Source organism: Caulobacter sp. GW821-FHT09A05, assembly GCF_059418465.1.
Window position 1 is genome coordinate 53,679 of the sequence record NZ_JBWKPX010000002.1, and the last position, 55,434, is coordinate 109,112.

Genomic DNA, 55,434 nt, shown 5'->3' on the forward strand with positions numbered 1-55,434 from the left:
TACGCCCCGCGGGTCGACGAGGGGGCCGACGCCGGCCGCCTGCGCCTGACCTTCGCCAACGACGGGGCGGCCGCGGCCGTGTTCCACGTCTATGACCGGACCCGCCTGGACCTGCCGCCGCGCCGCTACACCGTCGAGCCGGGCAAGCGCGTCGACGACGCCTGGGCGGCCGGGGCCTACGACCTGTGGGTGCTGGGCCCCAACGGCTTTCACCGCCACTTCATCGGCGCGGCGCCGGGCTCGGATCCCATGCTGCGGGCCCTGGCCGCCGCCGGGGCCGGCGTGCTGAGCCTGAGCCTGCGCAATCCCGGCGCGGCGGCCCGTCGGCTGGCGGCGACGCCCAACGCCTACAAGGAACGCCTGCGCCCCTGGAGCCTGAGGCTGGCCCCAGGACGCGAGGTCCGCAAGGACCTGGCCGTGCGGGCCAGCGGCGGCTGGTACGACGTCTCGATCCAGGCCGACGGCTACCTGCGCCGCCTGGCCGGGCGGCTGGAACTGGGCGGCGACTCGATCAGCGACCCGGCCATGGCGGGGCCGGCGATCCTGGAACAGCCGTTCCGGGGCTGACCAAGGGCCTTCCTCCGACCGGTTTGCGCTGCGTCGCAGCAAAGCCTTGGCGACTGTGGGGTTGCTCGTGCTAGAAAAGCGGGCATGAACGCCGGGCCGGGCGCGCGACGCCCTGCCTCGCCGCGAACAAGGCCCAAGAGCAAGGCTTGTCTGAATGACGGATATCAAGACGGTCGGCGTGATCGGCGCCGGCCAGATGGGGTCGGGGATCGCTCACGTCGTCGCCCTTGGCGGCTATGACGTGCGCCTGCACGACGTCTCGCGCGAGCGTATCGACGCCGGCCTGGCCCTGATCGAGAAGAACCTGGCCCGCCAGGTGCATCGCGGCATCATCGACCAGGCGGCCATGGACGCGGCCGTGGCGCGGATCTCGGCCGCCGAGGACCTGGCCCTGATCGGCGCGACCGACCTGGCGATCGAGGCGGCCACCGAGAACGAGGAGATCAAGAAGTCGATCTTCCGCAATCTCCAGCCGCACCTGGGCGAGAACACCCTGCTGGCCTCCAACACCTCGTCGATCTCCATCACCCGGCTGGCCAGCGCCACCGACCGCCCCGAGCGGTTCATCGGCCTGCACTTCATGAACCCCGTCCCGCTGATGAAGCTGGTCGAGATCATCCGCGGCATCGCCACCGACGTGCCGACCTACGAGCGGGCCGTGGCCTTCGCCAAGTCGCTGGGCAAGATCACCAGCAACGCCGAGGACTTCCCGGCCTTCATCGTCAACCGCGTGCTGGTGCCGATGATCAACGAGGCGATCTACACCCTGTACGAGGGCGTGGGCACGGTCGACGCGATCGACACCGCCATGAAGCTGGGCGCCAACCATCCGATGGGCCCGCTGGAGCTGGGCGACTTCATCGGCCTGGACACCGTGCTGTCGATCATGAACGTGCTGCACGAGGGCCTGGCCGACAGCAAGTACCGTCCCTGCCCGCTGCTGGTGAAGTATGTCGAGGCCGGCTGGCTGGGCAAGAAGGCCGGCCGCGGCTTCTACGACTACCGCGGCGAGCACCCGGTCCCGACGCGGTAGGGGCTCTACCAGAGCACTTCGACGTCGTAGGCCCGAAACGCTTCGTCCTTGGTCAGGATGGGGATCTGGCTTCGTGCGGCTTGGGCGATCAGCAGCCTGTCCCACGGGTCGCGATGGTGACGCGGCAGATGTCCGGCCAGGACCGCGTCTTCGGGCGCGATCGCCAGCCAATCGAACCCTTCGGCGAACACCGCACCTACCAGGTCGGCGGGCATCCGTTGAAGCAAAGGATCGAGGGGGCGCTTGAGCTCGATCTCGTAGCCGCTGATGGCGCTCACCAGGACTTCGACATTGTCGGCGTTGAGCGCGTCCAGACCTCGCGACGACAGCCGCGACGGCTCGGTGAGCCACCAGATCAACACGTGCGTGTCGATCAGCAGCTTCATTTTTCAGGAAAGATCGGCCCGTCGGCGGCCTCTTCAAGCTCGGGATCGGGATGCAGGAACAGGTCCGGATCCTGAAGCTTGCCCAGATGGGCCCAGGCGCCCGGCACGCGCTTTCGGGTCGGGTTCGTCGCCTTTTTCAGCGCGTTCACCGTCGCCAACGCCTGGCCGTCACGCGTCAGCACGAAGTCCTCGCCCGCGTCGATGTGAGCGAGGAGTTCGGCCAGGTCAGCCAGATCGGCGACATTGACGCGGATCGTCATGCCTGGAGGGTAGCACGAAGCGCACCCGGCTGCCATTCGCCGCCGTCGAAGGCCGCCCGATCCGCAAACCGCGTTACGCAAGGCTCCTGTTCGGAGACGCTGGTCCTGCCCGGCCAGGCGCCGAGACTCCCCGCCGCCTTCGCGCTAGGGTCGTGCGGGGCAGACCGGGAGACGGCGACATGGCCGCGTTCATGATTTCGCTTCGCGCCAAGACCGACGACAGCAAGATCGGTCCGGCCCGCTACCTGCGCATCGAGGACGGCGGCGCCCAGACCCCGCTCAGTCCCACGGCCTGGCGCAAGGCGGTGCTGGACAGCTTCACCGACAAGACCCCGCAGGGCCTGCCCCGGGGCGACCTGCTGTTCTACGTCCACGGCTTCAACACCAGCTTCAAGGACGCCCTGAAGGGCGACGCCGACAACCGCGCCAAGCTGGCGGCCCATGGCTGGACCGGCGTCTATGTCAGCTACGACTGGCCGTCGCTGGGCGAGACCCTGGGCTACTACGCCGACCGCAGCAACGCCCGGGCCAGCGCCAACGGCCTGATCGACTCGGCCCTGACGATGTTCGTCGGCGCCCTGGTCCCCGACTGCCAGATCCGGGTCAGCCTCATGGCCCATTCGATGGGGGCCTTCGTGGTGCGCCAGGCCTTCAGCTGGGCCTATCAGGACATCAAGACCAACGCCAAGGCCTGGTCGATCTCGCAGCTGCTCCTGGTGGCCGGCGACGTCTCGCAGGGCAGCCTGTCGGCCAGCCAGGACGGCGGCCGCTGGTTCAACAAGTACGCCGGCCGCACCACCCTCTATTCGAACCGCTTCGACAGCGTGCTGAAGATCTCGGACCTCAAGAACGGCGAGCCGACGCCGCGGGCCGGCCGGGTGGGCCTGCCGGCCGACGCGCCCGCCTCGTTCTGCGACATCGACTGCAGCGCCCTGTTCAACAGCCTGGACCTGAGCCTCGCCCAGCGGGTCAACCCGGCCACGGCCCACTGCTTCTATTTCAAGCAGGACGCCTTCTGGCGCGACGCGGTGCTGACCCTGGAGGGCGGCATCGACCGCCACGTGATCCCCACCCGCGCCCTGCTGGGGACAGCCGACAACCGCTTCACCCTGAAGACCAAGCCGATCACCGCCGCCGAGTACCAGGCCGCGCTGCAGCTGGCCCAGGCGGGGAATTGATCGGTACATAGTGGGCCGAGCTCGCCTCCCTTCGTTGTCATCCCGGAAGCCTCGTAGAGGCTGTCCGGGACCCAGGGGACTGGGCGAAGGCCTTGCGGCTGTCCTGGGTCCCGGACAAGCGCTGCGCGCTTTCCGGGATGACAACATGAAGGGGAAAGCGAGCCCCGTTGGAGCTCCCTACCCCGCCCCCATCGCCACGGCGACGTGGTAGGTGACGAACGAGGCCAGGTAGGCCAGGGCGGTCATGTAGAGGAACATCACGGTCGGCCACAGCCAGCCGTTGGTCTCGCGCTTGACCACGCCCAGGGTCGCCGCGCACTGCGGGGCGAAGACGTACCAGGCCAGGAACGACAGGGCCGTGGCCAGCGACCACTGGTGCGACAGCAGGACGCCCAGGTTGGTGCCGGCCTCGTCGTCGCCGCCCACCGCGTAGACGGTGCCCAGGGCCGCCACCGCCACCTCGCGCGCCGCGAAGCCGGGGATCAGGGCCACGGTCATTTGCCAGTTGAAGCCGATGGGCTGCATGACGGGGGCGATGAAGTGCCCGATCCGGCCGGCGAAGCTGTAGTCGATGGCCGGTCCCGTCGCCCCTTCCGGCGGATAGGGGAAGGTCGACAGCGCCCAGACCAGCACCATCAGCGGCAGGATGATCCGGCCGGCCCGCTCGATGAAGATCCGGGCCCGGGTCCACAGGTTCATCAGCACGTTGCGCGGCTCGGGCCAGCGATAGGTCGGCAGCTCCATCATGAACGGCTCGACCGTGCCGCGCCAAAAGATCTTGCGGATCACGAACGACACCAGGAGGGCGCTGACGATGCCGCTGGCGTAGAGGCCGAACATCACCAGGCCCGGCAGCGACAGGCCCCAGACCTTGGTATGGGGAATGAAGGCGGCGATGATCAGGGTGTAGACCGGGATCCGCGCCGAGCAGGTCATCAGCGGGGCCACCAGGATGGTGGTCAGCCGGTCGTGCTTGTTGTCGATCACCCGCGTCGACATGATCCCGGGAATGGCGCAGGCGAAGCTGCTGAGCAGCGGGATGAACGCCCGACCGTGCAGGCCCGCCCCGCCCATGATCTTGTCCATCAGGAAGGCGGCGCGGGTCATGTAGCCGCTGTCTTCCAGCACCAGGATGAAGAAGAACAGGATCACGATCTGCGGCAGGAAGACCAGCACGCTGCCCACCCCGGCGATCAGGCCGTCGGTGATCAGGCTCTGGAACAGGCCGTGGGGCAGGACGGCGGCCACGCCGGCGCTGAGGGCCGCGAAGCCGGCCTCGATCAGGCCCATCAGCGGCTCGGCCCAGGTGAACACCGCCTGGAACATCACGAACAGCAGGAAGCCCAGGATCAGCAGGCCGGCGGCCGGGTGCAGCAGCACCGCGTCGACCTTGCCGGTGACGGTGTCGGGGCGCTCGGGCGGGCGGACACAGGCCTTGACGATCCGCTGGGCCTCGCGGTGGGCGGCGCGGATCTCGGCGGCGGTCGGCTCGCGCCAGACGTTCTCGTGCTCGCCCGCATGGCTGATCGACAGGGCGTCGGCCTTGGCGACCAGCTCCTCCAGGCCGCGCTTGCGGGTGGCCACGGTGGTGACGATCGGCGCGCCGATCTCGGCCGACAGCCGTTCCAGGTCGATCCGCAGGCCCTGGCGCTGGGCGATGTCGAACATGTTCAGGGCCAGCACGAACGGCCGCCCCACCTGCTTCAGTTCCAGCACCAGCCGCAGCACCAGCCGCAGGTTGGTGGCGTCGGCCACGCAGATCAGCACGTCCGGCGCCTGTTCGCCCGACAAGCGGCCCAGCACCGCGTCGCGGGTCACCACCTCGTCGGGGCTGCGGGCCCGCAGGGAATAGGTGCCGGGCAGGTCCAGCACGTGGGCCCCGCGGCCGCCCGGCAGGGTCAGCACGCCCTCCTTGCGCTCGACGGTGACGCCGGCGTAGTTGGCGACCTTCTGGCGGCTGCCGGTCAGGGCGTTGAACAGGGCGGTCTTGCCGGAATTGGGATTGCCGACCAGCGCCAGGCGCGCGGGCCGCACGGCGGCGGTGTCGGTCAAGGCGTCAGGCCTCTTCGAACTGGACGGTGACGGCGGCGGCCTCGCGGCGGCGCAGGGCCACGCGCATGTCGTCGATGCGGACGGCGATCGGATCGCGGCCGAACAGCCCCTCGTGCAGCACCTCGAACACGGCGCCCTCCACGAAGCCCATCTCCAGCAGGCGGCGCTCCAGCTCCTCGGGGTCGATCGACTCCGACCGCCCCGTCTCGCCGCCGACCCGCACGATGACGCCCCGCTGACCCTTGCGGGCCTTGCTGAGCGGGCTTTCGCCGTCGCGGGCGGCGGGGATCGCGGCGATTTCGGGAGCTAGGCTGAGAGCGTCGGACATGGTCGCACCGGAAAAACTTGCGAACGATTATCAGTCCAAGGTCACGCTGTCATGCGGCGATTGGATGGCGCGGTGTCGCGGCGAACCCTTACGGGTGGAAGCGGATCCTCTCCTCCGTGGGCGAGGGCTATCGCCTATGATTCAGAATGGTTGTCATCCCGGACGAGCGCGCAGCGCGAAGATCCGGGACCGGAGCGTGAGCTCAGGGCTTGCGGCGGTCCCGGATCGGCGCCCGGCTCCGCCGAGCTTGTCCGGGATGACAGATTTTCAGAGCGGAACCCTATCCGATAGCCCTGCCCCCTTCTCGGGACCCCAAGACCTCGGCGCCGTTAACCTTTTCCGCGCGTTCACGAAGAGCTGATTTGTGGTTAAGGCGCGGCGTAATGGCTCAGAGTCGTTAATCTGTTCGACTCACGGCCAGCGCGACTCGCATACTGAGCTTGACGATTCGTAGGGAACTCGCATGCGAAGGCTGATGCTGGCGCTGCTGACCGGCGCCTATCTCTGTCTGGCCTTGGTGGTCTCCCTCGCCCTGTGGCGGATGGGAGCGACGCCGGCCGTCGGCCTGGCCGCCTTCATCGGCGCCATGGGCCTGTGCTTCGCCATCCACGGCGTGATCGCCAACGTCCTGCAGGGCGCGGCCCTGCGGGTCGACATCGAGACCATCCGCGAGGCCCACGGCATCCTGCTGGAACAGGTCGAGAAGGTCGACGCCCGCATCACCGGCCTGCTGGAGACCGTCGCCGACGACGCCCAGCGCCGCTCGGCCGAGCTGACCACCGAGGTCCACCAGCTGGAGGACCTGGTCGTGCGCATGAGCGAGCGCCTGGAGCACCAGCTGAGCTACCAGGTCGAGGTGGCCCGCGCCGAGCCGCGCGGCCGCTCGCCCCAGTCCAGCGCCCTGATCGAGGTGGTGCAGGACGCCCTGGCCGAAAACCGGGTCGACCTCTACCTGCAGCCGGTGGTCAGCCTGCCCCAGCGCCGCACCGTCTTCTACGAGAGCTTCTCGCGCCTGCGCGACGACACCGGCCGCATCATGATGCCGGCCGAGTACCTGGCCGTGGCCGAGCCCGAGGGCCTGACCGCCGCGATCGACAACCTGCTGCTGTTCCGCTGCGTGCAGATCGTCCGCCGCCTGGCCAAGCAGGACCGCAAGGTCGGGATCTTCTGCAACATCTCGCTGGCCAGCCTGGCCGACGAGGTGTTCTTCGCCCAGTTCCTGGAGTTCCTGCAGGTCAACAAGGACCTGCACGGGGCCCTGATCTTCGAGCTGGGCCAGGCCGCCTTCAACGACCGCGGCCCGGTCGAGGCCCGCCACATGGCGCGTCTCGCCAGCCTGGGCTTCCGCTTCAGCCTGGACAAGGTCACCGACCTGGACCTGGACTTCCAGGACCTGGCCCGCGCCGACGTCAAGTTCCTGAAGGTCGGCGCCCAGATGATGCTGGACCAGCTGGAGGAGCAGGACGGCAAGCTGGTCATCGCCTCGCTGCCCGACCTCAACGCCGAGGACTTCGCGGGTCTGACCCGCCGCTACGGCATCGAGGTGATCGCCGAGAAGGTCGAGCACGAGCGCCAGGTGGTCGACGTGCTGGAGCTCGACATCGGCTACGGCCAGGGCCACCTGTTCGGCGAGCCCCGCGCCATCCGCGACTCGATCATCGCCGAGGCCGATCCGCCCCAGGACTTCATGCGCGGCGCCCTGCGCCGGCGGGTCGGGCGGTAGGGCTTTACTGGACCTAACTGGCTACGCCATTTGACGGCCGAATAGGGCCAACCCTAAGGTTGTTTCGCAACCAAGGGGGACCTCTTCATGCAAGCCGGACCGCCGCCGCCAGTGGCCGCCCAGCCCAGCACGGTCAAGGGCGCCAGCGCCACCATGACGGTCGCCGCCGACGACCTGCGGCTGGTCCTGACCAAGGCCCGGCGGGCGGAAAGCGCCATGGTCCGCCACCAGGTGTTCCTGCGCTACGACGTCGATCGCAAGGTCCCGGACGGCGCCGACCAGCGGGCCGCGCAATGCGGCTGGCGGCTGCGGGCCTATCTGCAGCGGTCGATCTGTTTCTCGTCGATGACCGGCCTGCTGGGCTGCACCGATCCGGTGTCGGAAGAACTGCCCACCGGCGAGACCGGCGCGGCCGACCAGGGCCAGGATCCGGCGGCCAGCAGCTGCGACCTCAACTTCCCGCCCGCCCGCGAGGCCCGCGACCGGGTGATCGCCGCGGTCAAGGCCGACGCCCAGGCCAGGTTCGACGAGGACTACGCCCTGAACGTCAAGCCGCAGCTGCTGGCCTCGGGGGTCAAGATCACCAAGCCGAAGTCGTAGACTCCGCCGGAAGCGGGTTTGGGATCGGGCGCGAGCGTGGTCTTGACCGAGGCGTCGGCCGACGCGCGGGAGCCCCACTGCGCGCCGCTGGAGAGCCTCGTGCTGAGCGTCGCCAGCCTGGACCAACGCCGAGCCAGGAGCAACCCGGCGTTGCGGCCCGGCGCTAGCGCCTCTAGAAACCCGCCCATGCTGATCGAAGCCACCGACGCCCATTTCGCCGCCCTGATCGCGGGAGAATCCCCGGACGGCCTGGCCGTCGCCGAGGGCGGGGTCGAGGCGCCGGAGGTGCTGGCCATGCTGCGCGGCCTGTCGGCCGAGGTCGGGGAAAGCTTCCATCCCAACGCCTGGATGATCGTCGAGGACGGCGAGGTGGTGGGCCTGACCTCGCTGGTCCGCACGCCCTATGTCGGCGATACGGTGATGATCGGCTACGGCGTCGCCGCCTCGCGCCGCCGGCGCGGGGTCGCCCGACGGGCCGTGGCCGACCTGCTGGCCTGGGCGCGGGCCGACCACCGCGTAACCACCGTGACCGCCGAGACCTCGATCCACAACGCTCCCTCGCAGCGGGTGCTGGAAGCCAACGGCTTCGCGCGCACGGGCGAGCGCGAGGACGAGGAAGACGGACCGCTGTTCTGCTGGTCGGCGGGGGTTTAGGAGCGGCCCCTAATCCCGCTCATCCCGGCGAAATGCAGAGCTAATTATAAGACTCTGTATTTTAAGGGAAAAATAGGCCCAATATCGGCTGTGCAGGAACTGTGTAGGTCTTTTTCCCCTACACAGCTTTTCTTGGCCGAATCTAACGAGCCGAAACTAGCAGATTCCCGGCCCGTGGTCGTTGATGGCGGACGGCTTATCCACACGCTCAACGGGTCCCAGAGCGCCACCCTCTGCGACCGACGGGGCCATCGCCGGCTGGCTTGAGCAGAACCAATCTGGATGCTGGAGCCTATCGGCCGCTATAAATGGTCGTAGCGCACTCGGACTCACCCGCTTAAGCTGAGCCGACGAGTCGGGGGATTGGTCAGCAATGCTAGGGCCGCTTGTTAGCGAGAAGATGGCGCGGGTCGCCGAGTACAAAAAGCGCAAGTCGCGCTACGACCTTCAAAGCGTTCCGTCCGCAAAAGCAGATGAGTTGATCGCGGAAGGCTGGGAGCGCACCCCAGGTCGTGGCCAGAAAGTTCGCCTCAAGCGCGGTAAAAGCTACGACGAACTCCTTGAGAATGACTTTTGGTCAATACTATATCTATTCGGCTACCCGAACCTGAACGCGGGACGGAAGTTCACCCTTGAGCTGTCACGACACGACGGCGTAGCCGTCACCAAGCAGATAGATGTCCTTGCTTTTGATGACGAGACCGTTGTCGTCGCAGAGTGCAGAGCTTGTGAGACACGCAGCAAGCGCTCTCTGAAGAAAGACCTCGCCGACCTTGAGTCGAATAAAAAGGCCATCGCCAGCGCCATCAAGAAGTATACGGGGAAGGACGGCGGGCAAAAGTTCCTTTGGCTGTTTGTTACGCGCAATATCGAGTGGAGCGCGGCGGACAAGGCGCTAGCCAATCAACATAACATTCGCCCCGTCACTGAAACCGATCTTCGATATTTTTCAGAAATCGCGAAGCGACTTGGTCCGGCCGGGCGATATCAGTTTCACGCAACCTACCTGTCGGCAACCAGAGTGGACGCGCTGCGGGACATCACGGTTCCAGCGATCCGGACAAAGATCGGCGGCTGCCAAGCGTACTTCTTCGTCGCGCCGGCAAAAAAGCTCCTACCGATTGCCTACGTAAACCACCGCGACCTTCGCGATCCTGAGGCGGCCCCGAGTTATCAGCGCCTGGTTAGCCGTTCGCGCCTCCAGGCCGTCGCGAAATTCATACGTGAAGGCGGATATTTCGCAAACGCCATCATCGTGAACCTGAAGAGTGCGGCGCGCTTCGATCTCGCCGCGCCTCAGACCGAAGACGGCACGACGATGGGGACGCTCACGCTCCCGGCCGATTACAAATCGGTTTGGGTGATCGACGGGCAGCACCGACTGTATGGCTACGCGGAACTTGCTGAAGATCACCCCTCCCACCGCGTGCCCGTGATCGCGTTTGAAAAGCTGCCGGGCGAGGAAGAAGGGAAGCTCTTCAAGACGATCAACAGCCAGCAAAAAATGGTCGCGCCCGGCCTCCTCGATGAGTTGAGAGGGGAGCAGGATCTACATTCTGAGGATCGCCAGCGCCAGGGACGCGCCATTGCCGCACGCGTCATAGAGCAGCTTCGATCCGATATCGGCGGCCCGTTTGAGGATCGCTTCAAGAGTGCCGATTTGCCCGATGGACCGGAGCGCACGCTAACGCTCACATCCATCATCAACGCCATTGTGTCCTCTGGGCTGATAGGCCGAACGAGGTCGAAGCCGACGCGCTTTATCCAGGGACCGCTTAGCGGCGACACCCCCACGCTGACGATCAATGCGACATCGTCGGTGCTGTCGGACTATTTTGACCTCGTGCGGCAGGCCAACATCGTGAGATGGGATTCAGGCAAAGCCGGCATGCTCTGCACGAATGTGGCTGTTGAAGCATACATTCGACTTCTCGGTGAGCTATGCCCGTTCATCCATAAAGAAACTGGCAACGATCCGAGAAACTTAACAGAAACCGAGTTACTTCAAGAAGTCGAGCGCTTTATAGAACCTATCCTTGAGGTTATACGAACCTCAACGGACAGTGCGTTCTCAGCGCGATTTAAAGTTCCGTTTGGGTCTGGCGGACCAACGCGTTACTTCCATCGTCTCGCGGACATCGTAAAGGCGAAGTTCCCGAATTTCACGCCCGCCGGATACGATGAATTCGTCAAAGAGAACGAAGAAGAAATTACTAAGCGCGCGGATCAGAAGGTGCGCATTATACAGGAACAGGTTCCCGCTTTCATCGTGTCTCGATTGAAAGAGGCCTATGGCGGTGAAAAATATCTCCAGCAGGCCACAAAAAACAAGGAAATCCTGGCGGACGCGTTTAAGAAGCAGATCGCCGCTGAGGTCGATGACCAAGGCCCTCTTGAGACCTATATCGACTTCATAGACTTTCGTAAGATCGTGGAAGCTAAAGAAAACTGGCCGAAGTTCAGCGATGCGCTAAGCATCCGCCTTCCGGACGAAGCCCATGCGGCCCGCTATCTCAAGTGGTTTGATGAAGTGAACCGCATACGCAGGATTCCGGCGCATCCGTTCGGAAAAAAATACAAGGAACGGGACATCGAAGTGCTCGAAAGTGTCTTCGAGAACCTTTCGGGCAGCGGCGTCATCAGCCCCGATGCGTGAACCGTTCCTGAAGTGGGCGGGAGGCAAGAGATGGCTCGCGCGATCCTACTCCTGGCTTTTCCCTGAGGCATACGACCGCTATGTCGAGCCGTTCCTCGGCGGCGGCGCGATTTTCTTCGCCCAGGAACCAGACAACGCAGTTCTTTCGGACGCGAATGAAAAGCTCGTCGCTACATACAATGCGATCAGGGATGATTGGGAGTCTGTACTCGCGCATCTCGAAGTGTACGCGCGCCAGCACTCTGACAAATTCTACTATACGGCTCGCGAAACTCCGCAGAGTGAGAGTCATGCTGAAGCCGCTCGCTTCATTTATTTGAACAGAACCTGTTGGAACGGCCTATATCGGGTTAACCTGCGAGGGGAGTTCAACGTTCCCAGAGGCACGAAAGATCGAGTGCTAATGGAAACGGATGATTTCGAGTGGGTGTCGTCTGTACTTAAAAAGGCGACGATCACGACGAAGGACTTTGAGGCGACTCTAGTGGAAGCAGGCCCCGGAGACTTTGTCTTCCTTGATCCGCCTTACACCGTTGCGCACAACAACAACGGCTTCCTGAAATATAACGAGAACATTTTTTCCTGGGCCGACCAAGAACGCCTGAAGAAGGCAGCGGTCGCAGCCGCTGCGCGCGGCGCATCCGTGCTGGTGTTGAACGCGCGGCATGCCTCGATTGAACAGCTGTATGACGGCGTTGGAACTATGCACGTGGTCAACCGGCACAGCGTGATTTCGGGCAACGCCGATCATCGTAAGGGCGTCGAGGAAGTCGCGATCCAGATTGGCTACAAGACGGCGAATCCTAAACCCGTCGCGCAGCAGGACGTTCACATTCCAGAGGGGCAAGCTGAGCTTGAACTTTGACGGGATCTCGCCTTGCTTCATGCAGTGGCGGATTGATCCGTTACTGCATGGTGAGCGATGGGCGCAGGCATGAGGCGGCGGTCAAACCCTGCGCGATAGCGCACCTGCAAGGAGCGGAGCTGCACGAAGCCGAAGGCGAAGGAAGCGAGCTGGGTTGACGGCTGCCGGGCCTACGCCACTTCCTGTCTTCCGATCCTGCTATCGGCCTAGATCGCGACCGGGCGAAGGCTGGGACCGACCGGCCATGTGATCTTTCGCCACGGCGATGAAGCCGTCGAGCTGCCGTCGCCCGCGTTCGCGCTGGGCTTCGCGGTCCTGGCGCGCGGCGTCGGCAATCTTCCTGACTTCCAGGTGCCGGTCGCGCTTGCTCTTCGTGGCCTCATCTCGTTCACGGATGAGGTTTTCGCGCAGCGGCGCGAAACGGGAAGCGACCGCTTCCTCGGTGCGGCTGTGCGCCGCCTTCCTGTTGTTGATGACCGCCTGGCGCTGGCCCTGGTGGCGCACGCTCAAGGCGTGCCGTGCGGCTTCACGCCGTCCCTTGGCCTGGCCCGTGAAGTCGATGGCGAGGAGAAGGCGTTGCCAAACGGATGACGACCGAATGCGCAGGTCGAGCCGTTCGCTTGCCTGCGCGCGGCGTAGCGCGGATGCGATGGGCTTATGGATCGCATCGACGCGCGTCCGAGCTGCGGCCTGCTGTTCGTTCTGCTGGGTTCTCAAATCTTCGAACCTGGTCCGGTAGCGACCACGCAACGCCCGGCGCTCGATGGTCAGTTTCCGCTCGGCGTCGATCAGCTTCTTTTCAAGATCGCGGTCGAGCTGCCGTTGATCCTTCTCCCACTTCGCGCGCGCCCGCGTCTCGAAGTTGGGAGATCTGATCGCGCGTTCGAGATTGATATCCTCGATCTCGGCGTGGCGTTCGCGACGGGTCCGGCCCTGGTCAATCGTCACGTAATCGACCTCGCGGCCGAGAGCGTTGCGGACCTTCTTCGATGCCGGCCGCTGGACGAACTGCTCGATCACCTGGCCACGTGGGCCAAGGTGGATCGTCGGCACGCGGTCGATGTTCTGGGCTTCGAGCGTCCGCCGGTCGATGCGTGCGGCGACGCCCGCCTTCTCGAGATGGGCGTTGCAGATGGTCTCCCATCGCTCGCGCAGCCAATCGACGGCCTTGGGCTCAAGCCCAGCCTTCGCGCGATCGCGGGCGCTGTCGGAGAGTTTGAGAACCCGACGGCCGGTCTCATGATCGCGATCCCGCACGAAGATGTGGACGTGCGGGTTATGCCTGTCGTCGCCGGATTGATGGATGCCGGCGAACCACGACACCCGGTCGCCGCCGATCTGCGCCATGAAATCGCGCACGAGGTCCGACCGCTCTTCGAGGGACAGCTCGCGCGGCAATGCCACGCGCAGCTTGTCGCCGAGCCGCGCATTGGCGCGGTCGCCGCGCTCGGCGCGGTCCATCCAGGACCGGGCCGCCACTGCATGCGCGGGTATGTTGTTGGCAAGAATGGTGGGGCTCGCATCGGCACGGCCGATGTAGGCGAGATGTGCGCCAGCGGTTCCGGCGGCGTGCGTCGCCTTGCCGATGCTCGACACATTGAAGCTGTAAATCGCCACTGGAACGCCCCCCTGAGCCCAGTTCGAATTCATCAACAACGAGACTGTACTGACCCCTTGGCGTTGGCGTCCGAACGGGCGTCAACAGCGGCGCTTTGAAGGGGTGCGGGATACGCGGGACCAGTTCAAAGCGCACCGCCGAACAGGCGGTAATCTTCGGGGCCTAAGTGCAGCGCTGGAACGCGCTCGCACTGGACGCCCCGCCTTGGGGTCCGGGGGTTCACCCCCGGTCGGCAGGGTTCGGGATGATGAAAGGTTCCCGAGCGGCCAAACTGGCCGCCACGCACGGGTTTCGTAGAAACCCAAAAGTGCGCCCTACACTTTTCATAATATGCCAAGGCACGGGAGAATTCCACCATAACGTGATTCGGTGGCCTCACCCTTGCTGCCCTTTCAGCGGATAGACGCGTAATCCTTGACCCTGTACCGTTCCGGCCCTCAACCTGGGGGCGGGTAATGATTGAGCAATGGCCGCGTTCTACACCGGACAGTCTCGGCACTGCCGACTGGTCAAAAATTTCGCCACCATGGCAGGACGGTCATATCTGGATCGGCCGCGATGCTGACGGCTCTCCCGTCGGCTGCTTCGACAATCGGCACATGGTGACGGTCGCCGGGTCTCGCGCCGGCAAGGGCGTCTCGGCGATCATCCCCAACCTTTGCCTTTGGCCCGGAAGCTGCGTGGTGATCGACCCCAAGGGCGAGAACGCCGCGCGCACCGCTGCCACACGGGCCAGGCGTCCGGGACATAAGGTCGTGGTGATCGACCCCTATCTTGTGTCCGGCGTGCCCGATGCGCTCCTGGGCTCGTTCAATCCCTTCGATCTGATCGACGTGACGAGCGATAGCGCCATCGACATCGCTGGCGCTATTGGCGATGCGCTCGTCGTTCCCAGTGGCGGACATGACGTTCACTGGGACGAAAGCAGCCGCCAGCTTATCGAGGGGCTGATTTTGCACGTCGCTGCCACGGAAGGCGACGGCGAGATTACGCTCGCGCGCCTGCGGACCTTGCTGACGCAAGGCGACGCCGACATGGCCGAAATGGTCACGGAACGGACGGGCAAACGCCTGGATCGGTTTGCCGCTCTGTGGAGTCATATGGAGAACGCCGACATCGCGAACCCGCATGTCAAAGGCGTGGTCGATGGCGCTTCCCAATCGCTCCGCGCCATGGGCGACAACGAACGCGGCTCGGTGCTCTCCACCGCACGGCGCAACACCAAGTTTCTGGACTCGCCAGCGGTCGCGAACGTGCTGGCGACAAGCTCCTTCAGCTTGGACGAACTCAAGACCGCCTCCGGCGGGATGACAGTCTATCTCTGTCTTCCGGCGCGGTTCCTCGCGACCCATGCGCGGTTCTTGCGACTGATCCTGAACCTGGTGCTGTTCCGCATGGAGGCCGTCGGACTGGCCGCGCCGGCAACCGGGCACCCGGTTCTGTTCGTGATGGATGAGTTCGCGGCGCTGGGGCGTCTCGAAGTCATTGAGAAAGCCGCCGGCCTGATGGCCGGATACGGCGTCAAACTGTGGCCGGTGCTTCAGGACCTGACCCAGCTCAAGCGCCATTATCAGGAGAGCTGGGAAACCTTCCTCGGCAACGCCGGGATGTTGCAGTTCTTCGGCAACACGGATCTCACGACGCTGGAATGGATTTCCAAGCGCATGGGCGAAGCCCAGGTGGTGGTGGAGACGCGCGGATCATCGTCGCAGACTTCAACCGGGACCGGCACGTCCACCACCGACGGAGAGACCCACGGCCAATCCCGCAGCGAGGGCGCCAATGACGGCCAATCGCAGATGGCCGCGCTCTCGTCGCTACAAGGCCGCCAGGGCGGCGAAGGATTGATGTCGCTGTTCACGCGCAGCGGCGCGAGCGATGTCTCGCACAGCGCCGGCAAGTCGGTCACGACCGGCTTGTCAGCCCAAGCCTCTACGAGCAAGGGCGCATCGACATCAACATCCGAGAGCGAAACCGTCTCGCTCAACAGGACGGCGCACGCCCGTCCCCTGATGCGCGTCGATGAAATCGCCAAGGCCTTTGATAGAGCCACGGGCCTGCAACTGGTCTTCATCGGCGGGGATCGCCCGCTCGTCACCAGGCGGTCGAACTACTACGACGATCCGCAGTTCTTGGGACTCTATACATGACGCCGCCCTATTCGCTTTGATCGCTCCGGGTACCAGCGTCCCGCCAGACTAGGTCGCGGGTCCGATGGTTTCGGAAATCACTTTGTCCTTATGCTTCCAAAAAAGACGGAATGTCTCGCCAGTCAGGCTCGCGCACTGACTAACCGCCTTGATGATCGCCGCGCGGTTCATCGAGTCAAAGTTGGTCTTGAACATTACGTGGTAGAACGAGGTCCAAAAGATCGCTGCGTCGTCAAATCCGATTTCGCCAACCGGCGCGAGCACGCTGTAACACTCGCTTTTGAGCAGGAGTCTTCTGGCGAATTTGCTCTCGGCGGCCAGACAGGCTGAGAGGAAGACCCGGCGTTTGGCCACATGCGGCGCCAAGAGATCAGCGAAATCCTCCGCGTCGAGACTCCCGGTCGTAGTGCCAAATTCCTCTTCATTGCCATGACACGAAACGTGCAGGTAGCGATGCGGAGACCGGCCGAACTCCTCGACATAGGCCCGTAGCTCCTCGCTAGTCCTGATATACGAATAGTGCGTCTCCTTGCCGGACAGACGTAATGTCCGCGCAATGATTTCGCCTTCTCGGTGCGTGTCTTCTTCCAAAAACCCAAGGCTCTCGACGATGCAGACCGTCGGTGTCTTCTTAATTTGGTTTGTCATGACCTCTGGTCCCGTGCGCGCTGAAGCTCAAAAATAAATCGTAAGTCCTTCTCACCGGACTAGCCGTTGAGAACGTTCTTGTCCGACACCCACTCCGCACGGACGCTGGAAGCATCCGCCCTCGGCACGCAGCGACTTGGCGCTGAGCCGACCAGCCATGCTGGCGCTGGGTGTCCAGCAGGGTAGCGCCACGTGTACTCTACGGCGAAGACGCCGCGGCCGCGGGCGGCGACGTGACCGCGGCGTTGCCCTGAAGCCTTTGATCCTCGCTCACACGCATGGTCGCGGGATCGGGAAGCCCGCCAAACAAAGCGGTCGAGAGTTCTTCGTAGGAAACGCCGCGCTGATCCACCTCTTCGGCCATCTGATTTTGAACGCGGCGCGATCCGGCGCAAAAGCCGCTGGAGTCGCTTTCATCGCCGGTGATCATCCCGAGACCGCAGAAGAAGCCCGAGATGTTCGCCGCCGCCGCCGCGCCGCCTTGCGTGCGGGCGATGGCCTGTTGGCGAAACTGCAGCATCTGGGTTTGAATCTGAATGTAGCCCTGGGCCAGCGCATTCGACCGTTGATAGAGGGTCTGGTACGCGGTGCTTGTCACGTCCAGATCGCGATTGAGCGTTGCAATCTGGGCTTCGTATTTGGCGGTGACGGAGCGCTCGCCTTCGGCGCGCGCGGCGGCCACGGCCGCATCGAACTTCGCCTGTTCCGCCTGCTTCTTGGCGAGTTCGGCGGAATCGACCGCGCCTTGAAACCCGCCGATCATGGCTGAGATTTTGTAGGGCTTGGGCAGTATCAGTTCGAGCGCGCCCACGGCGATGATCAGCAACAGGCCGTTTCTGGCCACGCCGACCATCCAGCGCAAAGCGCCGCCATGGCGCGCGATGGACGCCGGAATCTGGATCGGGCCTTTATATCCGATAGCCGGTGAGTTCGATGGGCTTGGAGTGATTGGCGCGGCGGCGGGAAGCGGCGGCGCACGATCAGGATCAAGGTCAGGTACAGTCATATCGGCCCCCGCAGATACAGCTAATGCGCGAGGAAATAGCAGATGCTAACGCTTCAATCTATAGTGCCATTTGTTGATCGGCGCATGACGTCAGCCTTCCAGTCGGCCTTACGCATGGTGTTGGCGCGTCCTTCGAGTTCGTCGAGCTCGCTCTCGGCGGCAAGCAGAGCCACATGGGCTATGCCTCGGCTGAAGGTCTCGCCAAGTGGGATTCCGTTTTCCTGGAATTCGCGCTGTGCGTCGTCCCAGGCGGCGTCGATGTACCAGCCATCATCTTTGAAGCGGTAATTCTCCTCACAGAACTTGAGCACATCCCAGTGCCAGTTCGTGAGGGTGACGACGAACGCGGGGCCGTCTTTGGTTTGAAGCAGTCGCGACGTTTCAGTTTCTAGGTATTCTTTACTTCCTTCAATAAACACATATCCTCATCTTCCTCGGTCGTCTGTGCGACTGTTGTCTTTATTATTCTCCGAGCCGCTGTCTTTTTGCAAACTTTTTGAGATGCGATCTGCGGCTTGTTCTTTCTTGATCTGGGCCTGCTCCTGCGAAACTCGCTGGTAGGCAAATCCAGTTTCAACAGTACGCAGGCTTCCCCCGGGATGCGGGGCCATATGCGGCCTGTCGCGGCGGACGGTCTCTGAGACCTTGCCGCTTTGCTGTTCTGGAGTGTCTGTGCGGCCCTCGGCGGCGCGATTGAGCGGTTCTTTGGCCTTGTCCTTGGCGTCGGCCTGCCATTTGGACGGTTCGACGGGGTCGAGCGGCTTTGACATGGCGGTCGTCCAGCAAGGAATGGTGCTGGATTGACCGATTAAAGCGGCTCGCGGTCAAGCTGTACTTTGCGGCGGCGCGACTACTCGGCCAGCGGCCGCGATAGATACAATTTGAATAAAATCCAAAGTAAAATCAAAGTGATATTAAACTCTCACGCCGATAATAGGCCGCATGGGCGAAGTGCAATCAGGGGCAGACAGCGACATCGACCTGCATATCGGCAGGAACGATGAGCAAGACGAGATGCAGGTCGATACGGCCATGGCCGTCGCCGCCCGCGCGTTCGGCGCGCCGCTATCCCTCAAGATCCCGTTTTGGAAGGCCGCCGCCATCGAGGCCCAGGCGAGCCAGGTTCAAAACCTCGACGCCGACAAGATGCTCGGCAACGGCGGCCCCATCGGTCAGAAATCACGCGAACAGCTCAAGGTCGAACGGGAAGAAGAGAACGCCGACCAGTTCCGCGACATGATCGCGGTCATTGCCGAGGAGCAGGAACGCCAGCGTGAGCACGAAGCTCAATGGCTGGCGACAAGCCACACCTATGCCGGACAGACCATGGACGGTAAGCAGTGGAAGGCGCTGGCGACCTGGTTCCAGGACCCCGACAACATGGCCGATTGGGAAGACGCCATGATGGCCAAGACCGGCCAGACGCGCGAGGAAGTGCGCGTCACCGGCGGCAAGATGAAGCGCTTCTATGACCTGATGGACAAGGACGCCAAGGGCACGCTCAAGCCCGACGAGCGCGGCGAATTTACGAGACTCCAGGAAGACCCGAACCTGAAGCGTGGAGTCGAGATCCAGCGCCAGATCCAGGCCGGCCGCGAAAACGACGCGACGCTGGCGGTCCGCAACGACGACACTCTGAACGGCATTGGGCTTCAACGGGCGGATGCCAAGAGCCGCGCCTATGAGGACGATACGGCTCAGGCCGGATCACTCGCCGCCGTGCCGCCACTATCGCCGACCTACCGCGACGCGGCGCTAGGCATTGCCAAACCGCCGGCCCCTGTCGCGCCGGTCGCGGCGAACACCATGCAGATCAACCCCGATAATATGTTCGGCTAGCGCTTGCTGCTGGCCAGGAAATTCCCCGCAAACTGCGTGTAGTTCACGTCTTCCAGTCCACCGACGGTCTCGCTCGCGCCAATGCTATTCGTCGCCGTCACATCGGCCAGCTTCTTATCCACCCAGGTCAGGACGGTGAGCAAACGCCCGTTACGGCGCGTGCCGTCGGCGTTGATGAAGTCAACGCGGGCGACGAGCATGACGCGCAGCCCCTTGGGTGCGCCGCGCTTCACATAGTCGTCGTAGCTTTCGCACAGCCCCGCATTCGTGGCGCGGCAATGGTCATTAGCGGCCTTGGTGTCGTTGCCGATCAACGCCCAGGCCGGGATAACCGGCGAGGTGATGTCGTTGAGCCGGACGTCGTGATAGCGCGACATCACGCACACCGTTTTCGACGGTGTGCCACGCGGCTGATCGCCTTCGAGTTCGTAGCCCGTGCCGTCCGTTCCGGCGGTGAAGATGTTCACGGGCCGATCCACGCGCGTGGTCACGCGGTTGCCGGTGACGACCGGCACCTGGCCTTCGGCCTTTAGCGCCGCCTGCATCTCGGTTGCTGGAAGGCATTGCTTGGCTTCCAGAGCGAAGGCTGGGGCGGACACGGACAGGAGTCCGCCCATGGACCACAACAACAGCTTGGTATTCATGAGGTTCTCGCGAGATATTGACAGTCGCGAAACCGTTCGGTTGTGAGAATTCGCTAATCATTGAGTGGACCTGGAAACTTTGCTATGTTTTCCCGTGATTTTGGCAGGTCCCCCCAGCCAAAATCACACCGTCCTCCGCCTTCGCGCAGCCGTCGCACAACCGAACGTTTCTGCGACGGCTGCACCGATGCGGGTTGGCTATTGCAGGATCTCGAAGAAATCCCAGAAGCTCGCCGCCCAGGTCGAGGCGCTTCGGCGCATCAACTGCGACCGCATCGTGAAAGAGCGCATCTCCGGCAAGAGTGAAATCCGCAGCGTGCTTGAGAAAACGGTCGCCCCGCTAAAGCGGGGCGACACCCTGATCGTGTGGAAGATCGACCGTCTAGGCCGGAACTTCTTCCAACTCGTCGAGCTTGAGCACCGCCTCACGCGTCGAGGGGTCAAGATCATCTCCGTTGTGGAGTCCGTCGATACTTCGACCGCGCATGGGCGAATGGCGTATCGCTTCCTCGCGATCTTTGCCGACGAAGAGCACGCCGGCATGGTGACGAGGACCATCGCCGGTGTGGCGTCCGCTCGTGCAAAAGGCAAAAAGCCAGGTCGGCGACCTAAGCTTACGCCTACGCAAGTCGCAGAGGTGAAAGCTTTGCTGCTGAACAACAGCGCTGACGAAGTCGCGCGGCGATACGGCGTGGATCGCTCGACCGTCTACCGTCACGGCGCGAAGCGCACGGCGCACCCGAGCCCCCAAATGTAGATGGAATGGCTGGTGTCAATGCTTCGGCATCGCCTTCAATTCGTTGACCTGCCGGTGCATGAAAATCGCTAGAACCTACAACCAGCGAGGTACATCGCTGAACGATCCGACGTCAAATTGACCTCTTTTGAGATTCTCGTCGCAACCTATGCGATGTTTCCTATGGTTAAGCGGCGAGAATCACTAGAACGTCCCGAAAACGGAGGTCTGTGTGGACGATTTGCTTCAGACGGCAGCTAACGTTGCGCAGCTCCTCGGCACTAGTTTGCAGGTGGCTACTTCGATCGCCACCATTCCCAAAGGTGGGGATCAACGAGACAACCGCCTTCTTTTTCTTAAAGAAGTCGTGCAGGTTTCACGCTCCTGGAAAGATGTCCATCAGCAATACCACACAATAATAGACGATATCTCCTTGCTGTCGTCTATTATTGATCCGGTAGTAGCGGCGACTCGCGTGCGGGGCGCTCCGGATATCTCTACTGACCGGATCAACGAAGTCCTGGGCCGCAACAGCATTTCGTACGCAGCAAAAAATTTAAAGCCAAAGCTTGCCCCTGCATTTTCGCGCATTTCTCGCAGTTTTTCAATGAGCGAGGAAGAAGTCGATAGGCTTATGCAAGATATCAGTAATCGCGGATTTTCGTCCGTATCAGAACAACTTGTTCGACTCAGAACTTCCAAAGATTCTGCGTTAGACGCCCACGACGGCGTCTGCAATTTGATGAGTTATATAAACTCAAATAGCCATCGTAATTCCTGGAGTGATGACCAAAAAGCGGAGCTTGTCGGCTACAAAAGAGCTGTAAAGCAACAATTTCACTGGGTCATAAAGGAGGCTGATATTGCACTTGTCGCAGTATTGGGTATATATGAGGAGTATATTGCGAGGCCAAAATGAATGAAATAGTAAAAAAAATAGAAAGTATTGATAAGCGCGGAACGACGATTATTCGCGATAAGATAAATAATGCCGCCATCGGAGAGGCTATCGACGACGACGAAACCGTAAAGATTTTATCTGAAGTTCGAGATTTATTTTCTGACCTTAGCGGGCATGTCGTTGAATCTATTGAGGCAGATAGGCTATTTAATATTTTTAATTCCTGGAGCGCCTTCGCAGTTCAGCAGGATATTTCTCTGTCTCCTCCTATGTCCTTTCCGAAGGATGTAACGATAGATTTCGCCGATGTTAGTCGGCATAGATTGTCAGAATCATTTACGAATAGATCTCATCAAAAGATCGGAAAAGTTATTGCGATTAGCGGAAACAAGACTGTAAAAATCGAAGTTGAAAGTTACGGAGAGCCCGTCGCAGGAAAGCGCCCCAGAAGAACAAAAAGATATCTTGTTCATGATGAATCTAATGAGTGCCGATTAGGAGATGTTATCGTCGCTCAAACATCTCGGCCTTTCAGTAAAAATAAACATCATGATTTTGCGGGATTTGTGAGCAGACCTAGGCATTCCGCACCCGAACCAGTTGCTCGTGGCAGAAAGCTTGTGTTTGGCTAATATTATTGATTGCTGAATTTTCGCAGAAACCCATAACGTTGATACATCATTCCTCGCGTTGGACGGCAAGATTGGCCTTTACGTCACGTGGGATTGAAGCCGACTTGACGGATTCTACGAGACGCCTCGCTTCCGTGCCCCCGAGGGTGGGCGTGTGCAGCTCCGGCCCGGTGGAACCGGCGCATCTTCGAGTGCGGTCTTCTCCTGATCCGTCGATAGGATCGGCTTTTTCCCTCCCCATGCGTAGCGCCAATCAAGGCGTCCCGCGAAAGGAGGAACGATGACGACAAACGAATTCATACTGCTGCTGAGCGCCCTGGCCGGGCTGATCACCGCGATTGCGAACCTGATCAGGGTCTGGAGATATCCGCCCTAGTGGTCGGCTATAGAACGACGGTCATTGAGCGGGGAAAATCTCCCCGCTTTTTGCATCGACGGCCTCAACACCCCGCGAGGAGAAAGCCCTGTCGATGGTCTTTCTCGTTTTTATCAAACAACTTTTCGCAATGGAAACATCTGCGGCTTCACGGGTTGCGTACTCGAATGAGGTACGTAATGCGTAGCAATGCCGAGTGCTTGGCCGAAGCAGACGATATGGATCGCACCTCAAAAAGCTGCGCCGACATATTCATCCGGGATGAGTATATCGAAATGGCTCGTCAATGGCGGGAGCTGGCGCGCATGGCTGCGTGGCAGGACGCGTGGGAAGGTCGTGCGGCAGCCTAGCGATGGGCATTGATCACCAAAACGGCGATCCTACGTCAATGCGGATTTGTCGGCAGCTTCGTGCGATCTGGCACCCAGTCGGGAGCGACCCTGAAGTGGGCATTGATCGCTGCGCCATATACCGTCGAGGGATCATCGCCCTGGAGGAGAATGATCTCTTCGAGAAGATGCGTGTTTTGCCGCATCCATTCCGTGATGAATGCCTTAGTCAAAACGTCCATGGTCTAATGCTACCCGCAATTTCGCTTGCAGGCGAGCTTGGCGGCCTTGCCGCCCCGTCCAAAGATGCCAGCGGCTGGACGTGGCTGAGAGCAAGACCAAGAGCGCGGACGACGGGACGGATCGAGGCTCGATCCGTCTTTTTCCGCCGACCGCTTGGCCTGCATCCCCGATTAAGAAGCGCCAGCGGCGCATCGGGGATTTCGGCAAGTAAGATCCAGCCGACGCCCACGGCGCATCGAGGCTCGACGCTTTGACCCGAGGCCGGCGACTGGATCGAAGGCTATGTCTTTTTACTTTTGCTAGATGTCGCCGCTGCCTGCCGCGAGGCGGCGGCCTTCGCGCCCTTGGCGTCGGTTTCGACCTGGTCGGCCGAAGCGTCCACCGGGTCCCAGCCGCCCATGCCCTGCAACACGCGGTCGGCGTGTTTGACGGTGTTCACATGGCCGTAGTGGTCCTCGATCATCTTGACCGACGTGCCCATCTGCTCGGCCAGGAAATAGACGTCGATGCCTTCGGCGAGGCGGAAGGTGGCGTAGGTGTGCCGGAAGCAATAGGTCGAGCGCGGGATGCCCTGCGTGCCCTCACGCAAATCGGCTTTGGTCAGAAGGCTCTCGATGAGGGCTTTATAGAGGGACTTGGCGGATTCACCGGTTGAGGTGGTGAAGACAGGATCGTCTGGCCCCGTCGCTACGGCGATCTCCCGGACGCGGTCGAGATAGTCGCCGACGCTCTTTGGCGCGACGAGCTTGCGCGACTTACCCTTGCCCTGGACGAACAACACGACGATCTCGCGGCCGTCACGGTCCTTGGCCGGGGCGATGTCGCGCCAGCGCAGGTTTCTGGCTTCTGACGGGCGCATGCCCGTGTTGCACATAATCAGAATGAAATTGTAGGTGACGGTGCGATACCAAACGCTCGACGGGCGTTTGGCTTCCTTGACCCATTGCCGCGCGACGGTGTGGAGCTTGCGGTATTCCTCCAGCGTGAACTCATCCCGCCGCATCGTCTTCAGCTTGGGGCGATCATCAAAGCGCTGGCTCGCTGGCACATAGCGCTTCTTGATGCCGAAGTTCATCACCGCGCCGAAGATCGACATTTCGAAACGGATGGTGGAGTCGCTGATGAACGCGACCAGACGGCTCGGCGGTTCCTCCGGCGGCGCGGCCGGGCGGGTGCGTAGCCCTTTGCTGCGGGCGACCTTCTCGCGAGCGGCGGTCTCTTTGGCCGCCAGCTTCGCGGCCAGGGCTTCCGACACTTCGCGCACGCCGTTGCGCCGGTTACGGCCCGCGCCGTTCTCCCGCCGCCAGGCCGGATAACCGCTCCACAGCTCATCGCCGATCAGATGCACCTGTGTTGAGCCGATATAGTCCTCAAGGGCTCCGTCTATGACGGCCTTGAGTTTGTCGACGCGGCTGGCGCTGATCTCACCGCGCTTGGCGCGCCGCCGCTGTTCAGCGAGGTATTCGTTCGCCACATCGCGGAAGGGGCGGTTGAAAACCGGTATGCCGCTTTCGAGCTTGAAGCTCACTCGCGCTTCTTCGCGGCCGGCAAGCTGGCGGGCGGTCGTGATGTCCGGAGTCCTGAGCGAAATCGTCTTATAACGGTCTGCCTTCGGCAGCTTGATACGGCAGTACCAATTGCGGTGCTGAACGTCGTTGCGCCGGAAGAGGATCAACCCCGGCTGCAATACCTCCTTGTCGATGATGAACGTCATGTGTGCCCCTCACATTGTGTAGGTTCTGTGCAGATCGGCGGGCTAAGTCCTTGATTTGCCGTACCTGTGCATACCTTGTGTAGGCAACTGTAGCAAAAAATGTTGAATGATTCTAGATATTTAAGTAATAGTAGTCATCCCGGCGAATGCCGGGACCCAGATCCCAAGGCTGGGTGGCTGATTGGATAGGCTCAGCGCTCATGGCTTCAGCCACACTGACATTCCATCTGGGTCCCGGCATTCGCCGGGATGAGCGGAAGAAAGGAAAAAGCGGGGACGCGCGCGCGAGCCCGCGTCCCCGAGGGCCTCCTCCGAGGTCGGAGTTCAGCGCGCCGCCGCCAGCTCGGACGCCGCGGGGGACGCCGCCGGCGCCTTGGCGACCTGGGCCGGGTTGCACTCGGCCAGTTGCGCGTCCGACAGGGTCACGCCGCGGTAGCCGAAGCTGGTGATCGGTCCCAGTTCGCGCGCCAGGCGCTTGCAGCTGCGCAGGGGCGGCAGCGACTTGACCTGGGTGGCGCGGCAGGTGTCGGCCTTGCAGCGCCAGACCGCGCCGTCGAACACCAGGTGGTCCTGGGTGGTCGGCGCGCTAAGGGTCAGCCAGCCGGCCTGGGGCTTGGTTTCGGCCATGGCGGGGCCGCCCGTCGCGGCCAGGGCCGCGACGGCGATGATCAGGTTACGCATGGGTCTGTCTCCTGGGGAGTGGAGCGGTTGAAGGCGGGGACACACACTCACGGCAGGGATAGGGCCGTCTGGATCACGGCCTTGCCGTGAGTGTGTGTCCCCAGTTCAGGTCCCGGCTAGGCCGCGGCCTTGAACAGGGTGAATTCCTCGTCGAAGGCCCGGGCCACCGAGGGCCGGGTCTGCAGCCGGTCGCGATAGGCGGCCAGGTTCGGATAGGGTCCGAAGTCGATCGCCAGGTAGCGGGCCCAGGTCAGCATCACGAACAGGTAGGCGTCAGCGACGCTGAACCGGCCCTGCAGGAACTCGCGGCCCTTCAGATGGGCGTCGAGATAGGCCAGGCGCTCGGCCAGCCGCTCGTGGGCGAAGGCCTTGGCCCCGTCCGGCGCCGTTGGCCGCAGCAGGACGGTGAACGCGCCGACGTGAAGCTCCGAGCCGATGAAACCGAGCCAGCTCTGCACCTTGCGGCGCTCGGCCCCGTCGGCGGGGATCAGGCCGGCGGCCGGAAAGCGGTCGGCGAGGTACTGCAGGATCACCGCGTTCTCGACGATCAGCTCGCCGTCGTCGGTGCGCAGGACAGGCACCTGGCCCATGGCGTTGAGGGTCAGGAACGCGGTCCCGTCCTCCACCCGCTTTGGCCGGGCCTTGGTGTCGACCTTGAGAAAGCGGATGTCGGCGCCCGCCTCGTAGGCCGCGATCCGCGTCGCCATCGAGCAGGCCATCGGGGAGAAGTAGAGATCCATCGAACCCTCCATTGCGTTTTCATACTGTTTCGCATAAAAATAACGGTGGTCAAGGAATAAAATGCGGATCGGTACAAAACTGTGGACCGACGAGCGAAAATCGGCCAGGAGATCGAGATGACCGAACAGTCCGCCAAGCGCCGGGGCCGCCCTCGCGCCTACGACCCCGAAGTCGCCCTGGCCAGGGCCACCGAGACCTTCTGGGAGCAGGGCTACGCCGGGGCCTCGCTGGACGACCTGAGCGCCGCCACGGGCATGAACCGGCCCAGCCTCTACGGGGCGTTCGGCGACAAGCAGGCGCTCTTCAAGATCACCCTGGAGCGCTACATGGCCGAGTCGCGGGCGGCGATGACCGAGGCCTTCCGGGGCGGCGGGTCGCTGCGCGAGGTGCTGACCCGGATCTATCGAACGGCCCTGGGCTTCTACCTGTCGGGCGACGCCGGCGGGCGCGGTTGCTTCCTGGCCAGCGCCGGCCTGGGCCAGGCCGTCATCGACCAGGAGGTGCGCCAGATGGTCGCCGACGGCATGCACGAGCTGGACCGCGCGGTCGAAGGGCTGATGCAGCGCCGCCAGGCCCGGGGCGAGCTGCCGGCGACCGTCGATCCCGTCGCCCTGGGCCGCGTGGCCTGCATGATGATGAACGGCCTGTCGGTGCGCGCCCGGGCCGGGGAGACGCGCGAGCAGCTGGAAGCCACCCTCCTGGTCATGGTCGACCTGATCTGCGGGCCGGAATAAACGGGACGAGCGCCCGTGAACCGCCCTCGTCCTTCGACAGGCTCAGGATGAGGGCTACTTTAATGCGGCGGTTGAATTCGAATTCCTCATCCTGAGCTTGTCGAAGGACGGGGAATTCGCGCCTTGGCGCCGAGCATCCGCGGCGCAAAACCAGGACCGCAAGCATCGGAATGACTCCATAGGTCATGGCGCGCATGCTCCTTCCACGAAAGGAGACCGCCCCCATGCCTGTTTCAGGGACCGCTTCTCAAATCCTCACCGACGACGCGCGCTGGGAGGCCATGCGCCGCCGCGACCGCGACCTCGACGGCGCCTTTTTCATCGCCGTGCGCACCACCGGCGTCTACTGCCTGGCCAGCTGCGCCGGGCGGCCGCTGCGCAAGAACGTCGAGTTCCACGACACCCGCCAGAGCGCCCGCGCCGCCGGCTTCCGACCCTGCCTGCGCTGCAAGCCCGACCAGCCGCGCGAGACCCTGCGCTGGGCCACGGTCCCGACCAGCCTGGGCCTGGCCCTGGTGGCGCGCTCGGACGCCGGCCTGCGGCTGGTGACCCTGGGCGACGACGAGGCCGCCCTGGCCCGCGACCTGGAGCGCCGCTTCCGCTCGGCCCGGCTGACGCCCGATCCGGATGGCCTGAACGCCGAACGCCGCGCGGTGGCGGCCGAGATCGACGGCCGGGGCGCGGCGCTGGACCTGGCGCTGGACGCCCGGGGCACGCCGCTGCAGCAGGCGGTCTGGGCGGCGCTGCGGACCATCCCGGCGGGGACCACCGCCTCCTACGCCGAGGTGGCGCGGGCCATCGGCCGGCCCACCGCCGCCCGGGCCGTGGCCCAGGCCTGCGGGGCCAATCCGCTGGCGGTGCTCACCCCCTGCCACCGGGTGGTGCGGGCCGACGGCGGGCTGTCGGGCTATCGCTGGGGCGTCGAGCGCAAGCGGGCGCTGCTGGCCCGGGAAGCGCGGCTGGGCCAGGCGGCATGAGCCTCGACTGGCCGCGCATCGCCGCCGACCTCGACGCCCAGGGCTGGGCCCTGACCGGGCCGCTGCTGACACCGCGGACCTGCCAGCGGATCGCCGGCCTCTACGACCAGGAGGCCGGCTTTCGCAGCCGGGTGGTCATGGCCCGCCACGGCTTCGGCCAGGGCGAGTACAGGTATTTCAGCTATCCCCTGCCCGACCCGGTGCAGCGGCTGCGCCAGGCCCTCTACGGCCCGCTGGCCGCGATCGCCAACCGCTGGGCCCAGAGGTTGGGCGAGGACCGGCGGTTTCCCGACGACCTGGACGACATGCTGGCCCGCTGCCATGCGGCCGGCCAGGTCCGGCCCACGCCCCTGCTGCTGACCTACGGCCCGGGCGACTACAACTGCCTGCACCAGGACCTCTATGGCGAGCACGTCTTCCCGCTGCAGGCCGCCTTCCTGCTGGACGAACCGGGCCGCGACTTCGAGGGCGGCGAGTTCGTGCTGGTCGAGCAGCGCCCGCGCCAGCAGTCGCGCCCCCAGGTCGTGCCGTTGAACCAGGGCGAGGGCGTGATCTTCGCGGTCCGCGACCGGCCGGCCGAAGGCGCGCGCGGCGTCCACCGCCGTGCGCTCCGCCACGGCGTCAGCACCGTGCGCGCGGGACGGCGGCGGGTGCTGGGGGTGATCTTCCACGACGCGACGTGAGGCCCCCTCCGGCCCTTCGGGCCACCTCCCCCAGAGGGCAGGGGTATCGCATATGCCTCAAAACGGTTGTCATCCCGGACGAGCGCGCAGCGCGAAGATCCGGGACCGGGGCGTGAACTCAGAGCTTGCGGCGGTCCCGGATCGGCGCTCGGCTCTGCCGAGCTTGTCCGGGATGACAGGTTTTTTCAGAGCAAATCCATATGCGACAGCCCTCCCCCAGAGGGGGAGGAGCTACGCCGCGCCAGATGCTCCCCCTCTGGGGGAGCTGTCGCGAAGCGACTGAGGGGGCCTTTCGAAGCGCCTGGAAACGGGCCTACAGCGTCGCCATGTCGATCACGAACCGGTAGCGCACGTCGCTCTTCTGCATGCGGGCATAGGCCTCGTTGATCTGGTCGATGGCGATGGTCTCGATGTCGGCGACGATGCCGTGTTCACCACAGAAGTCGAGCATCTCCTGGGTTTCCTTGATCGAGCCGATCATCGAGCCGGCCAGGGTGCGGCGGCCGGGGATCAGGGCGAAGGCGTTCAGCGTCGCCGGTTCTTCCGGCGCGCCGACCAGCACCATGGCCCCGTCCACCTTCAGCAGGTTCAGATAGGCGCCCCAGTCCAGCGCCGCCGACACGGTGCAGATCAGCAGGTCGAAGGTCCCGGCCAGGGTCTCGAAGGTCTTGGGGTCGCTGGTGGCGTGGTAGTGGTCCGCGCCCATCTTCAGGCCGTCTTCCCGCTTGGACAGGGTCTGGCTCAGCACCGTGACCTCCGCGCCCAGGGCGTGGGCGATCTTGACGCCCATGTGGCCCAGGCCGCCCAGGCCCAGGATCGCCACCGTCTTGCCGGGCCCGACGTTCCAGTGGCGCAGCGGCGAATAGAGGGTGATGCCGGCGCACAGCAGCGGGGCGGCGGCGTCCAGCGGCAGGTTGTCGGGGATCGACAGCACATAGCCTTCCTTGACCACCATGTGGTCGGAATAGCCGCCATAGGTCGGCAGGTCGCTGCCCGGCTCGAAGCCGCTGTAGGTCAAGATCAGGCCGGGCATGTACTGCTCGCGGTCCAGGTCGCGGGCGGCGCAGGTGGTGCAGCTGTCGACGAAGCAGCCGACGCCGACCCGGTCGCCTTCCTTGAAGCGGCTGACCTTGGACCCGACGGCGGTGACCACGCCGGTGATCTCGTGGCCCGGCACGATCGGATAGACGCTCTGGCCCCAGCCGTTGTCGACCATGTGGATGTCGGAGTGGCAGACGCCGCAGTGCTTGATGGCGATGACGACGTCGTCTTCGTTGGGTTCGCGGCGGTCGAAGGTGAAGGGGGTCAGCGGCGCGGACGCGGTCGCGGCCGCGTAGCCTTTGGCGATGGCCATCGGAGTATCCTCGAAGGTTCAGGGGGAGATGAACGGGCGACGGCATGCCACACGGCGTCGGCCGGGCGTTAGGCCGATCCTGCACACTTGATGCACGATCCTGCCAACCGCATGGGCTGTGCGTTCGCCAACCGTTGTCATCCCGGAAAGCGCGCAGCGCTTGTCCGGGACCCAGGGCAGTTGCACCGCGCTGGCCCAGTCCCCTGGGTCCCGGACAGCCCCTACGGGGCTTCCGGGATGACACCCCTTGGGGAACGCTCGCGGCGGCGGAGCCCGCTTCCAGGCTCCCCGGCTGGCCCTCGCGCGTCCGCATCCCTACATGCGCTACCGTTGACGCGCCCGTCTCCGCCCGGTACCGCCCCTGTCCATGACCGATCTGCCGACTGGCCTCTCCACCCTCGCCGACCGCTACGACGTGCTGCTGTGCGACGTCTGGGGGGTGATCCACAACGGGGTCGAGAGCTTTCCGGAGGCCTGCCGGGCCCTGGTCGAGTGGCGGGCCCACCACGGGCCGGTGATCCTGATCTCCAACTCGCCGCGCCCGTCCGAGCACGTGGTCGAGCAGCTGGACCGCCTGGGCGTGCCGCGCGAGGCGTGGAGCGCCTTCGTCACCTCGGGCGACGCCACCCGCACCCTGCTGGCCGCCCGCGCGCCCGGCCCGGCCTGGATCGTCGGCCCCGACCGCGACATGCCGCTCTATGACGGCCTGGGCCTGGCGACCGCCGGTCCCGCCGACGCGGCCTTCGTCGCCGTCACCGGCATGGTCGACGACGAGAACGAGGTTCCCGACGACTATCGCGACCGCCTGGCGATCGCCGCCGAGCGCGGCCTGACCCTGATCTGCGCCAATCCGGACCGGGTGGTGCAGCGCGGTTCGCGGCTGATCTATTGCGGCGGTTCGCTGGCCGACCTCTACGAGACCCTGGGCGGCGAGGTGCTGATGGCCGGCAAGCCCTACAAGCCGATCTACGACCTGGCCCTGGCCGAGGCCGAGGCCCTGAAGGGCGGCCCGGTCGACCGTTCGCGGGTGCTGTGCATCGGCGACGGGGTGATCACCGACGTCAAGGGCGCCCACGACGAGGGCCTGGCCTGCCTGTTCATCGCCAAGGGCATCCACGGCGAGCACGCGGTCGGTCCCGACGGCCGGCTGGACCCGACCCGGGTCGAGGGCCTGCTGGCCGCCGAGCGGGTGGGCGCGACCCACGCCATGGCCGACCTGGTCTGGTAGACCCGATCGTCAGGCACAGAAGGAAAAAGAGGCGCCATGCCGGGACTGTTTCTCGAGGATCTGAGCATCGGCCAGAAGGCCGAGCTGGTCCGCGCCGTGACCGAGGGCGACATCGTCGCCTTCGCCCAGGTGACCGGCGACACCAACCCCGTGCACCTGGACCCCGACTACGCCGCGACCACAACCTTCGGCGAGCGCATCGCCCACGGCATGCTGTCGGCCGGCTACATCTCGGCGGTGCTGGGCACGGCCCTGCCCGGCCCCGGCGCGGTCTATCTCTCGCAATCCCTGGCCTTCAAGCGCCCGGTGCGGATCGGCGACGAGGTCACGGCCCGCGCCACGATCACCGCCATCGACGACGCCAAGGCCCGGGTGACCCTGGCCACCACCTGCCTGGTGCGCGGCAAGGCCGTGGTCGACGGCGAGGCCGTGGTCCTGGTCCCGCGCAAGCCCGTCGCCTGAGGAAGCCCGCATGTCCTTGAAGACCATCCACGGCTGGAAGGACCTGCCCGAAGGCGATCGCGGCGCGGCCGTGGCCCTGGGCAATTTCGACGGCGTGCATCGCGGCCACCAGCAGGTGATCGCCCAGGCGGCCAAGGCGGCGCTGGCCGGCAAGGCCTCGCTGGGCGTGGTCACCTTCGACCCGCACCCGCGCCGCCTGTTCCGCCCCACCGAGCCGGCCTTCAAGCTGATGACCCACAACCAGCAGGCCCGCGCACTGGAGGCCCTGGGCGTGGATCGGCTGTACCTGCTGCCGTTCGACTTCGAGATGGCCAGCTTCGGCGACCGCGAGTTCGTCGAGAAGGTGCTGGTCGGAGGATTGGGCGTGAAGCACGTGGCGGTCGGCTTCGACATCTCGTTCGGCCGCGGCCGCACCGGCAGCGCCGACCTGATGAAGATCTATGGCGAGGAGTACGGCTTCTCGGTCTCGGTGGCCGAGCCGGTCGCCAACCGCGAGGGCGAGAAGTTCTCGTCGACCGGCGTGCGCGACGCCCTGCGCGACGGCCATCCCGAGGGCGCGGCCCGGATCCTGGGCCGGCCGTTCGCCATCGAGGGCGTGGTCCGCCGCGGCCAGCAGCTGGGCCGCCAGCTGGGCTTCCCCACGGCCAATGTCGAGGTCGAGGACTATGTGGTGCCCAAGCTGGGCGTCTACGCCACCCGCACGCGCCTGCCCGACGGCCGCGAGGTGCCGGGCGTGGCCAATCTCGGCAACAACCCCACCACCGGCGAGGTCGAGACCCGGCTGGAAACCTGGCTGTTCGACTTCGACGAGGACCTCTACGGCCAGGTCATCGAGACCGACCTGATCGCCTTCCTGCGGCCGGAGCTGAAGTTCGACAGCATCGAGCTGCTGGTCGAGCAGGTGCTGCGCGACGAGGTCGCCGCCCGGGCGATCGTGGCGCCGGCGTTCTAGGGCGGATCGACATTCATCTCTCAGGCCCGAAAACCTCGTCCTTCGACAAGCTCAGGATGAGGTTTTCTACTGCCCGGCTCTATAAATGGTCCTCATCCTGAGCTTGTCGAAGGACGAGGACCACGCACGGCGTTGAATGTCGATTGGTTCTAGGCCGCCGGGCGGCCCGTCCAGGGCTCCCAAGCCCCTTCCGACGGGCAAGACGACGGTGGCGGTTGCCTCCCAGCCCGCGCGAACGCGGTTAACATTGTCGGGCGGCCGACATAACCGGGCACGAGCCCGTCCCTAAATCAGGAAAATACGGATAACGTTGATTTTTCCCCATGGACGCAACCCGCGACCCAATATACACTTTTAGCGTCAGTATCGGGGGGAGTTTCTGATGCCGGGAGAGGTCCAAGCAAGGCGCGCGTGGCGAACGGCCCGACGCGCGACCCGCCTGCTCCTGCCGCCCCGGCCGGCCCTGCCCTCGCTGGAGGGCAAGATCCTGGCCTCGGCCTGGACCCTGGCCGCCCTGACCACCCTCAGCGTCGCCCTGGCCCAGGGCCTGCGCATGTTCCTGTTCTCGGCCGTGGCGGTGCTGTTCGGCACCCTGGCCGCCCTGTGGATGCTGGACGGCCTGGCGCGGCGGTAGGGGGAGCGCCCGTTTCCACGTTTCCAAAGGTCGTCATCCCGGACGAGCGCGCAGCGCGAAGATCCGGGACCGGGGCCTGAGCGCGGCGCTTCCGGCGGTCCCGGATCTGCGGCCCTACGGGCCTTGTCCGGGATGACAATTTGGGGAGACCCATGCGGTCACACGAATACGTGGTCTACATGATGGCAAGTGGCCGACGCGGTGTTCTCTATGTTGGCGTCACCTCGAACCTGCTCGGCCGCGCCCAACAACATCGCGACGGCGAAATCAGCGGCTTCACCCGCAAGCACGGGTGTAAGTCGCTCGTCTGGTTCGAACCGCATGACGATATCGAAGCCGCCATACGCCGAGAGAAGCTCATCAAACGCTGGCGCCGCGCCTGGAAGATCGCGCTGGTCGAGGCGCACAACCCGGAATGGGCGGACCTGGAGCCGGCGTTGAGAGGCGCGGAACGATTTCCTTGGGAAACCATGGCGGAGTTCCAGGTGGCGCTGGAGCCTGACGCGGTCGGCCTATTCTCCAAAGAAGACGCTTGGCCCAAATAGCCGCGCCATCCCGGGCCATCACCTATCTCAAAAAGATTGTCATCCCGGACGAGCGCGCAGCGCGAAGATCCGGGACCGGGCCTGAGCGCGGCGCTTCCGGCGGTCCCGGATCGGCGGCCCTACGGGCCTTGTCCGGGATGACAGGCCTTGGGTGACGCGGGAGGAGAAGCATCCCCGTTTGCCCCTCCCCGCCACCTCTGCTATCCCCCGCCCATGCCTTTCGTTCGGAAAGCTCCGCGAATTAACCGCCCGGCGTGACGCCGCCGGACGACTGCTCCAGCGCGCGCCGGGACGACGACCCCGCAACCCTCTTCGAACACCCCTACGCCGGATAGCTCTCCCATGGCCGACGACGCCACGACGACCGCCCGCGACTATCGCGAAACCGTCTTCCTTCCCGACACCCCGTTCCCGATGCGCGGCGGCCTGCCCAAGAAGGAGCCCGAGATCCTGGAGGGCTGGGCGGCCCTGTCCGACAAGGGCCTGTACGGCGCGGTGCGCGCCAAGCGCCAGGCCGACGGCGCGCCGCTGTTCGTGCTGCACGACGGCCCGCCCTACGCCAACGGCGCCATCCACATCGGCCACGCCCTGAACAAGACGCTGAAGGACTTCGTGGTCCGCAGCCGCTTCGCCCTGGGCTACGACGTCGACTACGTGCCCGGCTGGGACTGCCACGGCCTGCCCATCGAGTGGAAGATCGAGGAGGAGTTCCGCGCCAAGGGCCGCCGCAAGGACGAGGTGCCGGCCGCCGAGTTCCGCAAACGCTGCCGCGAATACGCCGCCGGCTGGATCGAGGCCCAGAAGGTCGAGTTCCAACGCCTGGGCGTGCTGGGCGACTGGTGGAACCGCTACGCCACCATGGACTACGCCTCCGAGGCGACGATCGTCGAGGAGTTCCACAAGTTCGCGACCTCGGGCCAGCTCTATCGCGGCTCCAAGCCGGTGATGTGGAGCCCGGTCGAGCGCACGGCCCTGGCCGACGCGGAGATCGAGTACCACGACCATGTAAGCCCGACGGTGTGGGTGAAGTTCCCGGTCAAGGCCTATGACGAGGACCGCTACGCCGTGTCGGGCAATGAAGCGGGCGACAACGTCTTCCGCCTGCCGCCCAACGACGCCAGCGTGGTGATCTGGACCACCACCCCGTGGACCATCCCGGCCAACCGGGCGATCTCGTTCGGGCCCAAGGTCGAGTACGGCCTCTACGAGGTCGAGGCCCTGGAGGAGAACCTCGAGTTCGCCCCATGGTCCAAGGTCGGCGACCGCCTGATCGTCGCCGACAAGCTGGCCGAGGACGTCCGCAAGGCGGCCAAGATCGCCCAATGGCGCCGCGCCGAGCCGGTCGATCCCACCGGCCTGATCTGCGCCCACCCCCTCGCCCAGTTCGATGCCGGCTACGGCTTCGACGTCCCCCTGCTGGCCGGCGAGCACGTGACCGACGACGCCGGCACCGGCTTCGTCCACACCGCCCCGGGCCACGGCGCCGACGACTACCTGGTCTGGCTGAAGAGCGGCCAGAGCCTCGACTCCATCCCCGACACCGTCGACCCGGACGGCGCCTATTACCCGCACGTGCCGCTGTTCGCCGGCCTGAAGGTCATCGAGACCGAGGGCAAGAAGGCCGGCAAGTTCGGTCCGGCCAACGGCGCGGTCATGGACAGGCTGATCGAGGCCGGAAACCTGCTGGCGCGGGGCCGCGTCGAGCACAGCTATCCGCACAGCTGGCGCTCCAAGGCCCCGGTGATCTTCCGCAACACCCCGCAGTGGTTCATCCGCATGGACCAGCCCGTGCCCGCCCTGGGCGGCAAGACCCTGCGCGAGACCGCCGTCCAGGCCATCGCCGACACCGCCTTCCACCCCGACGCCGGCCGCAACCGCATCGGGTCGATGGTCGAGACGCGCCCGGACTGGCTGATCAGCCGCCAGCGCGCCTGGGGCACGCCCCTGGCCATGTTCGTCGACAAGGAGACCGGCGTCCCGCTGATGGACGCGGCGGTCAACCGCCGCATCCTCGACGCCATCCGCGAAGGCGGCAGCGACGCCTGGTTCGAGCGCCCCGACGCCGACTTCCTGGGCGAGCACGATCCGGCCCGATACGAGAAGGTCGTCGACATCCTCGACGTCTGGTTCGACAGCGGCGCGACCCACGCCTTCACCCTGGAAGGCCGCAACGACAGCCGCTCGCCGGCCGACCTCTATCTGGAAGGCTCCGACCAGCACCGCGGCTGGTTCCAGTCGTCGCTTCTCGAGAGCTGCGGCACGCGCGGCCGCGCGCCGTACAAGGGCGTCCTGACCCACGGGTTCACCCAGGACGAGAACGGCGAGAAGATGTCCAAGTCCAAGGGCAACACCGTCGAGCCGCAGACCATCACCAAGGAGAGCGGCGCCGAGATCCTGCGGCTGTGGGCGGCGATGGTCGACTATTCGGAAGACCAGCGGATCGGCAAGACCATCCTGGCCACCACCACCGACGCCTATCGCAAGCTGCGCAACACCACCCGCTACCTGCTGGGCGCCCTGGCCGGCTTCGACGAGGCCGAGCGGGTGACCGACTACGCCGACTTCCCGCCGCTGGAGAAGTACGTCCTGCACCGCCTGTGGGAACTGGACGCCCAGGTGAAGGCCGCCTACGAGGCCTATCGCTTCAGCGACGTGATCCGGCCGCTGATCGACTTCTGCCAGGGCGACCTGTCGGCCCTGTTCTTCGACATCCGCAAGGACAGCCTCTATTGCGACGCGCCCACGGCCCTGCGCCGCCGGGCCTATCGCACGGTGCTGGACCATGTGTTCGAGCGCCTGACGGTGTGGCTGTCGCCCCTGACCAGCTTCACCATGGAAGAGGCCTGGACCACGCGGTTCCCCGACGCCGGCAGCAACGTGCTGCGGGTGATGCCGGAAACGCCGGCGGCCTGGCGCAACGACGCCGAGGCGGCGCGCTGGGCCAAGGTCGAGGCCGTGACCTCGGTGGTCACCGCCGCCCTGGAGGTCGAGCGCCGCGACAAGCGCATCGGCTCGGCCCTGGAAGCCGCGCCGGTGGTGCACGTCGCCGACCCCGGCCTGCTGGCGGCCTTCGACGGCGTCGACGCGGCCGAGGTGTTCCGCACCAGCCAGGCGACCCTGGTCGCCGGCGAAGCGCCCGGCGCCTTCGCCCTGGACGAGGTCAAGGGCGTGGCGGTCGAGGTCCCGCTGGCGCAAGGCCGGAAGTGCGCCCGCTCGTGGCGCATCCTGCCGGAGGTGGGGACCGACCCGCGCTATCCGGAGCTGAGCCTGCGCGACGCCGAGGCGGTGGCGTGGTGGGATGCGCATAAGGCTTAGGTGTTTGCTTCCTTCTCCCCTTGCGGGAGAAGGTGTCGCGCAGCGACGGATGAGGGGTCGCACGGCCCGGCCGGTGAAACCCCTCATCCGACCTGCTTCGCAGGCCACCTTCTCCCGCAAGGGGAGAAGGAAGATTAGAGACTGAAATGAAGATCACCCGCCTCGGCTGGACCGCCTATGTCATCGCGATCGTCACCGTCGTGCTGGACCAGATCAGCAAGGCCTGGATCCTGTCGACCCTGGGGACAACCCCCGGGGCCAGCCAGCCCGTGGCCGGGCCGTTCTACCTGACCCTGGTGCACAATTTCGGCATGAGCTTTGGCCTGTTCCGCGGCTCCGAGCTCAGCCGCTGGCTGCTGACCGCCTTCTCGGCCGCCGTGGTCGTGGGCCTGGCGGTCTGGGCGCGCAAGGCGACCAAGCCGCTGGTGGCGGCGGGGATCGGCCTGATCATCGGCGGGGCGTTCGGCAACAACCTGATCGACCGCATCCGCTACGGCTATGTCGTCGACTTCATCGACGTCTCGCGGATGCACTTCCCGTGGGTGTTCAACGTCGCCGACTCGGCCATCACGGTCGGGGTCTGCCTGCTGCTGCTGGACAGCTTCCTGGGCGAGGAGAAGAAGCTGGCCAATCCCGACGGCCATGGGCTTTAGGCCTCACGCGCGCGACGCGTGGCGAAAACCTCGTCCTTCGACAGGCTCAGGATGAGGTTTTTCTGGCGCCCGGCCCCAAGAATGGTCCTCATCCTGAGCCTGTCGAAGGACGAGGACCACGCACCGGCCTTGAACGCCGATCTGCTCTGACGCGACACCCGCGCCCTAACGTAGCCACGATCTCAAGGAAGATTGGCGCCCGGCCCCGGATGTCGTATCGAGGGCGTCCGAAATTTGGCCTACCCGGGGGCGGGCCGCTGGAGCATGGGTTTCATGAGTTTCTATCGGGTCGCGACCCTGGGCGCTTTGGTCGCCGTGGCCGCCACCGGCCTGGCCGGCTGTCAGTCGGCCTCCAAGGCCCTGGGGATGAGCAAGGTGGTCCCGGACGAATTCCGCGTCGTCACCAAGGCCCCGCTGGTGGTGCCGCCCGACTACAGCCTGCGCCCGCCGGCTCCCGGCGAGCCGCGCCCGCAGGAACTGCAGCCTGAAAGCGCCGCCCGCCAGGCCCTGATCGGCCAGAGCAACGCCGCCGGCCGCTCGGACGGCGAGAAGCTGCTGGTCGCCAAGGCCGGCGTCGACAAGGCCGACCCGCTGATCCGCTTCGTCGTCGACGACGAGAACGGCGACCTGGCCCACAAGGACGAGAGCTTCGCCAGCAAGGTGATGTTCTGGAAGAAGGGCGACAAGACCGCCGCCCCGACCGCCGCCGAAACCGGCGCCACCGAGTCGGTCACCGTCGACGCCGCCGCCGAGGAAGCCCGCCTCAAGGCCCTGACCGGCAACGGCACGATCATCATCACCCGCGAGAAGCAGGGCAGGATCAAGCTGCCGGGCCTGTAGGGCCTGGAGCGCTGAAACCTGGAAAGGCCCGGCGGCGAAAGCTTCCGGGCTTTTTTGTTTCAGCACTTGCCCCCTACGGATCGCTTCGCGATCGTCTTCCCCCAGAGGGGGAAGAGCCTGAGCGAGAAGGCTCCGCCCCCTATGGGGGCGGACAGGCGGCGAAGCCGCCAGGTGGGGGCAAGGGTATGCCCCCTCACTCCGGCGTCGTCACCGTGAACCCTCGCGCCCGCATCTGGTCCAGCACGCCGCCGCGCGCCACCAGGCCGCGGATCCCGTAGATCGCCACCGCGTGGCCCGGCGTCCGCATCGCCGCGCTCAGGGCCTCGACCTCGTCGCTCGTGCCCTTGCGCTCCAGGTCGGCCATGCCGGGAAGGGCCAGCAGGCAACGCTGGAAGTTCCGCGGCCCGCCGATCGCGCCGCGCACGTCGCCCTGGGCCCAGGCCCGCGCCGCCTGCCGCACCGCGCCGGCCCCGGCCTCGACCTCGTCCAGCACGCCCTCCAGGCAGATCAGCCCCGCCTCGCGCGAATGCTCGCGCACCGCCGTCTTGATCAGCGGCATGACCTTGTAGGTGGCGGCCGTCCGGACCTTGACCCGGTGCTTGCGGGCCAGGCGCTGGATCGTGCGCTCCGGCTCGTTCGGCTCCAGCTGGACCGACTTGCGATAGTCGCCGGCCATCATGATCCCCGCGCCCAGCGGGCTCCAGCCGTTGTAGGCGTCGGCGGGCTTGCGCAGGATCGCCCGGGCCCGCGCAAGCTTGGGCGCCAGGTCGCCGACGGCCGCGTCCAGCGGGACGTCGGACTTGAGCCGCTTGCGCAGGGCCAGGGCGGCTGGCAGGTCGCCGAGCCCGGCCTTGCCCTCCGGCGGCAGGATCACCGCGAAGGCCCCGTCCAGCCGGCGCTCCAGCACGCCGGTGTCCCAGCCCTGGCCGCGCGGCAGGGCCTGCAGCACGCCCAGCATGTAAAGCGTCGTGTCGCCGTCGGTGATCTTCCACCAGGCCGGCCCGGGCAGGTGGGCGCTGACCACCAGGGCCTCGACGACATTGGCCTCCGGATCGTCGAGCGGCGGCGGAACGGTCTGGGCGCGGGCGACGGGCGCGGCGGCCAGGACGGGGGCGGCCAGGACGAGGGCGACCAGGGCCGCCGAAACCGAACGCATCAAGGAACGCCCTCCGTCACGCCGCTTCGCGATGCGAATACGCATCGCGACGGAGGGGGCGTCCAGCGAAATCACGCCCCCGGCGTCTCCACCTTGAAGCCCTTGGCCTTCAGCTGCTCCAACACCCCGCCCTCGGCCAGCAGCGAGCGCAGCTCGATCACCGCCACCGCCTTGCCGGGCTGCTTCAGGGCCGAGGCGATGGCCTTGACCGCGCGGGTCTGGCCGTCGCGCAGCTCGCGGCCGATCGACGGGGTCGAGGCCAGGCAGCGCGAGAAGCCGCGATCAGTGGCCATCACCTCGCGCACCTCGCCCCGGGCCCAGCGCTCGGCCGTGACCCGGACCCCGCCCTGGCCGCTCTCGGCCTGGCGCAGGCCGGCGTCCAGGCACAGCTCCTGCAGCGGCTGCGGCGCCGAGCCCAGGGTCTTGATGGCGTCGATCAGGCTGTAGTCGGGCAGGTCCTGGATGCGGGGGCGCTTGGCCAGGTCCTTGCTCTTGGCCATGTCGCGGATCTTGCCGGTCAGGTCGCCCAGCGAGATCGAGAGGTTGCCGCCCTGCTGGGAGTTGGCGACGACGAAACCGGCGAAGGCGGGCTTCACCTCGTCCATGTCGTCGGGCTTCTTCTTCATCACCGCCAGCCGGGCCTCGTAGCGGGCCCGCAGGGCGGGCGGCAAGGTCTGGCGCATCGGCTGGTCGCTGAGGAAGTAGCGCTTGCCGCCCAGCAACAGGCCGAGGACGCGCATCGGATTGATCGTCGCCTCCTGGCCCATGATCAGCACATTGGCCCCGTCCAGCCGGCGCTTGAGCACCGAATGGTCGACCTCCAGGTCCTGGGGGACCACGGCCGGCACGCCCAGCACATAGACCGTGGTGTCGGCGTCGCTGACCTTCCACCAGGCCGGCCCCGGCATCGGGGCGTTGACCACCAGTTCCTCGACCAGGTTGGCCTCGGGATCGACCCTGCGCAGGTCGATCGGGCCGGAGGCGTCGACCGCCTGCTGGGCCAGGGCGGAGGGAGCGAAAGCCATCAACCCCAAGGCTGTCATCCCGGCCGCAGCGAAGCGGAGAGCCGGGACCGCCGGAAGCGCGGCGCTCAGGCGTCGGTCCCGGATCTTCGCGCTGCGCGCTTCGTCCGGGATGACAACGGGGGGAGAAAAGCGGGCACGCGTCACTATCTGTGTTTCTCCAGCCGTGGCGGAATCGATCTAGGATGAACGGTCTTCCACACTTGGAAGGGCCCAAGCTGGGCCGGTCAAATTACCATGCTGCAATGCTGCCCCTGGGCGGGCCTCCGCCCCGGGGCCGCGCCGAAAGTCCGCCCGCCATGCCGATCCGCCGCCTGCCGCCCGAGACCGTCAACCGCATCGCCGCCGGCGAGGTGGTCGAGCGGCCGGCCAGCGCCATCAAGGAGCTGGTCGACAACGCCATCGACGCCGGGGCCACGCGGATCGAGGTCGAGGCCCACGGCGGCGGCCTGACCCGCATCCTGGTGGCCGACGACGGCTGCGGCCTCAGCGCCGAGGAGCTGCCGGTCGCCATCGAGCGCCACGCCACCTCCAAGCTGGCCCCCGACGCCGACGGCCTGTGGGACCTGCTGCGCATCCACACCATGGGCTTCCGGGGCGAGGCCCTGCCGTCGATCGGCTCGGTGGCGCGGCTGTCGATCGCCTCCCGCGCCAAGGGCGCCAAGGACGCCTGGTCGATCCTGGTCGAGGGCGGCAGCGTCGGCGAGGTGGCCCCCGCCGCCTTCGCCGGCGACCACGGGGCGCGGATCGAGGTGCGCGACCTTTTCTACGCCACCCCGGCCCGGCTGAAGTTCATGAAGTCCGAGCGCGCCGAGGCCCTGGCCATCACCGAGGAGCTCAAGCGCCAGGCCATGGCCCACGAGTCGGTGGGCTTCAGCCTGGACATCGACGGCCGCCGGGTGATCCGCCTGCCGCCCGAGCATCCGGGGCCGCAAGGCCGCCTGGCCCGGCTGTCCGCGGTGCTGGGCCGCGACTTCCAGGACAACGCCATCGAGATCGACCAGACCCGCGACGGCGTGCGCCTGACCGGCTTCGCCGGGCTGCCCACCTACAACCGCGGCAACGCCGCCCACCAGTACCTGTTCGTCAACGGCCGCCCGGTGCGCGACCGGCTGCTGCAGGGCGCGCTGCGCGCCGCCTATGCCGACTTTCTCGCCAGGGACCGCCACCCGACGGCGGCCCTCTATATCAGCCTCGACACCGCCGAGGTCGACGTCAACGTCCACCCGGCCAAGGCCGAGGTGCGGTTCCGCGACCCGGCCCTGGTGCGCGGCCTGATCGTCGGGGCCCTGCGCCACGCCCTGGCGGCGGCCGGCCACCGGGCCTCGACCACCACGGCGGCGTCGGCGCTGGACGCCATCCGGGCGCAGTCGGCGGTGCCGCCCTCCGGGGGCTATAGCGGCTACCAGCCCGGCCCCTCCCCGGCCGGCTTCTCGGCCTGGCGGGACGGCGGCTGGACGCGGCCCGCGCCCCAGGCGCTGCCGGGCCTGTCGGACGTCTCGGCCCGCTACGAGGCCGCGCCGGAACAGACCTACGCCACCCGCGCCGAGGCCTTCGGGGGCGGCGTGGCCGAGGCGGTGCGCGAGGCGGCCTATGGCGGCTACGACGCCCCGCCCAGCATCGCCTACCCAGGGGGCGCCTATCCCGGCGGCGGCCAGGACCCCGGCCCCGCCCCGGCCTTCGATCCCGTCGACTTCCCGCTGGGCGCGGCCCGGGCCCAGGTGCACGAGACCTATATCGTCGCCCAGACCCGCGACGGCGTGGTCATCGTCGACCAGCACGCCGCCCACGAGCGCCTGGTCTACGAGCGGATGAAGGGCGAGATGGCGGCCGGCGGCGTCGCCCGCCAGGCCCTGCTGCTGCCCGAGGTGGTCGAGCTGGACCCCGCCGAGGCCGAGCGCGTCGTCGCCCGCTCGGAGGAGCTGGCCGCCCTGGGCCTGGTCCTGGAAAGCTTCGGCCCCGGGGCGGTGCTGGTCCGCGAGACCCCGGCCCTGCTGGGCAAGACCGACGCCGCCGGCCTGGTCCGCGACATCGCCGACGACCTGGCCGAGAACGGCGCGGCCCTGGCCCTGAAGGAGCGGCTGGAGGAGGTCTGCTCCACCATGGCCTGCCACGGGAGCGTGCGGGCCGGGCGGCGTTTGAACGCGGCGGAGATGAATGCGCTGCTGCGGGAGATGGAGGCTACGCCGCATTCGGGCCAGTGCAACCACGGGCGGCCGACCTATGTGGAGCTGAAGCTGGCGGATATCGAGCGGTTGTTTGGGAGGCGGTAGGGGGCGCGGACCGACTCTTAAGTGGAAAGGGATCTTAAGGAGGCGCGCTGGTGTCGAACGCTGCTCCGTACAACGCCATCATCGCGTCGATGTCCGGGGTGATGCGATCGAGCCCGACCGTTCGCACTACGCGAAGGTCCGCCGGCGCGACGCGGTCGAACAACGCAAAGCACACTTGGCCGTTGTTGTAGCGCGAACGATAGGCCAAGCCATCGAGATTGGAATCTTCGGCGAATAGATCCAGCGCCAAAGCCCTGGAAGGGCCGTAGTCATCGATGCTGATAAGGCCAGCGTCAATGCCATGCCATTGCAGACCTTCGTCAAAGATTTTCGCAAGTTTGAACGGTCGCAAGGTTTCAACGAGGCTTAAAGCGCGCTCGTTGACATCGGCTCGACGTAGCAGGCGGCCGGGCCGACGCAACACGGTCTCGACAAACGCGCCGGCCAGTTCTTCAGCGCCATAGAGCAATCGATACTGGCCGCTGGCCGCGTCGAAACGGTTTTGAGGTCCGACACCAGCGGGTGGTCCGAAGAAAATCGGTCCGTTTGCCTTGCGATGAATGCGCACCAATTGCGTCCCAACTGGCGAGGGATAGGTCAGGATGCCATTCCGGAAATGCGATGCAGCCCCCCAACCATCGGCTCACCCCTCGTCAAGCCCAAGGTAGGCGCGTGCGGCATGAACCGTTTCTGTGACCCGGCCCGCTAGCAGGGCGGTGTGGGGCGCTTGACTAAGATTGGGATCGATCTCGAGCAGGAACTGCAAGGCGGACCAACCGCCGGCGCGATCAAACAACCTGACCACGTCGGAAAGACCGGGAATGGCCGTCAGGCGGCCGTCGATTTCCATCCATTGCAAGCGCGGCAGAACCAATGTGTCGCCATCCATCATGCCAAGGGCCGAGCCAGCCTTGATCCGCTTGTGGAGAGCTTGACGGGTGATCCCCAGCAGAGCCGCGCCTTCAGTCAACGATACAGCGCCGCCGGCGCGCTTCAGCAAAGCCTTCTTAGCAGCGTTGAATCGTTGCTCGCTTCCATCTGTCGGGGGAGCGATTTCAGCACCATCTTCTCGCTGGGCGAGCAGCTTAGCGAAACTTTCGAACTGCTGGGTGACAAGATCGAGTTGGTCAGCCAGTTCGGAGGAGGCGCGTTCGCGATCGCGCTGGCAAAGCGTCCAAAGCTCGCCGGCCATGGGTGTCAAATCACAGAGAGCCAAAAACGCTCGATCCCAATAGACTTCGGCCCGTCCGATCGGGGAGACAGGATAGCGTAACGCCGAACGAACCTCCTGCGAGCGCGCGACACTTTGTTGGATAACTGTGTCGAACCAACTGCTTGATCGCGTCACTTGAAGGCCGCGCTTAACAACTGCAGGCCGGATATCGACCTTTGCTTCGGTAAAGACGATGCTCAGGCAAACGGCTGCAAAATCGATCCTCGGCGGGAAAGCCTCGAACAAATTGAACGCCCCGGTGTCGAATACAAAGGTCGAAGGGCGATCCGACGGCGCGTGAAGATCAACAGTCGCCTCCCAGTCCACGCCGTGCCCTGGGCCATGCCCCGTAAACAGATAGTGCGAAATGTTCGGCACGCTCGATAGAGTGCTGCTTAATTGCCCGCTCCGGAGTGCGCGGCCCGTGCCGTCGAAAACAAAAGGAACGCCCTTCTCGTAAACAAGCCGCTCAAGCCATTGGGCAAGCGTCAGGCCCGACTCATGAGCTCTGATCTCGGCCACCGCACGAGCAGCCGGATCCAAATCTTTCCAAACTTCAGCAAGTGCCATGCGAGCGGCAATCCTGATTATTATTCCAGGCAGGTTGATAGCGTCGGTTGATATGGGCCTAGTGAGCCTCACTATCAACCATCATGCAAGACCTGAAGCACGCTGTAAGGTGTTATCGAGAACGCCGCGTCAGGTTTTGATCGCATCGCCTGCCGGCCTTTCAAGCCATCATTTCAACACAACCCTTTTTCATCCGCCCAGCCGGGCGCCACCCCGCCTTAAACCCTTGGTGGATGGGAGCTCTGGGGACTGACCGAGTCAAGGACCGCCTCCGGCGGCCGCGGCGCGGCGGCGCGCAGCGCCGTCCTTGACTCGGTCAGTCCCCAGAGCACGCTGGCGGCCAAGGTTTCAAGGCGCGGCCTCGCCGCTGCGGGCGGGGGGCGGAAGAGGCTGGGCGTCGACCCTCTCCCTCCGGGAGAGGGTTTCGAGGGCTTACGCTCTGCGCATGGCGAACAAAGCCACGCGATTTCAACGCCCTGAATTTTCTCGACCCGATTTGATCCTCACCCTCCCCAACCCCGCCCATACTGGTCCTCGCCCCGTCGCGGGGGAGGACGTCCGGCCGGCGACCTCGACGTGCGGCGGGGGCGGTCGAGCGGGAAGCGTCCGCCGGCCGGCGTCGGGGGGCCCTTCGGGTCGGTCGGCGGGGCGCGGGGGTCCTGGATGGGGCCTCGGCGGTCCGGACCGGACGATGGGAACACCCCCTCGGGGCCGAACGGCGAAACGCGCCAGGCGCGGGCTGAAATCGCCCGCGCGGTCCAGGACGGAGCCAACGTCCTGCCCGCCGGGGGCCTCCATCGGAGCGGGTTAAGAATCCGCGACCCGAAGGCTCCTGGAAGAAGGCCGCGCGGAGCGCCCGTGACCTGTCGAAACGGTACTCTCCAAAACGCTACACCGGGCATGGCCCGGACGCTCCGCCGCCTCCCCAGCCCTCAGCGGGTTTCCGCCTGAGGCCGCCGCCGCTTGCCCCCTCCGGCCCTTCGGCCACCTCCCCCAGAGGAGGATCTGGAAGGACCGTCGCGAAGCCGACCGAGGGCGTTTCGCTGCTGCCAGAAACCGCGCCGCGCCCGATTACGTTGATCGGGCAATCCTCAACCCCGGAGCCCAGCCATGCAACTCCACCGCGGCCGCCTGATCGACCACATCCACCTGCGCACCCGGGACCTGCCGGCCATGAAGCGGCTCTACAAGGCCGTGCTCGAGACGGTGGGCGTGCCGATCGTCGAGGGCAGCCATCCCGGCGGCGGCGGCGACTATTTCTACGCCGACGAGCTATGGGTCGACGTCGGCGAGCCGGCCAGCCACGTGCACCTGGCCTTCCAGGCCGCCGACGAGGAGACCGTCCGGCGCTTCCACGCCGCCGCCCTGGCCAACGGCGGGCGCGACAACGGCGGGCCGGGCCTGCGCGAATACCACCCCGGCTACTACGCCGCCTTCGCCTACGACCCCGACGGCAACAACATCGAGGCGGTGTTCCACGGCCCGGCCGGCCGCTCGGCCCCCAGCGTGGTGCTGACCTGGGACGACGAGCCGGAGGGGTAAGCGCCGGAGCGTGAAGCCCGGCCGACATCAACAGTTGTCATCCCGGAAAGCGCGGAGCGCTTGTCCGGGATGACAACGGGTTTTTGCCCGCCAGCCCCTACCGCCCCGCCTCGAACACCTCGAACTCGCGCTCCAACCGCCATTGGGCGGCGGCTCTGCGGCTGGTCGACAGGAAGCCGTCGCAGGCCGGGCCGGCCTTGGCGCAGGCGGCCACCGGCCGGCCGGCCGCGGCCCACAGGCTGGGGCCGGGCAGGAAGCTGTACTCCAGGCTGGCCCGGGCCGCGGCCTTCAGGTCGGCATAGCCCAGCCCCTGCTCGGTGACGGCGCGCAGATACTCGTGGGTCAGGTCGATGCGCGAAACGCCCTCGTCGTCGGTGGACAGCACGAACGGCACCCCGGCCTGGCGGTAGAGGGCCAGCGGGTGGTCGGCGCCCTTGACGCCCAGGATGACGTCGTTGCTGGTCAGGTTGATCTCGACGGCCACCTTGTCGCGCGCCATCCGGGCCAGCAGGGCCTGGGCGTCGTCCTCGTAGGCGATGTCGACGCCATGTCCGATGCGGCGGGCGCCCGCCACCTCGACCGCCTCGCGGATGTGGAAGCGCAGGTCGCGCGGGGGGACCAGGCCCAGGGTCAGCTCGCCGGCGTGCAGCGACAGCTTCACGTCCGGATACCGCTCGCGCAGGAACCGCAGCATCCGCATGTGCAGGGCGTAGTCGGCCAGAGAGGTCGGGTCGTCCTCGGGGGCGACGATGTTGACGCCGACGAAGCGCGGATCGGCCTGGGCCAGGGCGAAGGCCGCCGTCAGCTGGGCGAACACCACCGAGGGCGACTGGATGCGCACGGCGAACGCCTGGTAGCCCAGCACGACGGCGCAGGGGCCGGTGCGCGGCTTCAGGGCCAGGCAGCCCTGGCGGCGGTCGGCCTCGGCCTCGGCGGCGTCGAACTCCTGGCGGGCCTTGGCGGTCATGGCCGGGATGGCCGGCTCCAGGGCGGCCAGGGCCTTGGCCATGTCGCCATCCCACGGCGCGCCGCGGACCTTATCGACCAGGTCGTACATGGCCGACGGGTTCACCGAGGTCTCGACATAGGAGACATGGTCGCCGGCCGCATAGTCGCGGGCCACGGCCAGCAGGCCCGGCAGGTTGCCGTCGGTCACGGTTCCGAACCGGCCGAAGGTCGAGAAGAACTGGTCGTGGCCGGAGGCCAGGGCCCCGTCGGCGCCGGGATGGTAGTTGCGCATCGACAGCGAATTGATCGCCCGGCCGTAGAGGGCCGGGTTGGCCTTGGCCAGGCCCCGGGCCGGGACCTTGCCCGGCGCGTCGCAGGGGGCGGGGGCGATGGCCGGCAGGGGGCCGGTGGTCACGCACAGGCCGTCGGCGTCGGCCCAGGCCAGGAAGTCCTCGGCATAGGCCGCGCCGGACAGGTGGTTGTGCAGGTCGCCGCCCTTGGGCATGGCCCGCAGGAACAGTCGCAGCTGGGCGCGGTTTTTGGTCACGGCGTCGAAGCGGGCGGCCGTGCGGGCCTCGGGCGACGGGGACCGGGCGGGCGACGCGGCCTGAGCCGTTCCGGCCAGCAGCAGGACGCCGAGGGCCGCGCCCACCACTCGTTTCACGCCGCCCATCGTCTCGCCCCGCCCACGTTTCCCGCCGGCTCAAGGTGCGTTGCGTCGCCCGTCAAATCCAGCCCCAAAAGGCGCCGCGATTCTTTCGGGAGACGCGCCGTGTACGGATCAGGCGACGGAGGACACGGATCCGGGCTCCGGCGCCACCGACCAGTCGTGCAGCGGCAGGTTCAGCCAGGGCAGCGGGCTGGCGCCGACCGGCTGCTCCATCAGGTCGGTCACCGCCTCGCCGGTCATGAACGGCAGGCCCAGCTCGATGCAGTGGTTCAGCTCGCGGCGGGTGCGGATGTCGGCGACGCCTTGCCAGACCTGCTTGCGGCGATAGGCGGGCCCCTCGCGCACGAATCGGCTGACCGCCGCCAGCCGGGTCGGCTCGTCGCCCGGCGGCAGGGCCAGGGTGACGCTGCTGGCCAGGCCCGCCGGCAGCTCGTCGATCTGGAAGGCCGGATCGGTGACCCGCAGGTCCAGCCGGCCGAAGAACGGCTCCAGGAACCGCTTGATCTGCGACAGGGCCGAGAACGACGGGGCGCGGGGCGTGTCATAGACGCCGACCGCCAGGCGCAGCCGCGCCGCGCGCGGCAGCGCTTCCAGGTGCGGCAGCAGCTCCGCCCGGGCCCGCGGCTTGACCAGGGTCGAGAAGCTGATCGGGAAAAACATCACCCCTACCGGCACGGCGGCCAGGGCCGCGGCCGCGCCGCCCAGGATCAGGATGTCCTCCTCGGGACGGTTGACCTCGACGTGGGGCGGGGTCAGGCCGAAGGCGGACGCCACCTGGGCCTGGCGCCAGACCGCGACGCTGCCGATGAAGGTCTGGCGGGGGCCATGATAGACGCCGCGATAGCCGACCCGGGCCGGCGGGCCGGCGGGCTCCGCGTCGTCCTCGGCCGCCAGGGCCGCCAGTTCCTCCATGGTCGGCGCGCCGCAGACCGGCCCGCCCTTGGGGACGACCGAGCTGACCTCGGTCGGGGTGATCCGGCAGACGCGTCCGGCGAACGGGCTCTCGCCCTCGCCGTCCAGCAGGGCCTTCAGCTGGGCGCCGTTGATGCCGGCGAAGCGCATGACGTCGGTCTGGTCGCCCTCGAACATCAGCAGGGCGATGTCGCCGTCGCCCTTGTCGCCGAACAGCTTGAACTGCAGGTCGCGGGCCAGGGCCTGCAGTTCGCGGGCGTCCAGCGCGGTGGCGCGCGGGTCGGCCAGGACGAACGAGAACGGCGCGACCAGGCCGTAACGGCGCGGCCACAGCCAGGTGGTCTCCAGGTAGGCGCCCGCCACCTTGCCGACCAGGCCGGCCATGGTGTCGTTGTCGGCGAACCGCAGTTCGTCGCCCACGAAGACCTTCAAGCACGCGATTGCAGTCATGCCGCCACATTACGCGTGGAAGGTTAGCGGAATCGACTCAAACGCGAAATTTTGTCCGCGACCCACTGTCGCGGCGTCCGCCCAGGTTCGGCGTCAGGCGACCTTCAGCGGCAGGCCCCGGGCCGGGGCGGCCCCGATCGGGCTGGCCATCAGGTCGCTGATCGCCGGGCCGGAGACGAAGCGCAGGCCGGCCGCGCGGCAGGCTTCCAGCTCCTTGGGATCGCGCAGGCCCGCGACGCCCTGCCGGACGCCCTTCGCGCGATAGGCGCCCTGGGCCGCGGCGAACTGGCCGATCGCCTCGACGCGGGCCCGCAGGTCGCCCTCGGGCAACGAAAGGGTGATGCTGGTGGCCAGCTCGCCCGGCAGCGTGCCGACCGGGAAGTTCGGCTCGGTGATGTTCAGGTCGATGAAGGCGAAGTGCGGCTGCAGGAACGTCCGGATCTGCCCCAGCAGGCCCAGCGAAGGCTCGCGCGGGGTGTCGTAAACGGTCGCGCCCAGCCGGGCCTGCATGTCCAGCGGATAGCGCGACAGCCGGCGCTTGTAGGCCTCCTGCGAGGCCGGATTGGTCAGGTTCCAGAAGCTGAACGGCACGAACAGCATGCCCGCGTCGCCGGCCCCCTTCTGGAAGGAGGGATGGGCGAAGGCGACCTGGGCGTCGTTCAGGCAGGTCAGGTCGCGGGTCAGCAGGGCGGCGTCCTCGGTGGGACGCGGGGCCAGCAGGTCGGACCGCAGGCCGATCGCCGCCCCGACGAAGGACTCCGACGGCGGATGATAGAGACCCCACCAGCCGGTGGGCGGCGGGGCCGGCGGCTTGGGCTTGTCGGGAACCGGCGCGGGACGGGCGGCGGCGGGGCGGCTCGCGGCGGCCGGCGGGGCCGCCGGGGGGACGGGACGCGCGGCCGGAGCCTTGCCGGCGCCCGGGGCGGCTTCGGCGGCGGAGACGACGGGCGCGCTCGGGACCGGCGCCGTCCGGCTCAGGGCCGCCTGCAGCGTCTCCTCGACCACGGCCTCGCTGGGCGCGCTGGGCACGGCGCGGATTTCCGCGGCGGTGATCACCTGGACGTGGCCGGGCGGGCCGGCATAGCCGCGGCCGGCGATCAGGCTGGCCAGGGAGGCCTGGGACAGGCTGGCGAACTGCAGGACGGCGGTCTCGTCGCCCTCGAAGGTCAGCAGGCAGACCTGGCCGGCTTCGCGGCCCGGGAACAGGCCGGCTTCAAGCTCGACCGCCAGGGTCTGCATCTCGACGGGATCCAGGCTGTCGGCCTTGGTGTCGGCCAGCACGAAGGCCAGGGGCGCGACGGCGCCATAGCGGCGCGGGGCCTTCCAGCGGTGCTTCAGGTACAGGTCCGCGGCGGCTTCCACCTGGGCGGCCGGGAGGCTCCGACCCGCCTCGGCGGTCCCGGCGACCAGAATTCTCAAGCACGCAATAGCCGTCATGGGGCCGGAAACTACGCGCGAAAGCTTGGCGAAATCTTTACGAGGGCATGGATAACGCCATCTTTACCTCACAGATCAGCGTTCTTCGCAAAACCGTGACAATTGGCGACGGCCAAGCAGCGGCTCGGAGCGCTGTTTTCTTGTTACTTTCAAGGACATCGCCACGCGCGCCCCTTCGTTGTCATCCCGGAAGCCTCGCAGAGGCTGTCCGGGACCCAGGGGACTGGGCTGACGCCTTGCGGTTCGCCTGGGTCCCGGACAAGCGCCGCGCGCTTTCCGGGATGACAACCAAGAGCGCGGCCAAACCGCCTCCCTGGCGTCCACAGTCCTAGGCGAACGTCTCCTGCAACCGGAAATCCAGCCGCTGCCGGACGCCCGGCCAGTCGGCGTCGGTGATGGAGAACACGGCGGTGTCGCGCACGTGGCCGGTCCAGGTGATCTTGTGGTTGCGCAGCACGCCGTCCTTGTCGGCGCCCAGCTTCTCGACGGCGGCCTGGCTGCGGGCGTTGCGCACGTCGACCATGAACTCGACCCGGATCGCCCCGGAGTCGAAGGCGTGCTTGAGCAGCAGCAGCTTGGATTCCGGATTGACCGGGCCCGAGCGGGCCTCGGGATGCAGGAAGGTCGAGCCGACCTCGAGGCCCCGGTGCAGCTTGCGGATGTTCAGGTAGCTGGACGTGCCGACCACCTTGTTGTCCTTCAGCCGGCGGATGGCGAAGCCGATCCGCTCGCCGCGCTCGGTCTCGCCCTTCAGCGCGCCCCACCAGTCGGCGAAGCCCTCGCCGCAGCCGTTGGTCGACATGATCTCCCAGCTCTCGGGATCGCAGTCGATCGCGCCCTTCAGCTCGGCGCGGAGCTCTGGCGTGATCGGTTCCAGCCGCACGTAGCGGCCTTCGAGGGGGCGAATCTGGATGTTCATGGGCGGCAGAATGCCCCGGCCCGCGGGTCCCGTGCAAGCGGGGCGCGGCGGTCCGCGCCCCGGTTTTCCGTCGAGACGGCCCCTTTTCGGCGAGGCGACGGCGGAGGGGCCAAGCCAGGCGACGCGTTCAATATCGACCTGGCCTTCGAGTACAGCGTGACGCGGCGTTGGGTGGCGGCGATCGACCTGGCCTACCAGCGCGACGCGGCGACCACGGTGTCGGGCGTCGACGGCGCGGGCGCGGCCTACGCCCGCCGCGCGCCGGTCAGCCAGGCCCTGATCCTGGCGCCCGCCGTCGAGTACAATTTCAGCCCCGTCCTGGGCGTGGTCGCCGGCGTCCGCATCATCCCGGCCGGCCGCAACACCACCGCCTCGGTCACCCCGGTGATCGCGGTGAACTATGTGCCGTAAGGGTCAACCTTTCGAGAAGAGGTATTTCGCGGCCACATAGCCAAGGCCGACGACCTGCAAGAATGTCTCGACCGTCACGGCGGTGATGAGCCACTGGTAGTCTTTGAAATCAAAGAACCCGAGCCCGGCGCCAACCGCCAAGCCGCAATTGAAGACGATAAGGATACTGATCCAGGCGATGATCGCCCAGGACCAGTGCCCACGTAGCGTGAAAAACCGTCTACGCCCGTCCAACTCTACGGCGGTGTTTGATCCGCTATCGAGTGCGGCTTCCTTCCCTTCGTCACCCTCTTGCGGCGAGTGCGCAATAGCGCTGGCGGCTTCGGCACGCGTTACCGCCATGGCCTAGGCGCGCCGAAGCCGGTGAAGAATGACGTCGTGCGATACGCAAAATAATCTTGCCAATTCGCTGGAACTCGCGACATCCTTGTACTGCCTAAGGAATTTCATCGGTACGAGCAGATTGGCGGCGAAGGCGTCGGCCTCCTGTTCTTCCGGAGGCTTGGCGCCTTCATACTGATTTCGCCGCAGAAGAACCTGGTAATCTTGCGAATTGGCATAATCGCGATGCATTATGTAATGCCCAAGCTCATGAGCGATCGTGTATATTTTTCGGCTCGCGGAAATCGCCTTGTTGACCACGATCTGGCGGGACGCCGGATCGATATATCCCGAAACTTGATCGGAAATGTCTTTATTGAACTCCGCATACACGACATTCACACCTAGGTCCTCGGCGATGGCCTCAGGATCGATAGGGGGTCGCGTAATTCTATATTTATCGATCAAACCCTCAGCTTCTCGCTGAGCAAGGGCGAAATTTGCCATGTCGACTCCAGCGAATTCGTTGGCTCAGAAATAGGGCTGTTCGAGCAAGTACACCAGATGAGGCGCCCGATCGGCGCCACCTCAATCTGTACCATCACACGAACAAAAAGTGAACTCTCAAGCCGTCCCGAGAGCGCCTCTCCGCTTGCCGTCCGCCTCCGTTCGGTGCTAGAACCATTTCAAACAAACGTTTGACAGCACAGAACGGGATCGGGCACGCCATGGACTTCGAAATCTCCGCCACCCAGCGCAGCTTCCTCGACCGGGTCACCGCCTTCATGGAAGAACACGTCGTCCCGGCGATCCCGGTCTACGAGGCCGAGATGAACGTGCTCGGGGCCGAACGCTGGAAGGTCGTCCAGATCGTCGAGGCGCTGAAGGCCAAGGCCAAGGCCGCGGGCCTGTGGAACTTCTTCATGCCGCCCCACAGCGGCCAGACCCATGTGGACGACACGTTCCAGTTCGAGGGCGTCCAGTTGACCAACCTCGAATACAGCCTGATCGCCGAGCAGCTGGGCAAGGTCGGCTTCGCGTCCGAGGTGTTCAACTGTTCGGCGCCCGACACCGGCAACATGGAAGTGCTGATGCGCTACGGCACCCTGGCCCAGAAGGAGCGCTGGCTGCGCCCGCTGATGAACGGCGAGATCCGCAGCGCCTTCCTGATGACCGAGCCGGCGGTGGCCAGTTCGGACGCCACCAATATCGAGACCCGCATCGAGCGCGACGGCGACCACTATGTGATCAACGGCCGCAAGTGGTGGAGCTCCGGCGTGGGCGACCCGCGCTGCAAGGTGGCCATCGTCATGGGCAAGACCGATCCGGACAACGCCAGCCGCCACCAGCAGCAGAGCCAGGTGCTGGTGCCGATGGACAGCCCCGGCATCGAGATCGTCCGCATGCTGCCGGTGTTCGGCTATGACGACGCCCCGCACGGCCACGCCGAGGTGATCCTCAAGGACGTGCGCGTGCCGATCGAGGACGCCCTGCTGCTGGGCGAGGGCCGCGGCTTCGAGATCGCCCAGGGCCGCCTGGGTCCCGGCCGCATCCACCACTGCATGCGCACCATCGGCACGGCCGAGGTGGCGCTGGAGAAGATGGTCAAGCGGCTGATGAGCCGAAAGGCGTTCGGCAAGTACATCTCCGACCACTCGGTCTGGGAGGAGCGCGTCGCCGAGGCCCGCATCAATATCGAGATGTGCCGCCTGCTGTGCCTGAAGGCCGCCGACATGATGGACAAGGCCGGCAACAAGTCGGCCCGGCTGGAGATCGCGATGATCAAGGTCGCCGCCCCGCGCCTGGCCCTGAAGATCATCGACGACGCCATCCAGGCCCACGGCGGCGGCGGCGTGACCACCGACTTCGGCCTGGCCAAGGCCTATGCCGGCATCCGCACCCTGCGCCTGGCCGACGGCCCGGACGAGGTGCACGAGCGCACCATCGCCCGGATGGAATACGGCAAGTACGGGGATCTGGCCTACCAGCAGAAGGTCGAGCGCGAAGCGGCGCGGGAAGTGGCGGGGATCCGGTAGGGGTCCTATCGCTTGCCGTGATGACGAGGGCCTCCCGGTGTGAACCGGGAGGCTTTTTCCTTGGGGTGACGCCCCCTCCGTCACGATGCGTATTCGCATCGCGCCACCTCCCCCGCGATGCGGGTGAGGTGGAGATCGAAACCTTCTCCTCACCCGTGAAACGGGGGAGATGGCGCGTCGCGCAGCGGCGTGACGGAGGGGGCGTCCGCCGCCCCTACCCCGCCGGCTGCTTTACGCTCGGCCGTTCCGCCACCTTCGCCCGCCACGCCGTCAGCGCCGTGCAGTCCTCCGGGATCGCGATCCGGGCGAAGTCGGCGAAGGCCAGGCCGCCCCACACGGTGATGTCGGCCATCGAGAACGCCTCGCCGGCCACGTAGGGCTGGTCGCGCAGCACCTTGTCGAAATAGCGCATGCCCGCCACGGCCCTGTCGCGCGAGCGCTCGCCCCAGGCCTGGCGGCCGTCCCAGTCGGGGCTCTTGTAGGGCAGCATCTTCGCGCCGAGGCCCGGGGTGGCGTGGTGGAAATAGATCCCCACCGCGTCGATCAGCTCGGACTCGGCCCGCTTCTGCATCATGTGGATCACCGCCTTCTCGCGCGGGGTCCGACCGGTCAGCACC

55 protein-coding genes and 1 pseudogene (2 of these 56 running past the window's edge) are annotated in these 55,434 nt (G+C 66.1%); 30 read left to right on the plus strand and 26 right to left on the minus strand.

From position 1 onward, the window contains the following. A protein-coding gene (locus tag AC07NX_RS02135) for a phosphocholine-specific phospholipase C (protein WP_494638700.1) crosses the window boundary here: on the plus strand, positions 1-567 show its 3' portion. The gene continues 1,539 nt to the left of window position 1, outside the view; the window shows 567 of its 2,106 coding nt (coding positions 1,540-2,106); the start codon falls outside the window, past its left edge; it ends in the stop codon at positions 565-567. Between the two features lie 154 nt (positions 568-721). Further along, positions 722-1,600, plus strand: a complete 879-nt coding sequence (locus AC07NX_RS02140) for a 3-hydroxybutyryl-CoA dehydrogenase (RefSeq protein ID WP_494638701.1) — start codon at positions 722-724, stop codon at positions 1,598-1,600. Positions 1,601-1,605: 5 nt separating this feature from the next. On the opposite strand, the gene AC07NX_RS02145 is transcribed toward AC07NX_RS02140, so the two are convergent. Next, positions 1,606-1,986 carry a type II toxin-antitoxin system VapC family toxin gene (locus tag AC07NX_RS02145; protein WP_494638702.1) on the minus strand — a complete coding sequence of 127 codons (381 nt, stop codon included), beginning with the start codon at positions 1,984-1,986 and terminating at the stop codon, positions 1,606-1,608. After that, positions 1,983-2,246: a hypothetical protein gene (locus AC07NX_RS02150; protein ID WP_494638704.1), complete on the minus strand. Its 264-nt coding sequence runs from the start codon at positions 2,244-2,246 to the stop codon at positions 1,983-1,985. The genes AC07NX_RS02145 and AC07NX_RS02150 overlap by 4 nt, the downstream gene beginning before the upstream one ends. Positions 2,247-2,425: 179 nt before the next feature. Between AC07NX_RS02150 and AC07NX_RS02155 the strand changes: the two genes are divergently transcribed. Beyond that, positions 2,426-3,424: an alpha/beta hydrolase gene (locus tag AC07NX_RS02155; protein ID WP_494638705.1), complete on the plus strand. Its 999-nt coding sequence runs from the start codon at positions 2,426-2,428 to the stop codon at positions 3,422-3,424. A gap of 177 nt (positions 3,425-3,601) precedes the next feature. Here AC07NX_RS02155 and feoB read toward each other — a convergent pair whose 3' ends face one another. Together feoB and AC07NX_RS02165 are read right to left on the minus strand one after the other, a co-directional pair. Beyond that, positions 3,602-5,476, minus strand: coding sequence for a ferrous iron transport protein B (feoB, locus tag AC07NX_RS02160; RefSeq protein ID WP_494638706.1), 1,875 nt, complete (start codon positions 5,474-5,476; stop codon positions 3,602-3,604). 4 nt (positions 5,477-5,480) lie between these two features. Further along, positions 5,481-5,804, minus strand: a complete 324-nt coding sequence (locus AC07NX_RS02165) for a FeoA family protein (protein WP_197060906.1) — start codon at positions 5,802-5,804, stop codon at positions 5,481-5,483. 463 nt (positions 5,805-6,267) lie between these two features. On the opposite strand from AC07NX_RS02165, the gene tipF reads away from it, so the two are divergent. The 5 genes from tipF to AC07NX_RS02190 all read left to right on the plus strand — a co-directional run bounded on the left by tipF (position 6,268) and on the right by AC07NX_RS02190 (position 12,302). Then, a complete protein-coding gene (tipF, locus tag AC07NX_RS02170) occupies positions 6,268-7,527 on the plus strand; it encodes a flagella assembly cyclic-di-GMP phosphodiesterase TipF (protein ID WP_494638708.1) in 1,260 nt (419 codons plus the stop codon). A gap of 87 nt (positions 7,528-7,614) precedes the next feature. Continuing rightward, positions 7,615-8,127 carry a hypothetical protein gene (locus AC07NX_RS02175; RefSeq protein ID WP_494638709.1) on the plus strand — a complete coding sequence of 171 codons (513 nt, stop codon included), beginning with the start codon at positions 7,615-7,617 and terminating at the stop codon, positions 8,125-8,127. 186 nt (positions 8,128-8,313) lie between these two features. Then, complete coding sequence (locus tag AC07NX_RS02180) at positions 8,314-8,781, plus strand: GNAT family N-acetyltransferase (protein ID WP_494638710.1); 468 nt, start codon at positions 8,314-8,316, stop codon at positions 8,779-8,781. 400 nt (positions 8,782-9,181) lie between these two features. Next, positions 9,182-11,437 (plus strand): DGQHR domain-containing protein, encoded by a 2,256-nt coding sequence (locus tag AC07NX_RS02185; protein WP_494638712.1) that lies wholly within the window; start codon positions 9,182-9,184, stop codon positions 11,435-11,437. Beyond that, the gene (locus tag AC07NX_RS02190; RefSeq protein ID WP_494638713.1) at positions 11,430-12,302 is read left to right on the plus strand and encodes a DNA adenine methylase; all 873 of its coding nucleotides are present in this window, start codon (positions 11,430-11,432) and stop codon (positions 12,300-12,302) included. The genes AC07NX_RS02185 and AC07NX_RS02190 overlap by 8 nt, the downstream gene beginning before the upstream one ends. Before the next feature lie 198 nt (positions 12,303-12,500). Here the strand turns inward: AC07NX_RS02190 and AC07NX_RS02195 are convergent, their stop codons facing one another. Further along, entirely contained in the window at positions 12,501-13,919 is a 1,419-nt protein-coding gene (locus tag AC07NX_RS02195) for a MobA/MobL family protein (protein ID WP_494638714.1), read from the minus strand. A gap of 456 nt (positions 13,920-14,375) precedes the next feature. Between AC07NX_RS02195 and AC07NX_RS02200 the strand changes: the two genes are divergently transcribed. Further along, entirely contained in the window at positions 14,376-16,070 is a 1,695-nt protein-coding gene (locus tag AC07NX_RS02200) for a type IV secretory system conjugative DNA transfer family protein (protein ID WP_494638716.1), read from the plus strand. A 48-nt stretch (positions 16,071-16,118) separates the two neighbouring features. Here AC07NX_RS02200 and AC07NX_RS02205 read toward each other — a convergent pair whose 3' ends face one another. From AC07NX_RS02205 to AC07NX_RS02220, 4 genes are all read right to left on the minus strand, one after another. Continuing rightward, positions 16,119-16,718 carry a hypothetical protein gene (locus AC07NX_RS02205; RefSeq protein ID WP_494638717.1) on the minus strand — a complete coding sequence of 200 codons (600 nt, stop codon included), beginning with the start codon at positions 16,716-16,718 and terminating at the stop codon, positions 16,119-16,121. Positions 16,719-16,917: 199 nt separating this feature from the next. Continuing rightward, positions 16,918-17,724: a hypothetical protein gene (locus tag AC07NX_RS02210; protein ID WP_494638718.1), complete on the minus strand. Its 807-nt coding sequence runs from the start codon at positions 17,722-17,724 to the stop codon at positions 16,918-16,920. A gap of 53 nt (positions 17,725-17,777) precedes the next feature. After that, entirely contained in the window at positions 17,778-18,143 is a 366-nt protein-coding gene (locus AC07NX_RS02215; protein ID WP_494638719.1) for a hypothetical protein, read from the minus strand. A gap of 6 nt (positions 18,144-18,149) precedes the next feature. After that, positions 18,150-18,494 (minus strand): hypothetical protein, encoded by a 345-nt coding sequence (locus tag AC07NX_RS02220; protein WP_494638721.1) that lies wholly within the window; start codon positions 18,492-18,494, stop codon positions 18,150-18,152. A 172-nt stretch (positions 18,495-18,666) separates the two neighbouring features. Between AC07NX_RS02220 and AC07NX_RS02225 the strand changes: the two genes are divergently transcribed. Then, a complete protein-coding gene (locus AC07NX_RS02225; RefSeq protein ID WP_494638722.1) occupies positions 18,667-19,563 on the plus strand; it encodes a hypothetical protein in 897 nt (298 codons plus the stop codon). Here the strand turns inward: AC07NX_RS02225 and AC07NX_RS02230 are convergent. Beyond that, positions 19,560-20,207, minus strand: a complete 648-nt coding sequence (locus AC07NX_RS02230; RefSeq protein ID WP_494638723.1) for a hypothetical protein — start codon at positions 20,205-20,207, stop codon at positions 19,560-19,562. The genes AC07NX_RS02225 and AC07NX_RS02230 overlap by 4 nt on opposite strands. 64 nt (positions 20,208-20,271) lie before the next feature. Between AC07NX_RS02230 and AC07NX_RS02235 the strand changes: the two genes are divergently transcribed. The 4 genes from AC07NX_RS02235 (at position 20,272) to AC07NX_RS02250 (ending at position 23,202) form a co-directional block, all read left to right on the plus strand. After that, positions 20,272-20,964 carry a recombinase family protein gene (locus tag AC07NX_RS02235; protein WP_494638724.1) on the plus strand — a complete coding sequence of 231 codons (693 nt, stop codon included), beginning with the start codon at positions 20,272-20,274 and terminating at the stop codon, positions 20,962-20,964. 211 nt (positions 20,965-21,175) lie between these two features. After that, complete coding sequence (locus tag AC07NX_RS02240; RefSeq protein WP_494638726.1) at positions 21,176-21,862, plus strand: hypothetical protein; 687 nt, start codon at positions 21,176-21,178, stop codon at positions 21,860-21,862. Then, entirely contained in the window at positions 21,859-22,476 is a 618-nt protein-coding gene (rpsQ, locus tag AC07NX_RS02245; RefSeq protein ID WP_494638727.1) for a 30S ribosomal protein S17, read from the plus strand. The genes AC07NX_RS02240 and rpsQ overlap by 4 nt, the downstream gene beginning before the upstream one ends. 555 nt (positions 22,477-23,031) lie before the next feature. Further along, positions 23,032-23,202 carry a hypothetical protein gene (locus AC07NX_RS02250; protein ID WP_494638728.1) on the plus strand — a complete coding sequence of 57 codons (171 nt, stop codon included), beginning with the start codon at positions 23,032-23,034 and terminating at the stop codon, positions 23,200-23,202. Positions 23,203-23,237: 35 nt separating this feature from the next. Here the strand turns inward: AC07NX_RS02250 and AC07NX_RS02255 are convergent, their stop codons facing one another. The 4 genes from AC07NX_RS02255 to AC07NX_RS02270 all read right to left on the minus strand — a co-directional run bounded on the left by AC07NX_RS02255 (position 23,238) and on the right by AC07NX_RS02270 (position 26,559). Next, positions 23,238-23,423, minus strand: coding sequence for a hypothetical protein (locus AC07NX_RS02255; protein ID WP_494638730.1), 186 nt, complete (start codon positions 23,421-23,423; stop codon positions 23,238-23,240). 281 nt (positions 23,424-23,704) lie between these two features. Then, entirely contained in the window at positions 23,705-25,138 is a 1,434-nt protein-coding gene (locus AC07NX_RS02260; protein WP_494638731.1) for a tyrosine-type recombinase/integrase, read from the minus strand. Positions 25,139-25,462: 324 nt separating this feature from the next. After that, on the minus strand, positions 25,463-25,819 hold the full coding sequence (locus tag AC07NX_RS02265) for a DUF8200 family protein (protein WP_494638732.1): 357 nt from the start codon (positions 25,817-25,819) through the stop codon (positions 25,463-25,465). Positions 25,820-25,935: 116 nt separating this feature from the next. Beyond that, complete coding sequence (locus tag AC07NX_RS02270) at positions 25,936-26,559, minus strand: glutathione S-transferase C-terminal domain-containing protein (RefSeq protein ID WP_494638733.1); 624 nt, start codon at positions 26,557-26,559, stop codon at positions 25,936-25,938. Positions 26,560-26,676: 117 nt separating this feature from the next. Here AC07NX_RS02270 and AC07NX_RS02275 point away from each other — a divergent pair, with 117 nt between their 5' ends. The 3 genes from AC07NX_RS02275 (at position 26,677) to AC07NX_RS02285 (ending at position 28,954) form a co-directional block, all read left to right on the plus strand. Further along, entirely contained in the window at positions 26,677-27,294 is a 618-nt protein-coding gene (locus AC07NX_RS02275) for a TetR/AcrR family transcriptional regulator (protein ID WP_494638735.1), read from the plus strand. Between the two features lie 224 nt (positions 27,295-27,518). Further along, positions 27,519-28,271, plus strand: coding sequence for a methylated-DNA--[protein]-cysteine S-methyltransferase (locus AC07NX_RS02280; RefSeq protein WP_494638736.1), 753 nt, complete (start codon positions 27,519-27,521; stop codon positions 28,269-28,271). Beyond that, positions 28,268-28,954, plus strand: coding sequence for a 2OG-Fe(II) oxygenase (locus AC07NX_RS02285; protein WP_494638737.1), 687 nt, complete (start codon positions 28,268-28,270; stop codon positions 28,952-28,954). Before AC07NX_RS02280 ends, AC07NX_RS02285 begins: the two co-directional genes overlap by 4 nt. Before the next feature lie 313 nt (positions 28,955-29,267). Here AC07NX_RS02285 and AC07NX_RS02290 read toward each other — a convergent pair whose 3' ends face one another. Beyond that, positions 29,268-30,308, minus strand: coding sequence for an NAD(P)-dependent alcohol dehydrogenase (locus AC07NX_RS02290; RefSeq protein ID WP_494638738.1), 1,041 nt, complete (start codon positions 30,306-30,308; stop codon positions 29,268-29,270). A 367-nt stretch (positions 30,309-30,675) separates the two neighbouring features. On the opposite strand from AC07NX_RS02290, the gene AC07NX_RS02295 reads away from it, so the two are divergent. From AC07NX_RS02295 to AC07NX_RS02335, 9 genes and pseudogenes are all read left to right on the plus strand, one after another. Continuing rightward, positions 30,676-31,536 carry a TIGR01459 family HAD-type hydrolase gene (locus AC07NX_RS02295; protein ID WP_494638740.1) on the plus strand — a complete coding sequence of 287 codons (861 nt, stop codon included), beginning with the start codon at positions 30,676-30,678 and terminating at the stop codon, positions 31,534-31,536. A 36-nt stretch (positions 31,537-31,572) separates the two neighbouring features. Continuing rightward, positions 31,573-31,998, plus strand: coding sequence for a MaoC family dehydratase (locus AC07NX_RS02300; protein WP_494638741.1), 426 nt, complete (start codon positions 31,573-31,575; stop codon positions 31,996-31,998). A gap of 10 nt (positions 31,999-32,008) precedes the next feature. Continuing rightward, positions 32,009-32,950: a bifunctional riboflavin kinase/FAD synthetase gene (locus AC07NX_RS02305; RefSeq protein ID WP_494638742.1), complete on the plus strand. Its 942-nt coding sequence runs from the start codon at positions 32,009-32,011 to the stop codon at positions 32,948-32,950. A 382-nt stretch (positions 32,951-33,332) separates the two neighbouring features. Then, complete coding sequence (locus AC07NX_RS02310) at positions 33,333-33,584, plus strand: hypothetical protein (RefSeq protein ID WP_494638743.1); 252 nt, start codon at positions 33,333-33,335, stop codon at positions 33,582-33,584. 152 nt (positions 33,585-33,736) lie between these two features. Next, a complete protein-coding gene (locus tag AC07NX_RS02315) occupies positions 33,737-34,129 on the plus strand; it encodes a GIY-YIG nuclease family protein (protein WP_494638745.1) in 393 nt (130 codons plus the stop codon). Positions 34,130-34,471: 342 nt separating this feature from the next. Then, on the plus strand, positions 34,472-37,444 hold the full coding sequence (gene ileS, locus AC07NX_RS02320; RefSeq protein ID WP_494638746.1) for an isoleucine--tRNA ligase: 2,973 nt from the start codon (positions 34,472-34,474) through the stop codon (positions 37,442-37,444). A gap of 20 nt (positions 37,445-37,464) precedes the next feature. After that, positions 37,465-37,575: pseudogene (locus tag AC07NX_RS02325) on the plus strand (hypothetical protein); the annotation flags it as partial. Between the two features lie 15 nt (positions 37,576-37,590). Next, complete coding sequence (gene lspA / locus AC07NX_RS02330) at positions 37,591-38,097, plus strand: signal peptidase II (RefSeq protein ID WP_494639144.1); 507 nt, start codon at positions 37,591-37,593, stop codon at positions 38,095-38,097. A gap of 273 nt (positions 38,098-38,370) precedes the next feature. Further along, complete coding sequence (locus AC07NX_RS02335) at positions 38,371-38,937, plus strand: DUF3035 domain-containing protein (RefSeq protein WP_494638748.1); 567 nt, start codon at positions 38,371-38,373, stop codon at positions 38,935-38,937. Positions 38,938-39,130: 193 nt separating this feature from the next. Here the strand turns inward: AC07NX_RS02335 and AC07NX_RS02340 are convergent, their stop codons facing one another. Both AC07NX_RS02340 and AC07NX_RS02345 read right to left on the minus strand, forming a co-directional pair. Next, the gene (locus AC07NX_RS02340; RefSeq protein ID WP_494638750.1) at positions 39,131-40,093 is read right to left on the minus strand and encodes a TraB/GumN family protein; all 963 of its coding nucleotides are present in this window, start codon (positions 40,091-40,093) and stop codon (positions 39,131-39,133) included. 71 nt (positions 40,094-40,164) lie between these two features. Next, positions 40,165-41,118, minus strand: coding sequence for a TraB/GumN family protein (locus tag AC07NX_RS02345; protein WP_494638752.1), 954 nt, complete (start codon positions 41,116-41,118; stop codon positions 40,165-40,167). A gap of 296 nt (positions 41,119-41,414) precedes the next feature. Here AC07NX_RS02345 and mutL point away from each other — a divergent pair, with 296 nt between their 5' ends. Beyond that, positions 41,415-43,388 carry a DNA mismatch repair endonuclease MutL gene (gene mutL / locus AC07NX_RS02350; protein ID WP_494638754.1) on the plus strand — a complete coding sequence of 658 codons (1,974 nt, stop codon included), beginning with the start codon at positions 41,415-41,417 and terminating at the stop codon, positions 43,386-43,388. Positions 43,389-43,422: 34 nt separating this feature from the next. Here the strand turns inward: mutL and AC07NX_RS02355 are convergent, their stop codons facing one another. Both AC07NX_RS02355 and AC07NX_RS02360 read right to left on the minus strand, forming a co-directional pair. Next, positions 43,423-43,956, minus strand: a complete 534-nt coding sequence (locus tag AC07NX_RS02355; RefSeq protein WP_494638756.1) for an RES family NAD+ phosphorylase — start codon at positions 43,954-43,956, stop codon at positions 43,423-43,425. Between the two features lie 75 nt (positions 43,957-44,031). Further along, positions 44,032-45,171, minus strand: coding sequence for a hypothetical protein (locus AC07NX_RS02360; RefSeq protein ID WP_494638758.1), 1,140 nt, complete (start codon positions 45,169-45,171; stop codon positions 44,032-44,034). Between the two features lie 1,110 nt (positions 45,172-46,281). Here AC07NX_RS02360 and AC07NX_RS02365 point away from each other — a divergent pair. Continuing rightward, positions 46,282-46,713: a VOC family protein gene (locus AC07NX_RS02365; RefSeq protein ID WP_494638760.1), complete on the plus strand. Its 432-nt coding sequence runs from the start codon at positions 46,282-46,284 to the stop codon at positions 46,711-46,713. A gap of 97 nt (positions 46,714-46,810) precedes the next feature. Here the strand turns inward: AC07NX_RS02365 and AC07NX_RS02370 are convergent, their stop codons facing one another. The 4 genes from AC07NX_RS02370 to AC07NX_RS02385 all read right to left on the minus strand — a co-directional run bounded on the left by AC07NX_RS02370 (position 46,811) and on the right by AC07NX_RS02385 (position 52,049). Beyond that, complete coding sequence (locus AC07NX_RS02370) at positions 46,811-48,334, minus strand: adenosine deaminase family protein (protein ID WP_494638762.1); 1,524 nt, start codon at positions 48,332-48,334, stop codon at positions 46,811-46,813. Between the two features lie 108 nt (positions 48,335-48,442). Continuing rightward, complete coding sequence (locus AC07NX_RS02375; RefSeq protein ID WP_494638764.1) at positions 48,443-49,663, minus strand: hypothetical protein; 1,221 nt, start codon at positions 49,661-49,663, stop codon at positions 48,443-48,445. 123 nt (positions 49,664-49,786) lie between these two features. Continuing rightward, positions 49,787-51,112 (minus strand): hypothetical protein, encoded by a 1,326-nt coding sequence (locus AC07NX_RS02380; RefSeq protein WP_494638766.1) that lies wholly within the window; start codon positions 51,110-51,112, stop codon positions 49,787-49,789. Positions 51,113-51,458: 346 nt separating this feature from the next. Next, a complete protein-coding gene (locus AC07NX_RS02385; protein ID WP_494638768.1) occupies positions 51,459-52,049 on the minus strand; it encodes a GNAT family N-acetyltransferase in 591 nt (196 codons plus the stop codon). 156 nt (positions 52,050-52,205) lie between these two features. Between AC07NX_RS02385 and AC07NX_RS02390 the strand changes: the two genes are divergently transcribed. Then, positions 52,206-52,460 carry a hypothetical protein gene (locus AC07NX_RS02390; RefSeq protein WP_494638770.1) on the plus strand — a complete coding sequence of 85 codons (255 nt, stop codon included), beginning with the start codon at positions 52,206-52,208 and terminating at the stop codon, positions 52,458-52,460. 3 nt (positions 52,461-52,463) lie between these two features. On the opposite strand, the gene AC07NX_RS02395 is transcribed toward AC07NX_RS02390, so the two are convergent. Beyond that, positions 52,464-52,802, minus strand: a complete 339-nt coding sequence (locus tag AC07NX_RS02395) for a hypothetical protein (protein ID WP_494638772.1) — start codon at positions 52,800-52,802, stop codon at positions 52,464-52,466. A gap of 3 nt (positions 52,803-52,805) precedes the next feature. Beyond that, positions 52,806-53,288 (minus strand): ImmA/IrrE family metallo-endopeptidase, encoded by a 483-nt coding sequence (locus AC07NX_RS02400; RefSeq protein ID WP_494638774.1) that lies wholly within the window; start codon positions 53,286-53,288, stop codon positions 52,806-52,808. A gap of 221 nt (positions 53,289-53,509) precedes the next feature. On the opposite strand from AC07NX_RS02400, the gene AC07NX_RS02405 reads away from it, so the two are divergent. Then, a complete protein-coding gene (locus AC07NX_RS02405) occupies positions 53,510-54,817 on the plus strand; it encodes an acyl-CoA dehydrogenase family protein (protein ID WP_494638776.1) in 1,308 nt (435 codons plus the stop codon). A gap of 214 nt (positions 54,818-55,031) precedes the next feature. Here AC07NX_RS02405 and AC07NX_RS02410 read toward each other — a convergent pair whose 3' ends face one another. Continuing rightward, positions 55,032-55,434, minus strand: partial view of a glutathione S-transferase family protein gene (locus tag AC07NX_RS02410; RefSeq protein WP_494638778.1) — the 3' portion only. It continues 245 nt past the right edge of the window; only the last 403 of its 648 coding nucleotides appear in the window; its start codon lies beyond the right edge, outside the window; it ends in the stop codon at positions 55,032-55,034.

What these genes read in the sequence shown, in the direction of transcription:
- AC07NX_RS02140 (WP_494638701.1), top strand. Translation starts at nt 722, where the DNA reads ATGACGGATATCAAGACGGTCGGCGTGATCGGCGCCGGCCAGATGGGG.
- AC07NX_RS02145 (WP_494638702.1), bottom strand. Translation starts at nt 1,986, where the DNA reads ATGAAGCTGCTGATCGACACGCACGTGTTGATCTGGTGGCTCACCGAG.
- AC07NX_RS02150 (WP_494638704.1), bottom strand. Translation starts at nt 2,246, where the DNA reads ATGACGATCCGCGTCAATGTCGCCGATCTGGCTGACCTGGCCGAACTC.
- AC07NX_RS02155 (WP_494638705.1), top strand. Translation starts at nt 2,426, where the DNA reads ATGGCCGCGTTCATGATTTCGCTTCGCGCCAAGACCGACGACAGCAAG.
- AC07NX_RS02165 (WP_197060906.1), bottom strand. Translation starts at nt 5,804, where the DNA reads ATGTCCGACGCTCTCAGCCTAGCTCCCGAAATCGCCGCGATCCCCGCC.
- tipF (WP_494638708.1), top strand. Translation starts at nt 6,268, where the DNA reads ATGCGAAGGCTGATGCTGGCGCTGCTGACCGGCGCCTATCTCTGTCTG.
- AC07NX_RS02175 (WP_494638709.1), top strand. Translation starts at nt 7,615, where the DNA reads ATGCAAGCCGGACCGCCGCCGCCAGTGGCCGCCCAGCCCAGCACGGTC.
- AC07NX_RS02180 (WP_494638710.1), top strand. Translation starts at nt 8,314, where the DNA reads ATGCTGATCGAAGCCACCGACGCCCATTTCGCCGCCCTGATCGCGGGA.
- AC07NX_RS02185 (WP_494638712.1), top strand. Translation starts at nt 9,182, where the DNA reads ATGGCGCGGGTCGCCGAGTACAAAAAGCGCAAGTCGCGCTACGACCTT.
- AC07NX_RS02190 (WP_494638713.1), top strand. Translation starts at nt 11,430, where the DNA reads ATGCGTGAACCGTTCCTGAAGTGGGCGGGAGGCAAGAGATGGCTCGCG.
- AC07NX_RS02200 (WP_494638716.1), top strand. Translation starts at nt 14,376, where the DNA reads ATGATTGAGCAATGGCCGCGTTCTACACCGGACAGTCTCGGCACTGCC.
- AC07NX_RS02205 (WP_494638717.1), bottom strand. Translation starts at nt 16,718, where the DNA reads ATGACAAACCAAATTAAGAAGACACCGACGGTCTGCATCGTCGAGAGC.
- AC07NX_RS02210 (WP_494638718.1), bottom strand. Translation starts at nt 17,724, where the DNA reads ATGACTGTACCTGACCTTGATCCTGATCGTGCGCCGCCGCTTCCCGCC.
- AC07NX_RS02220 (WP_494638721.1), bottom strand. Translation starts at nt 18,494, where the DNA reads ATGTCAAAGCCGCTCGACCCCGTCGAACCGTCCAAATGGCAGGCCGAC.
- AC07NX_RS02225 (WP_494638722.1), top strand. Translation starts at nt 18,667, where the DNA reads ATGGGCGAAGTGCAATCAGGGGCAGACAGCGACATCGACCTGCATATC.
- AC07NX_RS02230 (WP_494638723.1), bottom strand. Translation starts at nt 20,207, where the DNA reads ATGAATACCAAGCTGTTGTTGTGGTCCATGGGCGGACTCCTGTCCGTG.
- rpsQ (WP_494638727.1), top strand. Translation starts at nt 21,859, where the DNA reads ATGAATGAAATAGTAAAAAAAATAGAAAGTATTGATAAGCGCGGAACG.
- AC07NX_RS02250 (WP_494638728.1), top strand. Translation starts at nt 23,032, where the DNA reads ATGCGTAGCAATGCCGAGTGCTTGGCCGAAGCAGACGATATGGATCGC.
- AC07NX_RS02255 (WP_494638730.1), bottom strand. Translation starts at nt 23,423, where the DNA reads ATGGACGTTTTGACTAAGGCATTCATCACGGAATGGATGCGGCAAAAC.
- AC07NX_RS02260 (WP_494638731.1), bottom strand. Translation starts at nt 25,138, where the DNA reads ATGACGTTCATCATCGACAAGGAGGTATTGCAGCCGGGGTTGATCCTC.
- AC07NX_RS02265 (WP_494638732.1), bottom strand. Translation starts at nt 25,819, where the DNA reads ATGCGTAACCTGATCATCGCCGTCGCGGCCCTGGCCGCGACGGGCGGC.
- AC07NX_RS02270 (WP_494638733.1), bottom strand. Translation starts at nt 26,559, where the DNA reads ATGGATCTCTACTTCTCCCCGATGGCCTGCTCGATGGCGACGCGGATC.
- AC07NX_RS02275 (WP_494638735.1), top strand. Translation starts at nt 26,677, where the DNA reads ATGACCGAACAGTCCGCCAAGCGCCGGGGCCGCCCTCGCGCCTACGAC.
- AC07NX_RS02280 (WP_494638736.1), top strand. Translation starts at nt 27,519, where the DNA reads ATGCCTGTTTCAGGGACCGCTTCTCAAATCCTCACCGACGACGCGCGC.
- AC07NX_RS02285 (WP_494638737.1), top strand. Translation starts at nt 28,268, where the DNA reads ATGAGCCTCGACTGGCCGCGCATCGCCGCCGACCTCGACGCCCAGGGC.
- AC07NX_RS02290 (WP_494638738.1), bottom strand. Translation starts at nt 30,308, where the DNA reads ATGGCCATCGCCAAAGGCTACGCGGCCGCGACCGCGTCCGCGCCGCTG.
- AC07NX_RS02295 (WP_494638740.1), top strand. Translation starts at nt 30,676, where the DNA reads ATGACCGATCTGCCGACTGGCCTCTCCACCCTCGCCGACCGCTACGAC.
- AC07NX_RS02300 (WP_494638741.1), top strand. Translation starts at nt 31,573, where the DNA reads ATGCCGGGACTGTTTCTCGAGGATCTGAGCATCGGCCAGAAGGCCGAG.
- AC07NX_RS02305 (WP_494638742.1), top strand. Translation starts at nt 32,009, where the DNA reads ATGTCCTTGAAGACCATCCACGGCTGGAAGGACCTGCCCGAAGGCGAT.
- AC07NX_RS02310 (WP_494638743.1), top strand. Translation starts at nt 33,333, where the DNA reads ATGCCGGGAGAGGTCCAAGCAAGGCGCGCGTGGCGAACGGCCCGACGC.
- AC07NX_RS02315 (WP_494638745.1), top strand. Translation starts at nt 33,737, where the DNA reads ATGCGGTCACACGAATACGTGGTCTACATGATGGCAAGTGGCCGACGC.
- ileS (WP_494638746.1), top strand. Translation starts at nt 34,472, where the DNA reads ATGGCCGACGACGCCACGACGACCGCCCGCGACTATCGCGAAACCGTC.
- lspA (WP_494639144.1), top strand. Translation starts at nt 37,591, where the DNA reads ATGAAGATCACCCGCCTCGGCTGGACCGCCTATGTCATCGCGATCGTC.
- AC07NX_RS02335 (WP_494638748.1), top strand. Translation starts at nt 38,371, where the DNA reads ATGAGTTTCTATCGGGTCGCGACCCTGGGCGCTTTGGTCGCCGTGGCC.
- AC07NX_RS02340 (WP_494638750.1), bottom strand. Translation starts at nt 40,093, where the DNA reads ATGCGTTCGGTTTCGGCGGCCCTGGTCGCCCTCGTCCTGGCCGCCCCC.
- AC07NX_RS02345 (WP_494638752.1), bottom strand. Translation starts at nt 41,118, where the DNA reads ATGGCTTTCGCTCCCTCCGCCCTGGCCCAGCAGGCGGTCGACGCCTCC.
- mutL (WP_494638754.1), top strand. Translation starts at nt 41,415, where the DNA reads ATGCCGATCCGCCGCCTGCCGCCCGAGACCGTCAACCGCATCGCCGCC.
- AC07NX_RS02360 (WP_494638758.1), bottom strand. Translation starts at nt 45,171, where the DNA reads ATGGCACTTGCTGAAGTTTGGAAAGATTTGGATCCGGCTGCTCGTGCG.
- AC07NX_RS02365 (WP_494638760.1), top strand. Translation starts at nt 46,282, where the DNA reads ATGCAACTCCACCGCGGCCGCCTGATCGACCACATCCACCTGCGCACC.
- AC07NX_RS02370 (WP_494638762.1), bottom strand. Translation starts at nt 48,334, where the DNA reads ATGGGCGGCGTGAAACGAGTGGTGGGCGCGGCCCTCGGCGTCCTGCTG.
- AC07NX_RS02385 (WP_494638768.1), bottom strand. Translation starts at nt 52,049, where the DNA reads ATGAACATCCAGATTCGCCCCCTCGAAGGCCGCTACGTGCGGCTGGAA.
- AC07NX_RS02395 (WP_494638772.1), bottom strand. Translation starts at nt 52,802, where the DNA reads ATGGCGGTAACGCGTGCCGAAGCCGCCAGCGCTATTGCGCACTCGCCG.
- AC07NX_RS02400 (WP_494638774.1), bottom strand. Translation starts at nt 53,288, where the DNA reads ATGGCAAATTTCGCCCTTGCTCAGCGAGAAGCTGAGGGTTTGATCGAT.
- AC07NX_RS02405 (WP_494638776.1), top strand. Translation starts at nt 53,510, where the DNA reads ATGGACTTCGAAATCTCCGCCACCCAGCGCAGCTTCCTCGACCGGGTC.